This window comes from Bdellovibrionales bacterium (assembly GCA_019750295.1).
Classification (GTDB): Bacteria; Bdellovibrionota; Bdellovibrionia; order Bdellovibrionales; family JAGQZY01; genus JAIEOS01.
The window spans coordinates 1-57116 of the sequence record JAIEOS010000017.1; the positions used below are offsets into that span (position 1 = coordinate 1).

Annotated in this window: 60 protein-coding genes, 1 tRNA gene and 1 pseudogene (1 of these 62 running past the window's edge); 33 read left to right on the forward strand and 29 right to left on the reverse strand. The window is 45.4% G+C overall.

Annotated elements, in window-relative coordinates:
* Positions 1-73 precede the first annotated feature (73 nt).
* The 3 genes from K2Q26_04415 to K2Q26_04425 all read right to left on the reverse strand — a co-directional run bounded on the left by K2Q26_04415 (position 74) and on the right by K2Q26_04425 (position 3579).
* Entirely contained in the window at positions 74-868 is a 795-nt protein-coding gene (locus K2Q26_04415) for a hypothetical protein (GenBank protein ID MBY0314737.1), read from the reverse strand.
* 451 nt (positions 869-1319) lie between these two features.
* On the reverse strand, positions 1320-2084 hold the full coding sequence (locus tag K2Q26_04420) for a hypothetical protein (protein MBY0314738.1): 765 nt from the start codon (positions 2082-2084) through the stop codon (positions 1320-1322).
* Entirely contained in the window at positions 2077-3579 is a 1503-nt protein-coding gene (locus K2Q26_04425) for a hypothetical protein (protein MBY0314739.1), read from the reverse strand. Before K2Q26_04425 ends, K2Q26_04420 begins: the two co-directional genes overlap by 8 nt.
* A gap of 235 nt (positions 3580-3814) precedes the next feature.
* Between K2Q26_04425 and K2Q26_04430 the strand changes: the two genes are divergently transcribed.
* The 5 genes and pseudogenes from K2Q26_04430 to K2Q26_04450 all read left to right on the forward strand — a co-directional run bounded on the left by K2Q26_04430 (position 3815) and on the right by K2Q26_04450 (position 7019).
* Entirely contained in the window at positions 3815-4633 is an 819-nt protein-coding gene (locus tag K2Q26_04430) for a type IV toxin-antitoxin system AbiEi family antitoxin domain-containing protein (protein ID MBY0314740.1), read from the forward strand.
* Positions 4617-5834 (forward strand): nucleotidyl transferase AbiEii/AbiGii toxin family protein, encoded by a 1218-nt coding sequence (locus K2Q26_04435; GenBank protein MBY0314741.1) that lies wholly within the window; start codon positions 4617-4619, stop codon positions 5832-5834. Before K2Q26_04430 ends, K2Q26_04435 begins: the two co-directional genes overlap by 17 nt.
* Positions 5835-5969: 135 nt before the next feature.
* A pseudogene (locus K2Q26_04440) lies at positions 5970-6383 on the forward strand (hypothetical protein).
* An 8-nt stretch (positions 6384-6391) separates the two neighbouring features.
* On the forward strand, positions 6392-6622 hold the full coding sequence (locus K2Q26_04445; protein MBY0314742.1) for a hypothetical protein: 231 nt from the start codon (positions 6392-6394) through the stop codon (positions 6620-6622).
* A 139-nt stretch (positions 6623-6761) separates the two neighbouring features.
* Positions 6762-7019: a hypothetical protein gene (locus K2Q26_04450; GenBank protein ID MBY0314743.1), complete on the forward strand. Its 258-nt coding sequence runs from the start codon at positions 6762-6764 to the stop codon at positions 7017-7019.
* 223 nt (positions 7020-7242) lie between these two features.
* On the opposite strand, the gene K2Q26_04455 is transcribed toward K2Q26_04450, so the two are convergent.
* From K2Q26_04455 to K2Q26_04465, 3 genes are all read right to left on the reverse strand, one after another.
* The gene (locus tag K2Q26_04455) at positions 7243-8934 is read right to left on the reverse strand and encodes a glutamine--tRNA ligase/YqeY domain fusion protein (protein ID MBY0314744.1); all 1692 of its coding nucleotides are present in this window, start codon (positions 8932-8934) and stop codon (positions 7243-7245) included.
* Between the two features lie 42 nt (positions 8935-8976).
* Positions 8977-9897, reverse strand: a complete 921-nt coding sequence (locus K2Q26_04460) for a hypothetical protein (GenBank protein ID MBY0314745.1) — start codon at positions 9895-9897, stop codon at positions 8977-8979.
* 87 nt (positions 9898-9984) lie between these two features.
* Complete coding sequence (locus tag K2Q26_04465) at positions 9985-10530, reverse strand: DUF1543 domain-containing protein (protein ID MBY0314746.1); 546 nt, start codon at positions 10528-10530, stop codon at positions 9985-9987.
* 122 nt (positions 10531-10652) lie between these two features.
* On the opposite strand from K2Q26_04465, the gene K2Q26_04470 reads away from it, so the two are divergent.
* From K2Q26_04470 to K2Q26_04485, 4 genes are all read left to right on the forward strand, one after another.
* Entirely contained in the window at positions 10653-11759 is a 1107-nt protein-coding gene (locus K2Q26_04470; GenBank protein MBY0314747.1) for a hypothetical protein, read from the forward strand.
* Between the two features lie 134 nt (positions 11760-11893).
* Entirely contained in the window at positions 11894-12412 is a 519-nt protein-coding gene (locus K2Q26_04475) for a hypothetical protein (protein MBY0314748.1), read from the forward strand.
* A gap of 125 nt (positions 12413-12537) precedes the next feature.
* Positions 12538-13464, forward strand: coding sequence for a hypothetical protein (locus K2Q26_04480; protein ID MBY0314749.1), 927 nt, complete (start codon positions 12538-12540; stop codon positions 13462-13464).
* 37 nt (positions 13465-13501) lie between these two features.
* Positions 13502-14557: a hemolysin family protein gene (locus tag K2Q26_04485; GenBank protein MBY0314750.1), complete on the forward strand. Its 1056-nt coding sequence runs from the start codon at positions 13502-13504 to the stop codon at positions 14555-14557.
* On the opposite strand, the gene K2Q26_04490 is transcribed toward K2Q26_04485, so the two are convergent.
* Together K2Q26_04490 and K2Q26_04495 are read right to left on the reverse strand one after the other, a co-directional pair.
* Positions 14554-15168 carry a hypothetical protein gene (locus K2Q26_04490; GenBank protein ID MBY0314751.1) on the reverse strand — a complete coding sequence of 205 codons (615 nt, stop codon included), beginning with the start codon at positions 15166-15168 and terminating at the stop codon, positions 14554-14556. The two genes, K2Q26_04485 and K2Q26_04490, sit on opposite strands and share 4 nt — an antisense overlap.
* Positions 15169-15178: 10 nt before the next feature.
* A complete protein-coding gene (locus tag K2Q26_04495; protein ID MBY0314752.1) occupies positions 15179-16339 on the reverse strand; it encodes a hypothetical protein in 1161 nt (386 codons plus the stop codon).
* 30 nt (positions 16340-16369) lie between these two features.
* On the opposite strand from K2Q26_04495, the gene K2Q26_04500 reads away from it, so the two are divergent.
* From K2Q26_04500 to K2Q26_04515, 4 genes are all read left to right on the forward strand, one after another.
* On the forward strand, positions 16370-16870 hold the full coding sequence (locus tag K2Q26_04500) for a YceI family protein (GenBank protein MBY0314753.1): 501 nt from the start codon (positions 16370-16372) through the stop codon (positions 16868-16870).
* A 16-nt stretch (positions 16871-16886) separates the two neighbouring features.
* Entirely contained in the window at positions 16887-17246 is a 360-nt protein-coding gene (locus K2Q26_04505; GenBank protein ID MBY0314754.1) for a hypothetical protein, read from the forward strand.
* Between the two features lie 54 nt (positions 17247-17300).
* Complete coding sequence (locus tag K2Q26_04510) at positions 17301-18173, forward strand: hypothetical protein (protein MBY0314755.1); 873 nt, start codon at positions 17301-17303, stop codon at positions 18171-18173.
* A gap of 152 nt (positions 18174-18325) precedes the next feature.
* On the forward strand, positions 18326-19327 hold the full coding sequence (locus K2Q26_04515) for a D-alanyl-D-alanine carboxypeptidase (protein MBY0314756.1): 1002 nt from the start codon (positions 18326-18328) through the stop codon (positions 19325-19327).
* Positions 19328-19333: 6 nt separating this feature from the next.
* On the opposite strand, the gene K2Q26_04520 is transcribed toward K2Q26_04515, so the two are convergent.
* Both K2Q26_04520 and K2Q26_04525 read right to left on the reverse strand, forming a co-directional pair.
* Positions 19334-19783 (reverse strand): AgmX/PglI C-terminal domain-containing protein, encoded by a 450-nt coding sequence (locus tag K2Q26_04520; protein ID MBY0314757.1) that lies wholly within the window; start codon positions 19781-19783, stop codon positions 19334-19336.
* A gap of 66 nt (positions 19784-19849) precedes the next feature.
* Positions 19850-20773 carry an HD domain-containing protein gene (locus K2Q26_04525; protein MBY0314758.1) on the reverse strand — a complete coding sequence of 308 codons (924 nt, stop codon included), beginning with the start codon at positions 20771-20773 and terminating at the stop codon, positions 19850-19852.
* Between the two features lie 47 nt (positions 20774-20820).
* Here K2Q26_04525 and recG point away from each other — a divergent pair, with 47 nt between their 5' ends.
* Positions 20821-22911 (forward strand): ATP-dependent DNA helicase RecG, encoded by a 2091-nt coding sequence (gene recG, locus K2Q26_04530; protein MBY0314759.1) that lies wholly within the window; start codon positions 20821-20823, stop codon positions 22909-22911.
* 30 nt (positions 22912-22941) lie between these two features.
* Here recG and K2Q26_04535 read toward each other — a convergent pair whose 3' ends face one another.
* Both K2Q26_04535 and K2Q26_04540 read right to left on the reverse strand, forming a co-directional pair.
* A complete protein-coding gene (locus tag K2Q26_04535) occupies positions 22942-23376 on the reverse strand; it encodes a hypothetical protein (GenBank protein MBY0314760.1) in 435 nt (144 codons plus the stop codon).
* 247 nt (positions 23377-23623) lie between these two features.
* Positions 23624-24010 carry a hypothetical protein gene (locus K2Q26_04540; protein ID MBY0314761.1) on the reverse strand — a complete coding sequence of 129 codons (387 nt, stop codon included), beginning with the start codon at positions 24008-24010 and terminating at the stop codon, positions 23624-23626.
* 271 nt (positions 24011-24281) lie between these two features.
* On the opposite strand from K2Q26_04540, the gene K2Q26_04545 reads away from it, so the two are divergent.
* The 5 genes from K2Q26_04545 (at position 24282) to K2Q26_04565 (ending at position 30324) form a co-directional block, all read left to right on the forward strand.
* A complete protein-coding gene (locus K2Q26_04545) occupies positions 24282-25067 on the forward strand; it encodes a trypsin-like serine protease (GenBank protein ID MBY0314762.1) in 786 nt (261 codons plus the stop codon).
* 198 nt (positions 25068-25265) lie between these two features.
* Positions 25266-25763 (forward strand): CarD family transcriptional regulator, encoded by a 498-nt coding sequence (locus K2Q26_04550; protein MBY0314763.1) that lies wholly within the window; start codon positions 25266-25268, stop codon positions 25761-25763.
* A 356-nt stretch (positions 25764-26119) separates the two neighbouring features.
* Positions 26120-27571: a glutamate--tRNA ligase gene (gltX, locus tag K2Q26_04555; GenBank protein ID MBY0314764.1), complete on the forward strand. Its 1452-nt coding sequence runs from the start codon at positions 26120-26122 to the stop codon at positions 27569-27571.
* On the forward strand, positions 27564-29594 hold the full coding sequence (uvrB, locus tag K2Q26_04560) for an excinuclease ABC subunit UvrB (GenBank protein ID MBY0314765.1): 2031 nt from the start codon (positions 27564-27566) through the stop codon (positions 29592-29594). Before gltX ends, uvrB begins: the two co-directional genes overlap by 8 nt.
* Before the next feature lie 265 nt (positions 29595-29859).
* On the forward strand, positions 29860-30324 hold the full coding sequence (locus tag K2Q26_04565; GenBank protein ID MBY0314766.1) for an HNH endonuclease: 465 nt from the start codon (positions 29860-29862) through the stop codon (positions 30322-30324).
* Between the two features lie 319 nt (positions 30325-30643).
* Here the strand turns inward: K2Q26_04565 and K2Q26_04570 are convergent, their stop codons facing one another.
* Positions 30644-30901 carry a hypothetical protein gene (locus K2Q26_04570; protein ID MBY0314767.1) on the reverse strand — a complete coding sequence of 86 codons (258 nt, stop codon included), beginning with the start codon at positions 30899-30901 and terminating at the stop codon, positions 30644-30646.
* Positions 30902-30989: 88 nt separating this feature from the next.
* Here K2Q26_04570 and K2Q26_04575 point away from each other — a divergent pair, with 88 nt between their 5' ends.
* Positions 30990-31259 (forward strand): hypothetical protein, encoded by a 270-nt coding sequence (locus K2Q26_04575; GenBank protein MBY0314768.1) that lies wholly within the window; start codon positions 30990-30992, stop codon positions 31257-31259.
* Positions 31260-31350: 91 nt separating this feature from the next.
* On the opposite strand, the gene K2Q26_04580 is transcribed toward K2Q26_04575, so the two are convergent.
* Both K2Q26_04580 and K2Q26_04585 read right to left on the reverse strand, forming a co-directional pair.
* The gene (locus tag K2Q26_04580) at positions 31351-33510 is read right to left on the reverse strand and encodes a xanthine dehydrogenase family protein molybdopterin-binding subunit (protein MBY0314769.1); all 2160 of its coding nucleotides are present in this window, start codon (positions 33508-33510) and stop codon (positions 31351-31353) included.
* Between the two features lie 8 nt (positions 33511-33518).
* A complete protein-coding gene (locus K2Q26_04585; GenBank protein MBY0314770.1) occupies positions 33519-33971 on the reverse strand; it encodes a (2Fe-2S)-binding protein in 453 nt (150 codons plus the stop codon).
* A 220-nt stretch (positions 33972-34191) separates the two neighbouring features.
* Between K2Q26_04585 and K2Q26_04590 the strand changes: the two genes are divergently transcribed.
* Positions 34192-34512 (forward strand): hypothetical protein, encoded by a 321-nt coding sequence (locus tag K2Q26_04590; GenBank protein MBY0314771.1) that lies wholly within the window; start codon positions 34192-34194, stop codon positions 34510-34512.
* On the opposite strand, the gene K2Q26_04595 is transcribed toward K2Q26_04590, so the two are convergent.
* Positions 34509-34952, reverse strand: coding sequence for a hypothetical protein (locus K2Q26_04595; GenBank protein ID MBY0314772.1), 444 nt, complete (start codon positions 34950-34952; stop codon positions 34509-34511). The two genes, K2Q26_04590 and K2Q26_04595, sit on opposite strands and share 4 nt — an antisense overlap.
* Positions 34953-35147: 195 nt before the next feature.
* Here K2Q26_04595 and K2Q26_04600 point away from each other — a divergent pair, with 195 nt between their 5' ends.
* Positions 35148-36599, forward strand: coding sequence for a family 1 glycosylhydrolase (locus K2Q26_04600; GenBank protein ID MBY0314773.1), 1452 nt, complete (start codon positions 35148-35150; stop codon positions 36597-36599).
* A gap of 16 nt (positions 36600-36615) precedes the next feature.
* On the opposite strand, the gene K2Q26_04605 is transcribed toward K2Q26_04600, so the two are convergent.
* Complete coding sequence (locus tag K2Q26_04605) at positions 36616-39369, reverse strand: PAS domain S-box protein (GenBank protein ID MBY0314774.1); 2754 nt, start codon at positions 39367-39369, stop codon at positions 36616-36618.
* A gap of 150 nt (positions 39370-39519) precedes the next feature.
* Between K2Q26_04605 and K2Q26_04610 the strand changes: the two genes are divergently transcribed.
* Positions 39520-39611 (forward strand) — tRNA-Leu (locus K2Q26_04610).
* A gap of 110 nt (positions 39612-39721) precedes the next feature.
* On the opposite strand, the gene K2Q26_04615 is transcribed toward K2Q26_04610, so the two are convergent.
* The 3 genes from K2Q26_04615 to K2Q26_04625 all read right to left on the reverse strand — a co-directional run bounded on the left by K2Q26_04615 (position 39722) and on the right by K2Q26_04625 (position 41480).
* A complete protein-coding gene (locus tag K2Q26_04615) occupies positions 39722-39967 on the reverse strand; it encodes a hypothetical protein (GenBank protein MBY0314775.1) in 246 nt (81 codons plus the stop codon).
* A gap of 109 nt (positions 39968-40076) precedes the next feature.
* Positions 40077-40583, reverse strand: a complete 507-nt coding sequence (locus K2Q26_04620) for a hypothetical protein (GenBank protein MBY0314776.1) — start codon at positions 40581-40583, stop codon at positions 40077-40079.
* 24 nt (positions 40584-40607) lie between these two features.
* Positions 40608-41480 carry a hypothetical protein gene (locus tag K2Q26_04625; GenBank protein MBY0314777.1) on the reverse strand — a complete coding sequence of 291 codons (873 nt, stop codon included), beginning with the start codon at positions 41478-41480 and terminating at the stop codon, positions 40608-40610.
* Between the two features lie 545 nt (positions 41481-42025).
* Here K2Q26_04625 and K2Q26_04630 point away from each other — a divergent pair.
* Positions 42026-43081, forward strand: coding sequence for a hypothetical protein (locus K2Q26_04630; protein MBY0314778.1), 1056 nt, complete (start codon positions 42026-42028; stop codon positions 43079-43081).
* Positions 43082-43283: 202 nt separating this feature from the next.
* Here the strand turns inward: K2Q26_04630 and K2Q26_04635 are convergent, their stop codons facing one another.
* The 3 genes from K2Q26_04635 to K2Q26_04645 all read right to left on the reverse strand — a co-directional run bounded on the left by K2Q26_04635 (position 43284) and on the right by K2Q26_04645 (position 45895).
* Positions 43284-43610, reverse strand: a complete 327-nt coding sequence (locus tag K2Q26_04635; protein ID MBY0314779.1) for a four helix bundle protein — start codon at positions 43608-43610, stop codon at positions 43284-43286.
* Between the two features lie 92 nt (positions 43611-43702).
* Positions 43703-44827 (reverse strand): hypothetical protein, encoded by a 1125-nt coding sequence (locus K2Q26_04640; GenBank protein MBY0314780.1) that lies wholly within the window; start codon positions 44825-44827, stop codon positions 43703-43705.
* A 390-nt stretch (positions 44828-45217) separates the two neighbouring features.
* Positions 45218-45895 (reverse strand): VOC family protein, encoded by a 678-nt coding sequence (locus tag K2Q26_04645; GenBank protein ID MBY0314781.1) that lies wholly within the window; start codon positions 45893-45895, stop codon positions 45218-45220.
* Between the two features lie 327 nt (positions 45896-46222).
* On the opposite strand from K2Q26_04645, the gene K2Q26_04650 reads away from it, so the two are divergent.
* Positions 46223-46609 (forward strand): hypothetical protein, encoded by a 387-nt coding sequence (locus K2Q26_04650; GenBank protein ID MBY0314782.1) that lies wholly within the window; start codon positions 46223-46225, stop codon positions 46607-46609.
* Positions 46610-46719: 110 nt separating this feature from the next.
* On the opposite strand, the gene K2Q26_04655 is transcribed toward K2Q26_04650, so the two are convergent.
* Both K2Q26_04655 and K2Q26_04660 read right to left on the reverse strand, forming a co-directional pair.
* Positions 46720-47079, reverse strand: a complete 360-nt coding sequence (locus K2Q26_04655; GenBank protein MBY0314783.1) for a hypothetical protein — start codon at positions 47077-47079, stop codon at positions 46720-46722.
* A gap of 186 nt (positions 47080-47265) precedes the next feature.
* On the reverse strand, positions 47266-47712 hold the full coding sequence (locus K2Q26_04660) for a helix-turn-helix transcriptional regulator (protein ID MBY0314784.1): 447 nt from the start codon (positions 47710-47712) through the stop codon (positions 47266-47268).
* A gap of 79 nt (positions 47713-47791) precedes the next feature.
* Between K2Q26_04660 and K2Q26_04665 the strand changes: the two genes are divergently transcribed.
* Positions 47792-48250 (forward strand): SRPBCC domain-containing protein, encoded by a 459-nt coding sequence (locus tag K2Q26_04665; protein MBY0314785.1) that lies wholly within the window; start codon positions 47792-47794, stop codon positions 48248-48250.
* Between the two features lie 43 nt (positions 48251-48293).
* Positions 48294-49211 (forward strand): hypothetical protein, encoded by a 918-nt coding sequence (locus K2Q26_04670; GenBank protein MBY0314786.1) that lies wholly within the window; start codon positions 48294-48296, stop codon positions 49209-49211.
* Between the two features lie 22 nt (positions 49212-49233).
* Here the strand turns inward: K2Q26_04670 and K2Q26_04675 are convergent, their stop codons facing one another.
* Together K2Q26_04675 and K2Q26_04680 are read right to left on the reverse strand one after the other, a co-directional pair.
* Positions 49234-49560, reverse strand: a complete 327-nt coding sequence (locus K2Q26_04675) for a nuclear transport factor 2 family protein (GenBank protein MBY0314787.1) — start codon at positions 49558-49560, stop codon at positions 49234-49236.
* 24 nt (positions 49561-49584) lie between these two features.
* Positions 49585-50382, reverse strand: a complete 798-nt coding sequence (locus K2Q26_04680) for an SDR family oxidoreductase (protein ID MBY0314788.1) — start codon at positions 50380-50382, stop codon at positions 49585-49587.
* A 136-nt stretch (positions 50383-50518) separates the two neighbouring features.
* Between K2Q26_04680 and K2Q26_04685 the strand changes: the two genes are divergently transcribed.
* The 5 genes from K2Q26_04685 (at position 50519) to K2Q26_04705 (ending at position 54212) form a co-directional block, all read left to right on the forward strand.
* Positions 50519-51109 (forward strand): TetR/AcrR family transcriptional regulator, encoded by a 591-nt coding sequence (locus tag K2Q26_04685; GenBank protein MBY0314789.1) that lies wholly within the window; start codon positions 50519-50521, stop codon positions 51107-51109.
* Between the two features lie 129 nt (positions 51110-51238).
* Positions 51239-51397 carry a hypothetical protein gene (locus tag K2Q26_04690; GenBank protein MBY0314790.1) on the forward strand — a complete coding sequence of 53 codons (159 nt, stop codon included), beginning with the start codon at positions 51239-51241 and terminating at the stop codon, positions 51395-51397.
* Positions 51398-51406: 9 nt separating this feature from the next.
* Complete coding sequence (locus tag K2Q26_04695) at positions 51407-52705, forward strand: M48 family metalloprotease (GenBank protein MBY0314791.1); 1299 nt, start codon at positions 51407-51409, stop codon at positions 52703-52705.
* Between the two features lies 1 nt (position 52706).
* Positions 52707-52985: a TRL-like family protein gene (locus tag K2Q26_04700; GenBank protein ID MBY0314792.1), complete on the forward strand. Its 279-nt coding sequence runs from the start codon at positions 52707-52709 to the stop codon at positions 52983-52985.
* A 90-nt stretch (positions 52986-53075) separates the two neighbouring features.
* A complete protein-coding gene (locus K2Q26_04705) occupies positions 53076-54212 on the forward strand; it encodes an alkene reductase (GenBank protein ID MBY0314793.1) in 1137 nt (378 codons plus the stop codon).
* Positions 54213-54259: 47 nt separating this feature from the next.
* On the opposite strand, the gene K2Q26_04710 is transcribed toward K2Q26_04705, so the two are convergent.
* Positions 54260-55267, reverse strand: coding sequence for a glycosyltransferase family 2 protein (locus K2Q26_04710; protein ID MBY0314794.1), 1008 nt, complete (start codon positions 55265-55267; stop codon positions 54260-54262).
* A gap of 86 nt (positions 55268-55353) precedes the next feature.
* Here K2Q26_04710 and K2Q26_04715 point away from each other — a divergent pair, with 86 nt between their 5' ends.
* On the forward strand, positions 55354-56979 hold the full coding sequence (locus tag K2Q26_04715; GenBank protein MBY0314795.1) for a hypothetical protein: 1626 nt from the start codon (positions 55354-55356) through the stop codon (positions 56977-56979).
* Positions 56980-57039: 60 nt separating this feature from the next.
* Here the strand turns inward: K2Q26_04715 and K2Q26_04720 are convergent, their stop codons facing one another.
* On the reverse strand, positions 57040-57116 hold the final stretch of the coding sequence (locus tag K2Q26_04720; GenBank protein ID MBY0314796.1) for a hypothetical protein. It continues 1558 nt past the right edge of the window; only the last 77 of its 1635 coding nucleotides appear in the window; its start codon lies beyond the right edge, outside the window; its stop codon occupies positions 57040-57042.

A 57116-nucleotide genomic window follows, 5' to 3' on the forward strand; every position in this document is an offset into this window, starting at 1 on the left:
ATGACGCCGATAGAGTGTGAAGAGATGGTACGAAACGCAGCATGAAATTTATGTCCGTTTTTTCGGGGGAAGATCAGGGAAAAGTGACATCGGTTTTAATAAGGCTATAAATTGTCCAGCTTGAGACCCTGAGAGTTTCTGCCACCTCCTTTACGGTGAGATAAGACTTATCTAACGGCCAGCGTGGCCTACAGTTTTGAGAATTTTGAGTCAAAGTAATCTCCTTTGTTTCTAAGATATTGTCGGCCGTGTTAATTTGCGGCCCTCTGATTTTTGGGTAGGGTTGGTTTAAAAGTTGCGGGTTAAGGCGTTCAAAGAGTTTTCTTAAGTAGATGGTTTCTCTTTTAATTGAGCCAAGAAAATAGACGTACTTATGCTTGGGTAAGAGGGAGCGTCTTAAGCAACGGCTTTGATGAGCCTTAGCCTGTTCTTTAACGGCACTAATGATTTCCCTGGGAATCTTTTCCCAAAGGATTTTGTCTCTAAGGCTCCACTTAGGTCCCCAAAGAATACCCAGTTCTTTTGCATACCGTTTAATTTGCGAAGACTTTCTGAACTGGCGATCTGAAAACCAACCTCTCTTAAGATTTAATGGATCTTGGTATTCGAATCTTGCTCCCGAAGTCTGTCCTAAATAAGTAAAGTTACAGGCTTGATAAATGGTTCCCAGTTCCCGAGCTTCGACATCACTATAGGCTGTAAAGAATCGAAAGCTCGAATGTTTCACCATCCAACGAATTGAAAACATAATAAGAGCTGATGCCAAGTTTTTAGGAGACCAGGAGATACAAGCACCACGGCTAATGAGTTTTTCAAGATGTCTTTGGTCTTTGCCTAAAAGATTTGAGAAGCTATTCGGAGTTGCCATAACCACCACTCCGGCCAACTTGCCTTTATAGGTAGCTATAAATCTATGAGTGGGACGGGTGGGCATTTTACCCAGCCATTCATGCTGATGAATGAATTTTTTAATCAGCTCGCAGGTGGTCTTATCTTCTTTAGGAATAAACTTGAATTCAAAATCTTTGATTCTCAGCTGGCTAGCTTGCTCATGGGTAAGATTAGAGTGTTTTAAATCGTATTTAGTATTTTTTAAGCGAATATCGTATTGCCAACAATGGGGTTTATTGTAGGCATGAACCTGGGGGAATAAGACTATTAAGAGTCCTTTCGTTAAAGTTGAGAATATGCATTTGGTCTTTAGGGCTTAGATATTTAGATTTTCTATAAAAACCTAATGAGTATTAAGATTTAGGGATCAATACAGATTGAGAGCTAGGTTGCATGTCGTAAAGCGGTTGAAACCTCAATAAATGACATTATTTAAGAACTATTTTTTCCTTTCTTAGATTATAAAAAGCCAAAGATGAGTTGCTATCAATCACTTCAGGTAAAGTGGAATAGAAAAATTTTGGCCAGTTTTTAGCCAAAACACTTTCTTCAATTTGCTGAATATGATTTAAAACTTTGCTATCTCTACAAATATAAAGAACTCCACCGATGGTGGGATTGGAATATAGTTTTTCAAAATATTTCCTGTAGCGCTCAGAGAATTTGATCGTGCGCTCATATTCCAAAGCAAACAAGTAAGACTGGTTCTGCTTTCGAATTTTTAAAATCGCGTCAAAGTTATGCAGTTTTAAATCACTTAAAAGCTCATCTTCTGGCAAGTTTATACCACTTCGTAAGACATTCTCAGAGTAGTAAGCCTCCACAGTGTCTAAACTTTCAAGTCTTTGTCGAATGTTCACCAAATCCAGATCATGGAGGATGCTGTTACTTTGCAGTTGTCCTCTCAAAAACGAATTGGGATCTATTCTTATGAAATCACGAAAGCTTTTAAGCGTCAGACTATAGACTAATCTGCCGCACAATTCTTTATTGTAATTCGCATATAAGTATCCAGATTTAATAAGAAGGTTAAGTCTTTTATAGAGCGCTTGATGACTTCTATTGTGATAAATATCTCTCGCAATTTGTGAAGACGTTGCTACTTTGTTTACGAACAAATAGGAAAAAAGTCTTTGCTCAATATCTCTTATGTGAAGAGAACCCTGCCCGTGCCTTGGCAAGGCTCTAGTCACTAGTCTCCACAAAAATATTTTTAAAGGAGTTCTGGTTTAAGGACTTCACATCATTCTTTAAAATAGGTTTAAACAGGAATCGATTTCCATTGGCGAAATCTTCTTTTAATCCATTACAAATGTGCTTGATCCTTTGCTCAGAAATTAGGGGAACTTGCACAGTAAACTGTTCACTTCCAAATTGCCAAATTCCTCGCCCAGGGATCATCGGAAGATCCATTGCGTCCTTACTTCCAAGCACTTGTAAAGATCCTTGGAGTGTATTCATTTTAAAGCACATCCGTGCAGAAATATTCTCTTGAATGACAGTATTGATAGATTCTTTGTTCACCTTTTGTGTAGCCAGGATGAGATGAATGCCAGCGGCTCGTCCTAGGCGGGCGATGGAGTTGGTAAGTCTTTGAGCTTTTTGCGATAGTTCGTAGTCATCATCAAACTTACTTTTATCGGCATAAAGCTCGCTGGCTTCATCAACAGCGATTAATAGGCGATCCATTTGATCTCGTTGAGGCTCAATGTTTTTATACCCTTTGGCTTCCAAATAGTGAAATCGTCTCTCCATTTCTTTACCTACAGTTTGTAGAAAATAAACTGCCTGTTGCAGGTCTTTTGCAATCCATACGTTGGGAGCTTGTTTAAAATCAGCTGCTTCTAGGCCTTTCTTAAGATCGATGAGAAAGATTTGAAGATATGAACTTGATTGCAGTAGTCCTGCAATTGTTTGTTTAAAGAAGACGGATTTTCCTCCTCCCGTACTGCCAGCAATGAGCATGTGGGGAAGATGTTTTAGATCTTGGCTGTGAAGGCAATGGCCTGTATCCCCAACATAAAATTGCTCTTCTTTTAATTTGCTTTCGATTTCATCAAAATGAATTACCTTAGGAATTCTTTTATTTGATAGTCCCAGTTCAATGATTGAGGGGTTTGAACCATTTTTAAGAAATTCAATTGGCTTTTGAAAAACAGCTTCTAATTCATTTCTTTTGTTTTCAAATTGATTAAGGCTTACGGAGTTTCCTTTAAATAAATATTTTTCTTCATCGTCATTAATTTTAAAATAGGATATGAGTTTTGGGGTTTCCCCCAATCCGTTGGTGAGACCAATAGTTTCAAATTGTTTTTGGATCTTTATCTTTTGGCGAATTAGTTTTGATCCAATGCTTATAATGTAAATCCATGAAATGCCTAGAAATAGTCCCCAGTAATGATAGGGCCATGGAATAGAGAATGACCAGGCGATGAATCTTTTATTAAAAACAACCGGCCAAAGCCAATGTAAGAATTTAAGATGAAGGCCTTTTAGCGTGGCCAGCATAGTTATCAAAAATCCACCGGTAAGGATTGCGAAGATTTTTAATAGCAGATGTCTTGGTTTCTTAAAGAACCCGACGAGTCCTTGATAGGTTAGTGCTGAGACTGTTTCTACGAGTTTTATAATTGTGTTTTCGAGATGATGAGATTGTTTATTTTTTACTTTCTTATTATTTTTATTCAATAATGCTCCCTATTGATCGTTATCAGAGAATTTTTAGCTTTTTGAGGCTGGGTTGCACGAGCCCCCTACTAATGTGAATTTTGGCCCATGGACCAGATGGTCCACCTGCGAAGTTTTTATTTAGACTTAATGAAGAAGCCTTAAGTTCAATTAAATAGATTTGGCAAATCTATTAGGTATATATAATATGCTGATATTGCCTTATTAGAGCAATAATGGCATAATAGATATATCTATGAATAGTTTAAAGGGAATAGGCGCTATATCACGAACACAACTCTCAGAGGTTATAAAAGCTTCTAAGGGAGGTATGACTGCTACGATAGTTGCTGCGACTTTAAATGTAACTCGTCAGGAGGCGGGTAGATTGCTATCGCGTTGGGCGAAAGCAGGTTGGTTAAGGCGCGTGAGGCGTGGCTTTTATTTATCTACACCATTGGAGGTTTCCCCAGAGGAGTTGGCGATTGAAAACCCTTGGGCTGTAGTCTCAAAAATATTTGAACCAGGGTACATTGGCGGATTTTCCGCAGTTAAGCATTGGGATTTGTCGGAACAAATTTTTGAAACAACCGTTTTTTGTACCACGAAACAATTTCGAAAGACGGATTTGAATTATTCAGGAATAAAAATCCATTTAAAAACAATAAAAGGATACAAATTATTCGGCACGAAATCTGTATGGTTAGATTCAGTAAAAGTTCTAATCTCAGATCCATCTAAAACAATGGTAGATATTTTGGACGACCCAGGATTGGGTGGCGGGATGAGAGTTGCCAAAGATTTCTTTGAGGCCTATATGGAATCAGAGTATAAGGATGTACCTCTTTTAATCGAGTACGCTCAGAAAATGAATAATAAAACAATATTCAAGCGACTGGGATTTCTCTTGGAAACTATAGGAGAGAAAGATCAGAGTGTGCTAGATAAACTAAGAGATAATATTTCAGCGGGATACTCAAAATTTGATCCAACAATAGAAAATAAGAGAATAATTAAAAAGTGGAATCTTAAAATTCCTGCTTCTTGGGAAAAAGAATATGATCGAAAAAAATGAAGTTCTTAAGCTGGCTCAAGAGTTAGGTCTTTCTCCAGATACAATCGAAAAAGATTACGTCTTGGGTTGGATGCTCCATGGAATATATAATCACCGAGAGCTGGGTAAGAAATGGCTATTTAAGGGTGGAACGAGTCTAAAAAAATGTTTTTTCGAAACCTTTAGATTTTCTGAAGACTTAGATTTTACCCTGACGACATCGTCACATCTGTCGGTAGAATTTCTCAGCAAAGCTTTTAACGAAGTCGCTGATCAACTCTATTCTGATACCGGAATAGAATTTTCGAAAGATAAGTTCAAATTTAAGGTTATTGCGAAAGAAGACGGAAAATTATCAGCGCAAGGAGTGATTCACTACAATGGTCCATTACGGCGTAAAGCAGGTGGTGTAGCCACAATTAAACTGGATCTTACGAATGATGAAATCATTGTTTTGGAATCTCAAAAGAAGAAAGTGGATCATCCTTATTCCGATGAACCAAAGGAAGGAATTTTTTCTCAGTGCTATGCTTTTGAAGAAGTCATTGCTGAGAAAGTAAGGGCCTTAGCCCAAAGAGCAAGACCAAGAGATGTTTATGATGTGGTTCATTTTTTCCGCAACAGGAATATGATTAATAATCCACAACTGGTTTTTAACGTTTTAAAGAAAAAATGCGCTTTTAAAAATATTGATGTTCCTACTTTTGCATTTATTGAAAAACACGAAAAATTACAGGAATTAGAGGGGCAGTGGGTGAATATGCTTGCTCACCAATTACCAAATCTACCTCCGCTTGAATCTTTTTGGAAAGACATAGAGCCCTTCTTTGAATGGCTTTATGGATCACTTCAAGAGGAAAAATTAGTATCTGCTTCAAAGCGTGTTGACGAACAAGTGTTCCAGCTGGGTCGAGTGGCGAATGCGTATAATATAGACTCCGTTCTACAAAGAATCCAATTTGCAGCAGCGAATAGAGTATGTGTTAAGCTTAAGTATAGTGGAAAAGAAAGAACAGTTGAGCCGCTGTCATTTAGACGAGCACAAAACGGCAATCGTTTGTTTTACGGATTTGAGCGTGAGGCAGACCATGCTAAGGCATATTCATTGTCAAAGATTGAGGGCGTACAAGTAACAAATCTGCCTTATTCTGAGAAGTATCCTGTGGAGATCAGTCCAACTGGGACAATTGCAATGCCTCCTGTTCGAAGACGACCAAAATAAAATACAGGAATGGCCGTTTAGTGGCCGATTATTTATAAATATTCAAAAAATACACTAAATCTATTTATCGAAGTATTATTTTAAGACACCTCATCTTGCCTAAAACAATAAGGGATTGCATAATTAAGTAGAGGATATGGCCGTGCTAGGGATTATGATCCTCGCGCGGGTGGACGTTGGACGGCGAAAGATCCGATTAGGTTTGATGGTGGTGATGTAAATCTTTATGGATACGTGTTGCAAGATCCTGTCAATGCCATAGATGAGATTGGAACTGGTCCCATCCTTTGCGGCGCGCTTGAGACTTTGTGGGGTGGAACAGCTGCAGTGATGTTTCAGAGAGATCTTAATAAGATTAGTAAACAGTTTCAAGATTTTAGAAAGAAAATTATGGCGATGGATATTTGCGAGGAAGACAAACTGGAAAAGCTAAATAGGCTTGATCAATGGAAAGTAAAAGAAATAAAGTCATTAGCATTGAGCTATGCAGAGCCGTCTATTGGCGTAACGGCAGCTCTTCTACTGACGTGCTTTTTGCCGACGATTTAGGAGTTTTCATGAAATTTCTTTTAGATTACTATCCCGATAAGAAAAAGCCTCTTAGTTTAAAAGGTTTTTTTAGGGGCTTGGCTTTCGATTTCGGATTTTTTTTATTAATTCTAAACATTTTCTTCTTTATAAATAACGAAATAGCGATTGCTTTGACTCTAGGATCTATATTTGTTGTTGTTTTCTCAATTATCGAAGTCTTTACTTGGGTCGTGGTAAAAATCCAGTCGAGTAAGTGAAAAAACAAAAATTGAGTTTGTGATGGCTAAGGAAAAACACTTTAATATTTCATATAACGTTGGAAATGTTTCTTTATCGTATCACAGACCTTTTCCAAGCTGAGCTGCCTTTTGTGATCGTGGGTGGGGTGGGTACGCCTTGGCTCTTCAAGGTTTAGTGCGTGCTACAGTGGGTGTGGACTTCGTTTTATCGCTCAAGCTTGCCGATTTAGAAAAGGCCGAGAAGTGTTTAGGTCAGTTAGGGCTTCGCTCTCGGCTTCCGATCAGCGCTCGAGATTTCTTTACCATGCGAAAAGAGTATATAGATCAGCGAAATCTCATCGCCTGGTCTTTTGTGGATTACATCAATCCTGCAAATCAGGTGGATATTCTTATCAATAAAAAAAATTCTGACTGAAGGCGGAAAAGATTCGCGTCGCCGGGCGTAGCCTTCCGGTGGCGAGTTTAAAGACTTTAATTGAGCTCGGGGAATATTCTTAAGGCGATCAAACTCAAGGCACGAGCCGACGGGAAAAAGTATCAGTCTTTGATGATTGAGTATCTTCGAAAAGCTTTAAAAGAAAATTAATTGCCGTTGGCCAACCCACCACTTTGTTCCGTTGAAGTGGTGGATTTAAAAACTACTTGCTACTGGCCAAATCGACGATGGCGTTAAAGACCATGGCGTTAGGCTTAGAGTCCTTACTGTCCAAGCAAAAGTATCCGACGCGCTCAAACTGATAGCGCAGCTCGGGCTTGGCCTCATTAAGGCTCCATTCGAGTTTGGCGTTCTTGATGATTTTTAAAGATTCAGGATTCAAATTGTCTTTAAAAGTTTTTCCTTCCGGAACGTTCTCCGGATCTGGCACTTTAAAAAGTCGACCGTAGATGCGAACTTCGGCATCCACGCACTTGCTCGCAGACACCCAGTGCATCATGCCTTTCACCTTGCGACCGTCGGAGGTGGGTTTGCCGCCGAGAGTAGCGACATCGTAATCGCAACGGAGTTCTACAATTTGACCGCTGGCATTTTTAATCACTTCTTTGCACTTGATCACATAGGCATTACGCAAACGCGCTTCTTTGCCGGGAGCTAAACGAAAGAAATCCGCCGGAGGATTTTCCATAAAATCGGCAGCATCGATGTAGACCTCGCGACCGAAATAAATTTTTCGATGACCCATCTCCGGTTTTTTAGGATGCACTTGCGTCTCGATGATTTCTTCTTTCCCTTCGGGATAGTTTTCAATCACCACTTTGATGGGATTTAAAACCGCCATCGCACGGTGAGCGACATTGTCGAGATCGTCACGCACACAGTTTTCTAAAATATCGTACTCAATAATACTCTCCGCTTTGGCGACACCGATGCGTTTTGCAAAAAGTTGGATCGATTCAGGAGTGTAGCCCCGTCGACGAATTCCTGAAATGGTCGGCATCCGGGGATCATCCCAGCCACTGACTAAATTTTCTTTCACTAACTGAAGCAGTTTACGTTTGCTCATCACCAAATAAGTCATGTTCATTCGAGCAAACTCATACTGATGAGGTTCGCCGCCGGTGGGAACGTTTTGTATACACCAGTCATAAAAGGGGCGGTGATCTTGAAATTCCAAAGTGCAAATCGAATGAGTGATGCGCTCGATGGCGTCTGAGAGCGGGTGAGCGTAATCGTACATCGGATAGATGCACCATTTGTCGCCCGTGTTGTGATGACTCACTTTACGAATACGGTAAAGTAAAGGATCACGCATGTTCATGTTCGGCGATTGCATGTCGATTTTGGCGCGTAGGACATGTTGACCTTCTTCGAACTCTCCAGCCTTCATACGACGGAACAGATCTAAGTTTTCTTGCACAGAGCGATCACGGTAGGGACTGTTGCGTCCCGGAGTGGTAAAGTCACCGCGATACTCTCGAAGCTCTTCCTCGTTTAAACTACAGACATAAGCTTTCCCATTTTGAATGAGAAGTTCGGCCCAATCATAAAGTTGTTGGAAATAGTTGGACGCGTAAAAAAGATCGTTCCCCCAATCATAGCCTAACCATTTAACGTCGGCTTTAATCGATTCGACATATTCGACATCTTCCGTCTCGGGATTGGTGTCGTCAAAGCGCAGATGGCAACGTCCATTGTAATCCTGGGCGAGTCCAAAATTCAGACAGATGGACTTGGCGTGACCGAGATGGAGATAGCCATTGGGCTCCGGAGGAAAGCGAGTGACAACTTGGCCTCCATGCTTACCCGATTTGATATCGGTCTCGATAATTTGACGTAAAAAATTAGGTGCTTCGACAGGATTTTTATGATCGTTTTTATGAGGATGAGCCATGGCTAAATATCTGAAATCTAGCCAATTCTGTCAACAGATCGCTTAATTCAAACCACAAAGATGGGGCTGCTGCGGGCAAGAGCCAGTCATTCCGAGGGGGTTTGCAAAGTTTGCGTCACAAACTCGAGCGGAGCGCACATCGGTGATGGGGCCTTGTTGGCCGTTGAGGATGTTTCCGAGTTCATTCTCCGTGAGGGCTTTCGCCAGAGATCGAGACACCACTCGTCCGTCCCCATAGATGATTTTCAACTCCGGTCCCAAAAAACGAATTCCGTGGGAGTAGTCTTCATAGGCAAAATCATGGGGAAGAGCCAGGGGTTGAATGGGCTTGTTCCCGGCCTGCTGCCAGCCATAGATGGCGACCTGCTGAGGCTTTGAATTGAGGCGATTGGTGATCACCACATCTTTTTTATGTCCCGCCACGAGGCCCCAGCGCCCGTCGCGTTGATTTTCGATGGTGTTATTAAAAATATAATAGTTAGGACCTGAGCGCATCGCGCCGGGATACTTATACCAGTCGGTGGGCTGCGGTTTGAGTTTGACCGACGCTTGGTCGTAAATACGATCCACTAAAAATGTTGTCGGCATCACAAAACCGAATTCGCTCGCTAAAAACTGAGCGGCATAATTTGTGAGAGGCATGCGGACGAAATCATTTTCGGTTCCGATCATCAAATAATCGGGCTGCACTTGCAGCTCCAAAACGACATCTGCACCTTGATAGCGAGCCGGGATTCGAAGAGGGGTGAAGGCTTTAAGAACTTCAGGAACATTTCCTTTGAGGACTTCCTTCACCACCGCGAGTTCGCGCTGGACGGATGGATTTTTTAAATAGCTTAAAAATGTTTGTGAAGACCAAGCCTCATTCGTTTGTCGAGGTGGAAATCCACAATGTTGAGCGTGAGCTTGAAAAGAGAGAATAAAGAGCGAATAAAAAGCGGCCAGTCTCAGTAGATTGTTCATGACGAACCTATCGGCAAAGCTGGGTATTTTTATTTCGGCAGATGGCCTAGTTTTTTAGAATGAGATGGAGCTCCTTCGAGCTCAAGTTTATAAGACTCTCTGCCATCCGTTAACGGGATCAACGTTTGACTTTTGACCTCGGCTTAACTGAACGGTGTAGGGGCCAATCTTTTCGATCTCGATACAGTCATCGATGTCATAGAGATCATCGGTGTGAAGTTCGACTAAATCATTTTCTAAATTTTTCTTGGCTTTATTTTTGGCCTCAAGGGGAGACTCCGCGACCAAAAACTTCATGTAGTGCATTTCGCCGAACACTTCTTTTTTATAAGCTCCCAAATTCACAAAATACAGCTTGAGATCATCTTTACTTTTTCTCTGATTATTATTCTGACCTTTACTGACAGTGATATCGTAACCCTCGACGTTCTCGAGGGCCAACCAAGAGTCCACATGCAGGGACTTAGGAGTGCCAAACCAATTTTCTTTTATCTGAGGTATAAGTTCCTCTGATGATTTGCCCACGAGAAACATCACATCGTGGAGCTCTAAGCTGCATCGAGGCGCACGTCCTCCAAGATAGAAGGCAATTAATTTATTCTCTGTGAATGAAAATGGCTGAAGTGTTCCCATGCCCCGCAATCTAGTCAATCGCTCTACCTCTGTCCACTGCAAAAACAGGTGGTCCAATGTCTCGGTAAAATAGACAGGCGCCAGGAGCGGTGCTACATTTAAGAGACTGGGGGGAGTGAAAAGTGCGAGCTCTGTATGGAATCCTAGCGATCTTTTTTTTCACACCGGCAATGGCTCACGCCACGTCCTGCAAACCATTTCGTGTGCATTTGGAGGCGAGGGCACCTGCGGAAGCGCCCCATGTACCCTTTCTCCAAAGTCCGTCTTGGGAAAAAGATCTTGTTCTTAAAATTTCTCGTCTGGAAAAAAAAGTATCCTTCGAAAGCATCTATAACAAATGGCTTGCCAATCATTTGAACGAGCTCACCGAAGAGCAACGCCATCAATGGCTTCAATGTATTTACCATTACGTACAGATGGACACGGATAAAGATGGGATTGCAGATTGGACGGCTGTTGTGGATCAAAAACCTTCGCGGACCATTTATCCTTTAGATCCTGACATGGACGGTGACGGAATACCGAATATTTTCGACTCTCAGCCTCTAGACAAAACCCTTGGAGTCGCGGTGAAAGGCCAAATCCCTAGGCATTTGATTTCTGACGAAAGCGCCGTCGCTCTTTGGCAGAAAAAGCTTTACGATGTTTATGGAATTGTAGCGATCAATCATACGGCAAAGCATTCACCCTATGTTTTGAAAGAACTTTATTTGCTTCTTGAGAAAAGCTTTTCCCGCCAGTTTGTACGCTCATTAAAAGGAATTAAATCTGTTTATGCTTTTGCCAAGCATGATGATGTGTTTGATATCGCCGCGTACCATCACCAGATGCAGGCGATCAGTATTGGTGGACAGGACATCTATCCCGCCGGCATCAGTGACTCGCAAAAGCAGCATCTGTTGTCCACATTGGCTCACGAGATCGGGCACGCGGTCTTACTTCAAAAAATTCCCCCGCGTGAGCTACGCACCATTTGTGAGAAGAACGGTTGGCGCGAGGTGTTTAGTTCGGACCCCACCGAATCTTTTTACGATGAAGCCTTCTTCCGTCGCCATCCCGGATGGGAGTCTAAAGAAAAGGCACATCAGAATTATTTTTTTACTAATTATTCCTACTCCAATGCTCATGAGTGGTTCGCCGATGCGTTTGCAAAATCGATTTTACCATCCATGGCTCAAAAAGAGCGGCCCGGTTCCTTCGAGCGCTGGTTAAAATCCTATCTCAAATAATCCAACATCGCCCCAGGGTGTTGCAGATTGCCTCGGTTTTTTCATCGACGGACCTTTGAGATCCTTTCTAAAGCCTTTGCAGCTTGGCGTGGCTGTTGCTCTATCAGGAAACAACATTCCAATAAGGAGGAACTATGAAGACAAAATTACTATTAACTGGAGCAGCAATGATTTTTACGCTAGGCGTAGCTCATGCCGGTGGCGATAAAGTTGTGACGGGAAGCGCTACTGTCGATTTCGAAAAAGGCAGCGCCACGCTGAGCCCTTCCGAAAAGCAAGAGTTGCGGGATTTGATCACGTCGACAAAAGCGAAAAACAAAATCGATAAAGTGAGTATAGCCGTATGGTCGGATCAAGAACGCCCCGTTCGCGGTGATCTTTCTGCCGCTGATCGCAAGCTTGCGGATCAACGTAAAGAGGCCATCAAGGACGCCATCGAAGGGATCGACGACGACCTTAGTGTCAAAGCCTACAGCATGGCCGAGGGAACCAATTGGTTAGCTCGTACTTTTAACACTCGCGACGCGGAACTTGATTCTGTATTCGCAAAAAAAGACGCAGAGATTCGTCGTGAAGATTTCAAAGTGTTTAAAAACGATGGTGGACCCTCAAAAGCCGTTGTTGTTTTAAAAACGAAAGTTGAAAAACATTAATTCTTTGCTCATTGCGGAAGGGGTTTATCCTCTTCCGCAGAGTTTGTCTCAAATTCGATCGTCTCTCCTAGACAAAAGTGAACTTTAGGCTATCAGTCTTGCCCTAAGTTTTTTATAATCTCAGTGTGCCATTAAAATCGATCTTCTATTCTCTGCTTTTAATTGTAGTTTGCGGCTGTAATTCCTCCGGCGGCACGGCCGATTTTGCACCCGAAGGGGGATTGATTTCCGGTGGCCCCGGTGACTCTGCAGTGCCTATCCCCTCGTCGGGATGTGGGGGCGCAAGTGCGACGGCGGGAACTTATGTACGCACCATCTCTGTGGGCGGAGTTTCTAGAGAGTATCGATTAATCATTCCTACGGGTTACTCTCCATCAACTCAGTATAAACTCATTTTTGGATGGCACGGGTATAGTAACACGGCGATGGCCTTCCAGAATGGGACACTGGTGACGCCGCTTCTTGCCGCCGCCAATTCGCAGGCCATTTTTGTTTTACCTCAGGGAATAGAGACCTTGAGTTTGCCGGTGGGAGCTAGCGGAAAAAATGATATGCTTCCCGGTTGGGATTGGCGCCCCACGGGAAGAGACGTTCTGCTTTTTGATGCGATTTACGAGAGCGTCGCTGACGAACTTTGTGTAGATCTCGCCCAAGTTTATAGCTTTGGGAGATCTATGGGTGGATATATGTCCAATATTTTGGGCTGCGCCCGCGGACACATCTTGCGCGCGATGGCTGACGAAGCTGGCGCAATGCCCGATACTATGCGCCGTTACATTTGCTCTTCCGAAACGATCCCTGTGTGGAAGAATCACAATCAAGATGATACGGAGGTCGGCTATAATTTTCGAGGCGCACCGACATTTTGGCGATGGATCAATGAAAACTCCTGCACGGAAACCAGCACTCCCGTTGGGGGGCGTCCCGAATGCTCCCGCTACTCAAACTGTGGCCCCGGAGGCGAAGTGGTCTTCTGTAATGCGCCCACCGGTGGTCACGCGACACCATCGTTTGCGGGGAGTGAGATCTGGAACTTTTTTAATTCCTTTTAGTGACGGCGCCGAATCCTCCTGATAGATTTTAAAGCCAATGGAAGCACACCTGAGCCTCACCACAACGCTTATTTATATAGCACTCTCTTTCTTTTTGGTTTTTCTTAACGCATTCTTCGTGGCCTCTGAATTTGCTATCGTTAAAGTCCGCCGCACGCGTCTGGAAGAATTAGCCGGGCAGGGAATTGCATCGGCACGGATCTCTATTTTGTGTGTGGATCAGTTAGACGAGTATTTGTCGGCCACTCAATTAGGAATCACCCTGGTGAGTTTAGCTCTCGGTTGGATTGGGGAGGATTCCTTCTTCAATCTGATGGTGATTTTAATTCCTCAGGAGTACCACAGCTTTGAGTTTTTCCATATTGCCGCTACGGCCACCTCATTTTTTATTATCACCTTGATGCATGTGGTACTGGGAGAGTTAGTTCCTAAGAGTATGGCGATTCAGCAAGCCGAGAGAATGACGTTGCTGCTGTCGCCTCCCTTGCGTGTATTTTATAAATTAGCTCAACCACTGATTATGTCCTTTACATGGATCGCCAATGGCATCTTAGCTCTCATCGGTTTTAGGAATTTTGAAGAGGCTCCTGTGAGCGAAGACGAACTCAAATTGATCATGCAGGATTCTAAAGATGATGGAGTGATCTCCGAGAGCGAAGCCCAAATCATCACTAAAGCTTTTAGCTTTTCGGATAAACGGGCCGCCGATATCATGATCCCCGTCGAAAAGATGGACTACTTGTCTTTAGCCCGAACTTTCGAAGAAAACATGGAGCTCACGCAAACCACTCGCCGTACACGATTTCCTCTCACCGAGGATGGGGTCGATGCCATATTAGGATTGGTTCACATTAAAGACATCTATCAAAAAATGGACGAAGACCTTTCAAACAATACGTTTCAAAAAATCATGCGTCCGGTCACCTTCGTAGATCCGGGGATGCCACAAGATCGATTGCTTAAAATCTTTAGAGAGAAACGGGCGCACATGGCCGTGGTTCGCGATTCAAAGTTTAAGGTCCTAGGAGTTGTCACCATGGAAGACATTCTCGAAGAGCTGATTGGTGAAATTCAAGATGAACACGGCAACTAGTATCGATCTTTAGAGGATCTAAAATCGTAATGATAATTTAAACCCCACACTGTGGACTCCCAAGTGACCATGTGAGCGACCGACATCGATATCGAAGATTTGATATTGAGTCGATTCATAAACGTCGCTTGCAATCCCATCGAAAAGGGTTGATTTTCGACTTCGACAACCTCTTTAAAATTCCATTTGGGTTGTTTTAAAGTAAATGGCGCGCTCAATAGAATTTCGGACCTGGCTGTAGTTCTATAGATAATTCCAGGGTTAAAACTTCCGGCATACCAAGATTGTTTTTCGATTTCGTCGGGTATGTCGCCAATTCCTTTGGCTTTATGCGAGCCAAATTGAAGGTTCGCCTCAAAGTGCTGGACCCAGCGCACTTTATAAAATGGCTTATTATAAGCATATCCTAATTTAAAACCTTGAAAGTTCGCATTGATAAATCCGGGCACTCCGAGCGCTGTCACTTCCATTTTTTCTTGCCAGTTGACATAACCTAAAGTGACTTCAGAATACGGTTTGCGAATCGCACTTGTTTTTGTACGAGAGGAGTTCTGAGCCAGGCTGCTGAAGCTGATTGCGATTAAAATTAAAAATAAAAACTTTTGCATCATAAAAATCTTTTTAAAGTGAAATATGCACCTGAGTTAAAAAGGCCCAAACATCCTCAGGCACCAGCGGAGAGTTGACCACTTGTCGCGTATTTTCGACCTCAACTCGGAGTTCTGTTCGTGCCATCGGAAATGCCAAAACGCCAAAGCCTGTCCGGATATTATCCGGGCGCGAGGAAATCATGTCATCCTTGTAGGCCTGACCAGAGACAAATATGTGATAACCCCGTACAACTTTTTGAATTCCCTCGGCAAAGACGTAATAACCGTTGGTGGACTTTTGGGACTTGGGAGTGTCTTTGATGTTTCCGACTTCGAATAAAATAGCTGAGCCATGCCCCAAGCCTAATTTCGAGTGAACTCCTACGCGTTGACCAGCAATGTATTTGTTAGTTCCATAAAGACCCGAAATCCCGAGGCGCCAGGCCGGTTGAATTTCGTACTCGAACATGACGGAGCCTCCTGATTGTCGGACATCACTCTCTTGATAGAGATTTCCCATAAATGCGTGGCCAGACAGTTCCCACTCCGGCCTGACGTAATGAGCGACCACACCATGGGTCTGATCGTTCTGCGCAAGTCCAGTACGGGAGCGACTGTAGGCGGTGTGATTGACGTTTCTGATTCCGTAAACTTTGTCCATCATACCAGCGTAGAGCCAAAGGGATTCTGTGGTTTGATAGCGCACGTAATGCTCTCGAGAAATCATGCTATCAATTTTTGGTGCATTTAGCTGCGATTGGAAACGAAGGGGTTTAGGAACGTAGCCGAAGGAGCTTACAAAAATGAGTTTTTGATTTTTATCAAAAATAATGGCGGCATTGACATCCGCTTGCATAAAAATATTTCGAGATGTGCTGTCTTCGCTTCCTGGATTTAATCGATAGTTTAAGTAGCGCGCTTTGATTCCCGGTCGAAACCACCAGGGTAGATTGTCTGTCTTTCCTAGGAAGCCCGAGGTCTCTCCGAGTTGCTCATCAGTTTTTTTTCCGGCGAAGGCACGGCCCGCAATTTCTGCGGCCCATAGAGCTCGACCATAGTCGTTAATCGGTCCATTTCCGTGGCCATTATAATGACAAGTGAGGCAAGCCGCGTACTTGTATCCGATAAATTCGGGATAGGCCTTCGCAATTTGAGGTAGGAGCAGGATTAAGATGAGACAAGTACGTGTCATTTCATCAAATTGTAGCTAGTATAAGGGTCTATGGACAATAATATTCGCTCGTTTTTAATTTTTATGTTTTTCACATTACAATCCCCAGTGGTTTGGTCGCAGTATGCCGCTGTTGACGTCACTTTAGTTCCTGCGGGAAGTTTCAAAGCAGAAACTAAAAAAGTAACGGGTAAGGCCTATAAATCGGCCACCGGTGTGACGGCGGAAAATATCACTGTCGATTTGGCTTCTCTGACCACTGGAATTTCTTTAAGAGATAAACATCTTAAAGATCGTTTAATGGTCAAAACCTATCCCCAAGCGGTGCTCACAAAGGCCAGCGGACGAAGTGGTAAGGGGAAAGGCATCATCGAAATTAAGGGAAAGAAACAGCCCGTGGCCGGGACTTATAAAATTGTCGGGAACAAACTCGAGGCGGAGTTTAAAATGAATTTGCCAAAGCTGGATATCAAAGATGTCAAATACATGGGTGTTGGTGTCTCGGAAGATGTGACTGTTCGCGTGACGGTCCCCATTGTTGAAAAACAATAGTTGAGATGAACGATTTATGAAGTTGTGGAGTGTTTTACTATTCAGTTTGATTTTTAGCGGATGTTTTCAGACGGAGAATTCGAACTCCGCCGATGACGAATTTTTTAAAGGTTCGCCGGAGTTTGTAGCGGCGAAGATCGTGTTTCGTCGCAATTGCACGACATCGTGCCATCAACACGCTTACGAGCAACAGACCGAGGCTGAGTTGATTGCAGAGGGACTCCTATTGCCCGGAGATGCCGAAGGTTCGAAAATTTACTATCGAATTAAGGGCAGTGAGGGGAGCGGGGGATCTAAGAATATGCCCTCGGATAAATCCATTGATCCTTCCGAAGTGGTCGTGGTCAAAGACTGGATTAATAGCCTCAATCCTTAAGACCAAAGTCGAGGTTGTTTAAGAATAAGACAACGTTTGCCGATATGTCTCATTATGATGACGGCAGCACAGTTAGACTTCCAAGTTCGACCCAATCTCCAGCGCACCTTGCAATATCGTCCGCACATTAAAATGGTTTACCATATGCTACGGATCTGCGCGATTGTTTGGGCGTTTCCACCGTACAGTTACGTCGCTTACCGCGTCGTCGGAGGTGACACTCATAACGCAATTACACTGTTAGCCATGGGATCATTTTTTCCAGCTCTTTTTTTACTGCAAGCTTATTTTTTGATTCGCCCTATGGTTTACACGCGAGTGCACTTGCGTCCAGATGGAATGACTTTAGAGTCCCTCGGAAGCTCCAAGGAAATTTCTTTTGAAAAAGTTAAAAAGATTGAGTTTTCGCACATCTCTTATTTGGGAGGGTGGTTCACGCTGACTCTCAACGGAAGAGAAAAATACAAGATCTCGATGATGCTAGAGAGAAGTGAATATATATTGGAGTCGTTAGCTCATTTGAATCCGAAATTAATTTCTGCCGAAAAATTCATGAGCTATCGCGAAAATGCCATCGTCAATGATCAAGGATGGTCGCGAACTTACGACATGTTCTCTCAATGGAAAAGAATAGTTTCATTTTATCTCACGATAACACTTATAATGGCCGCACCGATCTATGCTTTTGATCCTATGCGCTCCGAAAACCCGATCCAATTGTTTTGGACGATGTTGCTCATAAATATTTGTGTGGGTTTTTGCAAGTGGCAACTCAATCAGGGGTTACAAGCCATGCGAGTGAAAAAAGAAATGCGCATCAATCCGCTCCATACGCGCCGTGATCTCGCCTACGAGAAAAAATCAAATATTTGGTTTTTTAAAGCTCATTTAGCGATTCTTGGGATCATCACCATATCCCTTATTTAGCACCGCCCTAAGTCTAGTTTTTGAGTCTACAAAAACTGCCGAATTTATTTTCAGGCCCTGTCTAAAACGCACTTAATTCGTTATTAAAAATCATCTCTGTACCATTGGATGTCTCCACTTAGGTTTGCTGGACCATGGCCCGATGGGAATGCATGAACTTTTTCAAAACTCTTATTGTATTGTCTTTGGCTCTGGTCGCGTGCTCAAAAAAAGACACGATTTATGGGAATTTTGCGCCGGATCAAGATGGGGTGATCTCCTCCGATATTCCTGAAACCGACGAGTCTTCTCCGGTAGATCCCACCACTCCGAATTTGGTGCTGAATGATAACCTTACGGGCGATGAAAAAAATATCGTTTTGAGCAAGTACGGATCTCGATTCGAAAAATTTAATTTTGTGATCGTTGAAGCGGAGAGCATGAATGTCATGCGCAGTTATCGAGCTCTGCAGCCTCGCCGGTTGGCCTCCGTCACGAAGATTGCAACCTCTGTGGCCGCCTTGGAGAGTGTTAATGGGATCGACTATAACAAGGTCAAATCCATGTTAAAATCGAGCAATAACGGAGAGGCTTCCCGCTATCTTCGTCTTGCGGTCAAAGCCCTTCAGAACTACGTCGTTCCGGGAGCCGGTTACTCGGCGGCATCGAGTTGCCCTGGGGCCGTGGCTAACGAAGCTGTTGCCGCAAACCATGTTCTCAATTATTACAAATCTCGAATTCGTATTATCGATTGGGATGGTGCCGCTTTAAAAGATGGTGCCGGATGCGATTACGGAAACGTCATGTCTCCAGCGCAAGTGGTGACGCTTCTCTCTTACGCCGACAAGAAGGGTCCAGTCTTCGGAGGAATGTCCTACGAAAAATTCCTTTCGATTTCGGGAGTTGACGGAACTTGGGCGAGTCGAAATACAGATCGCAAAGGGCAGGTTCTTGCGAAAACGGGAACCCTCAATCCCAGCGCAAATCTTGCGGGATACTTCTATGCCAAGCGCAATGGTGTCATGCACAAGTACTATTTTGCGATGCTCGTGGAAAAGAATGGTTCTGGAGAGAGTACGATGGCCCGCAATTTTATCGAGGCCATGGTGAGATACTGGATTAACTATTATTCTTCAAAAGAGGGCGAGGCCATCGCTTATTTGGGCGCCCCCTAAGAGAAACTAATCTGGAGTGGCTTCGTCGCTGGAAGGTTCAGCCTCTTCGGTCGGAGCTGGTTGTGCCGCTTCCGAGTCTTCAGCTGGAGCCTCGGGTGCGGTCGCTTCTGCGCCAAACTGGAAAGGGTAAACGAGTTCTACTGCCGATCCTGAAGGGAATTGCCAGCTGTGAACTAAACGCTTGAGGCAAACATTCAAAGCTTTATTGTTGATCGTTGATCTTTTTTTGAGAAAGACCGTTTTATAAGCTTTTCCCTCTTCGTTGATCAAAAATTTAAGTTCCAGTGTTCCGGTCAATTCGGGATTTTTCTCTTTGGCTTTGGCGTAACATTTTTCAATATCCGCTTTATTTTCGGTAAATGGAGCCCGCAATTCGTCATCCGAAACCTCGGGAGTGGACGAACAGCCCATCAAAGATGTTAACGCTGCTAAGACTAAAAGATGAATGAACCTCATAGAACCTCTTCTTTATTTACTTAAAGTGTAGGTTTGCAGGCCTAGGCCGTCAAGCGGGTTTACGTTTTAGTCAGGTAATACTGCAGCTTGGAGTGCTTTAAGAATTACCGGATCGTATTTGTCTTTGATTTTCGTCGTCAAAAACAGCACGGCTTCTTTAGGTGACATCGGTTGATTATAAGAGCGCTGGGTCGTGAGAGCATCAAAAGTGTCGGCGATGGCTACGATGCGAGCCATGGGGTGAATGGACTCACCATCAAGTCCTTGTGGGTAACCGTTTCCGAGAAAGCTTTCGTGATGTTCAAAACAACAGGCCTTGATCGCTTCGGAGACATTGTACTCCGAAAGAATTTTTAAACCGTACTCAGGGTGACGTTTCATTTGAGCCCACTCAGCGTCGTCGAGCGCTCCCTTTTTGCAAATAATTTCAGCAGCGACCCATTTTTTTCCGATATCATGAAATAAAGCTCCGCGACCTAATTCGGTGAGGTCTGCTTCGTTATAGCCCATGAGTTTTCCCATACCCATCGAATACACGCTGACATCCAGAGAATGATTGAATGTATAAAAGTCGTGACTTGAAAGTTGGATCAAATGATCCACACTTTCCGGCGACGACTCCATGAGTTTTACAAACTGACCCATGAGTTCCTTAGAGTCCTCGAGAGCTTCGTTGATGTCTTTCTTTTCGTAAATTTCTTCGATGAGAGCCAGTGAGGTGTCGCGCAAGATGCGCGCTTTAGTAGAGGTTTCTAAGGACGCTTCGTTCATCGAAGAATAAATAAATTTCTTGAAGTCCGGGCGCTGTGCAGAGGGAACAAAAAACTGATCCGATGTATTTAACTTGGAGATTTTTTCGTTGGTGAGCATCTCTCCAATGCGGAGGTAATGAATGTATTTGCCATGCAAATGAATATACAGATCGAAGGGAATCGGTCTGTCCGGCACCAGCGTACCCACTCGAATTTGGAAATAGTTATTTTCTTCCATCAGATTATAGTTTGCCAGCTGATTAGATTCTGTCTATAAAAACAAGCATGGCGTTCAGTGTCGATTCTCAAGTTCAGTACCTCAAAGGGGTTGGACCAAAGTTAGGATCACTCTTAAAAGTGAAAGGGATTTCTACGATTCGCGATTTACTTCAGAACTATCCTCGCGCTTATGAGGATCGCCGAGCGGCCCGAAGTATTTCGTCTTTAAAGGTCGGGGATTATGTGGGACTCGTGGCTCAAGTTGCAAAAGTCAGTGCCATTCCCATGGGCAGAACTGGACGGAAGATTTACGACATCGCCATTCGAGACACCAGCGGCCTCATTCACTGCAAATTTTTTCGAGTGCCCTATAAGGGATACTTCGAGCGCTTCAAGCCAGGAACTGAAGTTCGCGTGATCGGTAAAGTGATCAACTATCGCAATCAATTAGAATTCCATCATCCCGAACTGGCCGAAGTGCGCGTGGATGAGGAAGAAAATCAGGACGAGTTGATCCCAATTTATTCGGAAACGGAAGGACTATCGTCTAAGAAGTTTCACGGAATGGTCCTCGACGCGGTAGAAAAATTAGAAATGCACAAGCGCGATCTTCCAGAGCTGGAAGTGATTCCGCAATGGATCCTAGACCGCCTCGATTTGCCGAGCATGACCCAAGCGATGATGAACTTGCACTTTCCGAGAGAAGGTCATGCTGAAAAGTATTTGAACCGCGAGACTCGATCCCATCGACGAATTATTTTTGAAGAATTTTTTCTTTTAGAAATGCTCCTGGCCTCGCGCAAGCAGGGCGTACAGAACTCAAAAGCGACGCCGATAAAAATTAATCCTCAAATGGATATCGATTTTTTTTCGAAGCTTCCGTTTGATCTCACCAACGCTCAGAAAAAAGTCCTCCAAGAGATTTACAAGGACCTCCAGAATTCTCAACCCATGCAAAGAATGGTGCAAGGGGATGTGGGGAGCGGGAAGACCGTAGTGGCGCTAGCGGCGGCGGCGCAGGTGATTGCCAGTGGGGCACAAGTGGCTTTTATGGCTCCCACCGAAATCTTGGCGCAGCAGCACTACAAGAACGCGAGAAAGTATCTCGATCCGCTGGGAATTCGCACCGAGTTTCTCAGTGGGCAATTAAAATCCGCCGAACGTAAAACGGCGCTGCCGTTGTTGAAAAGCGGCGAAGCTCAATTGGTGATCGGCACTCACGCGTTGATTCAAGAGGGCGTTGATTTTAAAAATTTATCGATGGTCATTGTCGATGAGCAACACCGATTTGGAGTCGAGCAGCGTGGACTACTCAAATCCAAGGGAGTGGCACCTCATTTTTTATTGATGACGGCAACGCCGATTCCACGAAGTTTGGCGATGACGATCTATGGCGATCTAGATACATCCATTATTAACGAGATGCCGGTGGGTCGCATTCCGATTGTGACCCGTGCAACTTATCAGAGCAAACGCCCGCAGGTGACGGGGTTCATTAAAGAGCATCTAGAAAAAGGCCGCCAAGCCTATGTGGTCTACCCTTTGGTGGAGGAGAGCGAAAAGATCGATCTCAAATCCGCCACCACGGAATTCGAAAGACTCAAACTCGAGTTTTCAGATTTTAAAGTGGGCTTACTTCACGGCCGCATGAAGGGCGAAGAAAAAGACGCTGTCATGTTGGAATTTAAAGAGGGAAGATTGGACATTTTAGTTTCGACCACGGTGATCGAAGTGGGTGTGGATGTCCCTAATGCCAATATCATGTGGATCGAACACAGCGAACGATTTGGTCTTTCGCAACTTCATCAACTTCGCGGGCGCGTGGGTCGAGGCGAGCATAAAAGCTACTGCATCATGATGATGGGTCACGCGGTTTCGGAAGAGGCCCGCGAGAGAGTCTCGTTTTTAGAAACCACCAACGACGGATTTAAAATTTCCGAATTCGATCTCGAGCTTCGCGGACCTGGTGAGTTCCTCGGTGTGCGCCAATCGGGAATGCCCGGATTTAAAATGGCCAACCTCGTAAAAGATCTCCCCATCCTCGAGCAAGCCCGCGAGTTCGCGTTTGAACTTTTGCAGAAGGACCCGAACCTCAAACAACTGGCTCATCGCCCGCTCCGAGACCAAGTGGCGCTTCACCAAGCGAACTTGAGTTAGTAGACGTTTTCAAAAATTTTTGTCTATACGCTATTTTAAAAACGTGTTTTTAACAGTAGTTCCATTTTTGTCGAGGTATAAAGCTTCCCAGCCGAAACACTCTTCAGTGTTACACTCTGTGACGTTGATTGCATAACCAGCAATACCGGATTCATCGAAGATCTCCATGATGTCTTGGGGGTCGGCAATGCCAAGTGGGGATTTACTGTTCCAGAATTTTGGGAATTCAAAGTTAACAAATAAGTCAAGAAGCTCGAGCTCGGCTATAACTTCGCTGGGAATTTTATCGATATTAGCTAAGCGAATAATATCCGTATCTCCGTTGGCTTGAACTTCTTCCCAAGTGATGTGGTTTAGATATTGGTCAGCTACTTTCTGCACAAGAGAACTTGCAAAAGACTCAATTGAAAATGAAAAAATGAGGGAAGCTAATAGTAGCTTCAATTGTGTTGGGTTTCCTAGCATACACGCTCCAAAGAAAATGGTTAATTATCCTAAGACCCCGAGCGTAATTTTCAAGCCTCAAAGATACAATAGTCCAAACAAACAGATGATTAAAATTGTAAACATTCTATATTTTTTTAGCATGTAAATGAAAGAGTTTCGATCCGTCAGCCCCTACTAAAAAAACGTCGAAAGCGCTCTCAAATTTTTTTAGAATAAATCCACCGGATTGACGCTCTGCTGGTATCGCTGCGGCAGTGAAATTGAGCTACTCCATTTGTCGAAAGATTCGGTACTCAAAAGCGACAACTGCAATGACCACGGCGATCTCTATCAGTAGAGCCGCAATCCCGTAGGGAGAGAGTCCTGGTAAAAAGAGAACGAGCAGAGCGCTGAGCAAGCAATAGCTTAAATTTAAAGCCATCATCGTTTTCACCATCCAAGGGCGAACAACATTAAAAGCAAAATAGATGACGAGGTCGTAAATCAAAAAGGCGAATGCCGCACCTGCAAGTTTCCATAGTATCCAAGGGTCTATTCCCAACAATGAGGAAAATTGCGGTAACACGAGGCCACTGATGACCATACTCACAAATGCACCAGTAGCGTCCATCAACATCAGAGATCGCGGAGAAATATTATAAAGATTTATCATTTAGAAATTATTCTCCACGAAATACTCCGTGGCCAGTAAGGATTCAAAATGACTAACCTTGTAAAATCCCAATTCATGTTTCAAGAGCTGGGAGTACTAGAACGTCTGATATATCTCAAAATGAAACGATCGCAGACCTCCTGGTAGTTAAGCCAACGCAAGGACTATCCGATCAGAGGTAATGATAAAAAATCGATTTTACAAAATTCATCTTTTCTTTTTTTGTCTTTTTTCCTTTAGCCAGATATGGGCTGGAGTGGATTCTCCGACCATGTCGAGAGCGATCTCCAACGCCGAATGGACCCTTATTAATAACGTCACGGTGAGTCTGGTAGAAAGACGTGCCGATGGGACATACAAGAGTTTTTGCTCGGGGGTCATTATCGGCCCTGGTCAGGTGGCAACGGCAGCTCATTGTCAGATCGATTCACTTCCTATTACAAACCTTTACCTCCGTATTAACGATCCTTCGAGGCCGGGAAGAACAAATCTCTTTAGAGCTAAAAGCTTTGCATCCACCGAGAATAGGGACGGCATCAACGCGGTGGACATGGGCCTCATCAATTTCGACCCACGCGAAAATGGCGCGGGAAAAGTTTTTGCTCAGTCATTGAGAAGAGGGCACAATGGTTGTCTCCGCAACGGCGATTATCTGGCTGCGGGATACGGAGTTAATAACACCGGAGATACCGGTGAGTTTAATATTAACATTTACTCTAAAACGGAACCCGCAGAGGAGCATGATCAGCTGTTCCTTGCGAAGTCCAAGGCTGGTCGAATTTGTAGTGGTGACTCTGGGGGGCCTATATTTTGTCGAGGTGCCGGTGGACCGCAATTCGTCGGTGTCACATCTGCGATTACTGGCAGGGTGAATGCGACGCTAATGCCGGGCCTAGACAGGTCCTATTTCTGTCGACAGTTTAACCTCTCTATCCATCAGAAAATTGAAGAGGGAATGCAAAAGCTATCAGATACTTTTACGGAAGAAGCAGTACTTCCCCGAGAGGATCGTAGCCCCGCACCCGCTAGAAATGCGGAAGCGGTTTCCCACGATTAGTTCATTCTAAAAACCAAATCCATTTCTTAACTCGCCGTCGATACTCATTTGTGATCGGAACTGCCACATCCACCTGAAGGTGTCCTGGCGTCGACACTTTGTAAGATTTACAAAGGACCGCCGTTTTTCGTCCTTATCAATTGATTTAATGTGTCATAAGTGCTAAAACTCTCTCTCGCGTATGTTCCAGGAGGATTCATGATCGTAACTGCCGAATTTACTGTTGGTGATAATGCCGTTTACCCAGGGCATGGAGTTGGAGAAGTCACATCCATCGAAACTAAAGAAATTATGGGCAGTAAGCAGGTTTTCTACTCCATTCGAATCATCGAATCAGGAATGAAGATTATGGTCCCTAAAAATAACGTATCTGCTGTTGGCCTCCGTCCTATCATTTCCAAAACCGAAGCCGGCCGCGTGATCGAAATCCTTAAGCAAAAGAACGTAAAAATCGACAATCAAACATGGAATCGCCGCTATCGCGAATACATGGAAAAAATCAAAACCGGTTCCGTCTACGAAATCGCAGAGGTCCTTCGCGATCTTTTCCTTCTCCGTGTGGATAAAGAATTGAGCTTCGGCGAGCGCAAGATGTTAGACACGGCCCGCAGCCTCCTCTTTAAGGAACTCTCTTTGGCCACCAGCCAAAAAGAACTCTCCGACCAAGAAGAAGTCAAAGCCATCTTCGGCCTCTAAGCCAACAGATCCCAATAAAATCGATCTATCTAAAACAACCCCTGAGAAATCCGGGGTTTTTTTATTCCAAATCGAAACCCGTCTCAAATCAAAATAGCCCGAGTCGGGATGATAGTTTATGGGAGCTTCGTCAGCGGACGCTCGAACCCGAGTTCCGCTTCCCGCGGGGGCGATGGTGCGAAGCCTAATAGATGCTCGCCCCTTGCTGTCTGAGCGGTGAGAGTGTCCGCTGACGAAGCTCCCATAAATTCCCCGTCCCGCGAGAGATGACGCTGCTCTATCTAGACCTTAAAATCCGGGACAATAATTCAAATTCCGTATACGATAGCGAGTCTTTTTATCTATAGGAGAAACCTATGTCTGTAAGAGTCCGATTCGCCCCAAGTCCCACGGGTTATTTGCATGTGGGTGGAGCGCGCACCGCTTTCTTCAATTATCTTTATGCAAAAAAAATGGGTGGCACTTTTATACTTCGGGTCGAGGATACAGATTTAGAACGCAGCACTCGCGAAGCACTTCAAATGCAGATCGACGATTTGATGTGGCTCGATTTAAAGTGGGACGAGGGGGTTGATCCCAAAACTCACGAGAGCTTTGGTCCCCATAAACCGTATAAACAAAGTCAGCGTTTAGAAATCTACAAAAAATATGCGGATCAGCTTTTGGCTGAGGGAAAAGCCTATTACGATTTCCGCACCGACGAAGAGCTCGAGGTTTTAAAAGCCAAGGCGGTGGCCGAGGGCGGTCGTACGCCTCGGCCTGATAAAATCTATTCTGTGGAAGAGGCGCGCCAGAAGATCGCTGCGGGTGAAAAAGCGGCGGTTCGGTTTCGTGTGGATGATATTCGGGACTACAAGCTCCAAGACATTGTTCGCGGCGAGGTGATCTTTCCCTCCGACATGGTGGGAGACTTTGTGGTTCTTCGCTCGAACGGAATGCCGGTTTATAACTTTTGCTGTGTGATTGATGATGCGTTGATGGAAATCACTCATGTGTTCCGCGCGGAAGAGCATTTGAGCAATACTTTACGCCAACACATGATCTACGAGGCCTTAGGTTTTAAAGTTCCTCAGTTTGGTCATTTGTCTTTAGTGCTGGGTGAGGATCGACAAAAATTAAGTAAACGTCATGGAGCGACCAGTTGCCATGAGTACATGGAGCGCGGATATCTTCCTGAGGCGTTACTTAACTTTATTGCGCTCTTAGGTTGGAATCCCGGGAATGATAAAGAGATCTTTACGCGCGACGAATTGATTCAGGCTTTCGATATCACGCGATTAAATCCCGCGGGGGCCGTGTTTGACGAGACCAAACTCAAGTGGATGAATGCGATGCACTTGCGCGCCATGGATCATCAAAAGTTGTGGTCTCTGGTAAAGCCGGTGCTAAAGAAGAATGGAATCGAAACTCCAGATTCACCGGAATGGATCGATCGCGCATTGACGGCTTTTAAAACAGCCATGGAAACTCTCAACGACGCTGTGGAGTTGTGTCGTCCAATCGATGATAGTGGTTTTACAATTCATAGTGAAGCCCAGGAAGTTTTTGGTTGGGAGACATCCAAAAAAGTCTGGGAGGCCTGGAAGGCCGGAGTGGAAGCGGCTCCCGAATACATGACGTCCGAAGAGTTCGATAAATTGCAGAATCAAATTAAAGATCAAACTGGGGTTAAGGGAAAAAATCTGTTTATGCCGATTCGTGTATCGGTGATCGGAAAACCTCATGGGTCCGAATTAAAGACTCTGGTGCCATTGATTCACAAAAAATCTTTACTCACTCGTGTGGAGAAATGTTTAAAGCATGGCTAAAAAACTCTTTAAGCTCAAATCTGACTACAAACCTGCGGGCGATCAGCCTCGTGCGATTGAGCAGTTAGTTGCCAACGCGAAGAAGGGTCAAGAGCATCAAGTCCTATTGGGAGTGACGGGAAGTGGTAAGACCTTCACCATGGCTCACGTGATTAATGAGTTGAATGCACCGGCTCTGGTGCTCGCGCACAACAAGACACTGGCGGCTCAGCTCTACGCCGAATTTAAAGAGCTGTTTCCTGAAAACGCCGTCGAGTATTTTGTCAGCTACTACGATTACTACCAACCCGAGGCGTATTTACCTTCCTCAGATACCTTTATCGAAAAAGATTCTGCGATCAACGAGCAGATCGATCGGATGCGGCACTCGGCGACGCGTTCGCTGTTTGATCGCCGTGATGTGATCATCGTGAGCAGTGTCTCTTGTATTTATGGCTTGGGAAGCCCCGAGGCCTACGAAGGTATGATGATCCATCTTGTGGCTAACGAAAAGATGAAGCGCGACCATTTGTTAAAAGAGCTCGTGCGCATCCAATACCCTCGCAATGATATCGATTTCCATCGAGGAACTTTTCGCGTGCGCGGGGATACGGTCGATATTTTCCCGGCGTACGAAGAAGATAAAGTCGTGCGCGTGGAGTTTTTTGGGGACTTTATCGATAAGTTAACTTGGCTAGATCCTCTCACCGGAGAGATCTTCGACGAGCTTGATAAAATTGCTATTTATCCCGCAAGTCACCACGTGAATACGGAAGAGCGCAAAAAGATTGCGGTGGCGAGTATTCAAGAGGAGTTGCGACAGACCCTGGCGATGATGAGCGAAAACATGAAGCTCCTCGAAGCCAAACGTTTAGAGCAGCGCACGTACTATGATATCGAAATGATCGAAGAGATCGGGTATTGCCAAGGGATCGAGAACTACTCTCGCCATATGACCGGGCGAGCCCCAGGTGAACCTCCTCCGACGTTGCTTGAATATTTTCCTCAGGATTTTATTACTTTTATCGATGAGTCTCATGTCACTATTCCGCAGATCGGTGGGATGTATCGGGGAGATCGTTCGCGCAAATCCACGCTGGTGGAGCATGGGTTCCGTCTACCTTCGGCTTTGGACAATCGGCCTCTGAATTTTCAAGAGTTCGAAAAGATGGTGAATAAGGTGGTCTATGTTTCGGCCACTCCTGGCTCCTATGAACTCGAAAAAAGTGGCGGCTTGATCATTGAACAGATCATTCGTCCCACAGGGCTTGTGGACCCCATGGTGGAGATTCGCCCGGTGAAGCAGCAGGTGCAAGATCTTGTGAAAGAGATCCAGATCCGTATTCCTAAGAAAGAGCGGGTTCTGGTAACCACTCTCACCAAGAAGAGCGCCGAGGATCTTACGGATTACCTCGATGGCATCGGCATCAAAGTTAAATATCTCCATAGTGACATCAAAACAGTGGAACGTATGGATATCATCCGAGATCTGCGTTTGGGTGTTTTTGATGTTTTGATCGGAATCAACCTACTTCGAGAAGGCTTAGATATTCCCGAAGTGTCCTTGGTGGCGATCACCGATGCGGATAAAGAGGGCTTTTTAAGATCCGAACGCTCACTCATTCAAACCATCGGTCGGGCGGCGCGAAACTCCGAAGGGCGTGTGATTCTCTACGCTGATACCATGACTGAGAGTATTCAAAAGGCCCTCAGCGAGACGGATCGACGTCGCACCATTCAACAGGCCTACAATAAAAAACACGGAATCACTCCGACCACGATCAAAAAATCTATTCCTCGAGGGCTGATGGATGTTTACGAAAAAGTGGGAGGCCAAAAGAGTGCCACGCAGATTTCAGAAAAGCTCATGAAGCATCCGGATAAGATTTATCAAGAGATCGATAAGCTTCGCAAAAAGATGAAGACGGCCTCCGCGGACTTGAACTTTGAAGAGGCGGCGAAGTATCGCGATGAAATTCGTCGACTCCAGCTGGTGCAGTTGGAACTTTTCGACACCCCCGAGGGGGCCTCGAGTCTCGAGTGATCTAAGAATGACTTAGATGTGCTCTAAATAATTCTTATACCGTCTCAGAACCGCGCTCTGGCGCGGCTTTCGCGTCAGATGTTTTGTTTAAACCGTAAGCAGTGTTAAAATGGAGATAGCTAAAACTGGACTTGTGCTCACCCGACAAAATGAGACAAGCTAGTTGTAAGCCCGGAGGTGTACTGGCAACAGCCTTTCTTACCCACGAGTTCTTCTGTTAAATACCACTTACGAGCCTTTGCGCATTGTAAGCTGGCAGAAAGCCATGATCTTGTGGTTCCAACAAAAAGTAGAAATCCTCGAAACTCATGGTCATAAGATACGTTCTGTGAGTTCTGAAGTTCAAGCTCCCGCTGTCTTGAAGATGAAGAAGTATGTGAAACCGCGGGTTCATCGCGGAGTTCGTCTCTGCCGCGAGAACATCTTCCTTCGCGACGGGCACTCCTGTCAGTATTGCTCTAAAAAATTAGCCTTAAGAGATCTCACTTTGGATCACGTTTTCCCTTTATCTCGCGGAGGCGGAACGAGCTGGGAGAATCTGGTCTCCGCGTGCCATCCTTGCAATCGTAAAAAGGGCAACCGTACTCCGGATGAAGCTCGAATGCCTTTGCTCAGTCGACCCGAGAGAATGAAGTGGTCGCCCGCGATGGATGTTCAAGTCAAACCTTCGGAGAACGTTGAGCCGGTGTGGATGCCTTACTTGCGGTTGATGTTAGCCACCGGCAGTTAGCTTGGACGACGGAACATCGAGTTCCGCACTGGCACCATCCGCTGAATCGCAAACTTTCGATACCGACCTGTATCTCAATTTGAGTTTTTTCAAAAAAATAATTTCAAATTTTAAAACCTCGTGTGCTAGTATGAAATTCCAAGGAGGTCGAACATGCTTGATAAGCACACAAAATTTCATTTTGTCGCCATTCTTTCGGTTGTGGTTTTGACTTCTTTTCAAGGTTGCCACCCGGGTAAACATGTTTCGTTGAAAGAAACCGTCAAAATCACCCGTTAAGCCACAAACCGCAATAATTCGTCTCGATATGACTCAGTTTTCAAACGATATGAAGCGATGGGGACTCTTCGTCGCTCTTTCGACCTACTTTTCGTAAGTCTTCGCGCAACTGATGGATTTCCTGATGGAGGTGCTGGATCTGTTCGGGACTGACTTCCTTGGGAGTTCTTTGCAGTCCTAAAAAACTAAAGGTCGGAACGTACTTAAGAATTAAAATGATCGCTCCCCACACGAGAGCGTAGACTAAAGAGTCCACGAGGGCGTAGGGAACATATTCTAAAAATTCGCTAAAGCTCATTACCTTTTATTATATAAATAATATGAGCCCTGTCCATTGACTTCGTGAGGGGTGCGCCATAGATAGCGGTGAAAGTCCTAGGAGAGTGATGAAGGCGTGTTCTCAGTGCGGGAATTCATTTGAATGCGGAGCGGGCCAGAGCGCCTGTTGGTGTTTGGCAATGCCTGTGGCCGAAAACATTCCGCTGTCATTGACCGATTGTCTTTGCGAGCCGTGCCTTAAATCCTATATCCCCAATCCGGAAGCCACCGACGGCGACTCCTATTATGATGAGCAAGGGCGCTGGGTGTTTACCGCCCAATACCACCGCAAGCGCGGCTACTGCTGCAAAAACAACTGCAAGCACTGTCCGTATTAAAAGGTACGCCGTTCAATTCCCAGACGCAAAAAGTCACAAAACACCTTTTGTTTTGTGACTTTTTGCGTCTGGGAATTGAACGGCGTACCTTTTACCCCTGGAGTTCTTTGGAGAAGGGGAGGTGGCGGAGTCGCTTTTGGGTCAGTTGGAAAATCGCGTTGGCTACGGCTGGAGCGATGGGGGGGAGTCCGGGTTCGCCGAGTCCCGTCGGCTTCTCATTCGAAGGCACAAACGAAACGTCGACCACCGGCATATCTTGAATCCTCATGACGGGGAAATCGTTAAAGTTCCCGGTGAGGACATGTCCTTTGTCGATTTTAATTTCCTCCATCATAGCTGCGGACAGACCGTAAACAATGGCGCCTTCCACTTGGGTCTTTGCACCCTCGGGGTTCACGACGGTTCCGCAATGAACTGCGCTCCAGATCTTATGGATCCGAGGAACATTGTCCTTTATCGAAACTTCGGCGACATGACCGACCACGCTGTTGAAGGATTCGTGGAGGGCGAGCCCCCACGCTCGACCCGCCGGAGGCTTTTGAGATCCCCATCCTGATTTTTGCTTGAGTAAATCCAATACAGCGAGGTGGCGAGGTTGGTCTTTGAGCAAGGACTGTCGAAGTTCAAGGGGATCGCGCTTCATGGTGTGCGCCAATTCGTCCATCATGGTTTCCATCACGTAAGCCGTGTGAGTGTGACCCACAGATCTCCACCACAATGTGGTGTAGGGAGTGTCGGCAATCACCTGATGACAGCGAAAGTGTGGGAAGGAGTAATGCGTGTCATTCACTCCCTCAATCACTAAGGGATCAACTCCATTTTTAAACATCATTTTTTCAAACGGTGAGCCTTTGGCAATACTTTGACCCACAATGGAGTGGTCCCAGCCCAAAAGCTCATTTTGATCATTAAAACCAACAGTCACGCGGTGATAATTCATCGGACGATAATAGCCACCGCGCATGTCATCTTCGCGCGTCCATACCACTTTCAGAGGTTTTTTTACTTTTTTAGCGAGCCAGCAGGCTTCGGTGACGTAATCCGAAGTCTTGCTCGCGCGACGACCAAAGCTTCCGCCGGCATAAACGGTATTCACTTTGATTTTTTCAGGCGCAAGTCCAAGGATTTGCGATGCGACCATGCGATCGCCCGTCGGCATCTGATGACCCGACCAGAGTTCTGCGGATTGTCCATCGTAATTGATCGTACAGTTCATCGGTTCCATGGCGGCATGAGCGAGAAACGGAAACGTATACTCGGCTTCGATCTTTTGAGTGGCGCCTTTGAGGGCATTGACCGCATCCCCACGATCGGCCACTTTCACTGAAGATTTGCTCTTGCTTTGTTTTTTAAAGTCAGCCATCAAAGAGGTCGAAGAAATTTTGGAGTAGGCTTTATCTTTCCACTGGATTTTTAAAGCATCACGCCCTTTTTTAGCGGAATGAGTGTTGGTGGCAAGAACCGCCACGCCGTTCGGAAGTTCAATAACGTCGACCACACCTTTAATCGCCTTCGCCGCTTTTTTATTATAGGAAGCCGCTTTCGTGAGATTTACGGAAGGCCGAGCGATGACCGCATAAAGCATTCCTGGAATTCGAACATCCATACCAAAAATGGCAGTTCCATTTGATTTTTCGGGAGCGTCGACTCGAAGGGTAGATTTTCCGATAATTTTATAGTCCTTCGCATTTTTCAGAGGAGGATTTTCGGGCACGGGAAGTTTTTGCGCTTCGCCGACCAGTTCACCATAGGAGATTTTCCCTTTTCTGGCGTGGGTGACGTAACCCTTGGATGTTTTTAATTCGTTCACGGAAACGCCCCAGCGGGTGGCGGCCGCCGTCTTTAACATCTCTCTGAGGCTCGCCCCAATCTTGCGATGTTGATCCCACGAAGAGATGAGAGCGGTGGAGCCGCCGGTGAGCTGCATGGGGCCCATCATTGTGTGGTTGTAGACGGGATCGACGCCCGCAGAAACACTACGAACTTTATCCCAATCGCAATCGAGCTCTTCGGCGATGAGCTGAGCCATCGAAGTGTTTACACCTTGACCCATTTCTAATTTATTAATCACAAAGGTCACAGAATTATCAGGGGCGATAACGATAAAAGCATTCGGAAACGGAGGTGCTGTTGGTTTCTGTGCAAAAGCCTTTTGTAAACCCGAGGGAAGATAAAAGGCGACCACCAAACTTCCGGCGGCCACTCCTGAAAGTTCTAAAAATCGGCGACGAGAAAGATCTATGGTTTCCATCGATGACCTCACGCTAAATCTTTCGCAGCCTGATGAACGGCGGCGCGAATTCTTTGATAAGTTCCACAGCGGCAAATATGTCCACCGAGGGCATTATCGATATCGCTATCCGAAGGATTTTTATTTTCGCGTAAGAGCGCCACCGCGGTCATCACTTGACCACTTTGGCAGTAACCGCATTGGGGCACGTGATGATCGACCCACGCCTTTTGAACCGCTTTCGAAACTTTATCTCCTAGGCCCTCAATCGTAGTGATTTGTTTTCCCTCGGCCGCGGAGACGGGGAAAGAGCACGAACGCACAGGTTGACCATCGACATGTAAGGTGCAAGCTCCACAAAGAGCCATTCCGCACCCATACTTCGTTCCTGTGTAATTGAGTTCATCACGAATAACCCAGAGGAGCGGCATATCGCCATCCACGTCTACCGTGACTTTCTTTCCATTCACTGTCAGTTCCATAAAATCCTCCGTGAGATTTGCCGTTCAAAATTGCCTTTAAAGAATGGTAATAGAGAAAAAAAGAGCTGGAAACTAAATAGTTGATCACCGTCAGTTGCGATGCGAGAGAAATTTGCCCCGCCCATGCCCATAATGGCGGCACTTTTACTTTTCCAAACGAAGCGAGAGCCCTCTCGCGTCGGAATAGGGTTTGCACATCCCAATTGATATTGGAGGAGACATGGAAAAAAAAGACACCCCATCAATGACAGACATTTGGGCTCAAGAAAAAAAATCAACTTACGGCAGTGAGGAGCCAAGGCAGTACGAGGCTCAACCGGCAGCGACTCCGGGACGCCCTTACAAAAAGGAATTTGATCCTTCGGTGCCTCAGGAATTTGATTCTGCCAAAGAAGCGAACTTCAATAGTCCCGAAGTCGAGCAAAAGTATGACTTGGGCTATGGAAATTCTTTCGAGCTAGGGAGCGATCAGGTTCATCCTGACCGCCCCGACGAAATTATCGAAAAACCGGGTGATCGACCCATGGAAAGTCGCGTTTAGCGATTTTGCACGTTGATCGAAGAGGCGCTGCTGGCGAGAGCTCTCTGAGCTTTCGTCTTTTTCGCTGTTTTAGCGAGAGTCACTCGTTTTTCGATCGAGCAGAACACTTTGTTTCCCGCGATATATCCATTCTTACACCGCATCGACCAATACTTCTTTTGCGCTAAGGCTCTATTATCGGACTTCGCTAAAGTTTTAATTTCCGCACGGAGTTTAGATTTTTTCACCGGCGAAGCTGGAGCGGCCGCCACAGTTTTGTTCTTAAGTGGAGCTGACGGCGAAGAATCAAAATTGACCGTGACTCTCTGCGGGACGGGTTTGACTTTTTTTGAGTTGATCTTTTTTGCGGATTTGGGTTTCTCAACCACTGTCTCAGCCTGAACCTGTGTTGAGATGAGAAAACTGCTGACAAATAGGGGGGCTAGTAAAAACTTAATCACTTTTCGACTCCTTGAAAGTGTTTTATTGTTCTGCCAGTAAGAGAGTTCAATTCGGATGCCAGGCCTAGTCGATGGAGTGTTAAGGAAAGTTTAAAAAACTGTCTAAAATAAAATTTCGCAAACTTTCTTTACAGAGAATCATCAACGAGTTACGGTGCCCAAATGGCACCCCTTTTTGAGTCGAAGAGATTTTAAATGCGCATATCACTTTTTGTTTTGATTTTTTGTTTTCAAATTCTTGGGGCGGCACATTCGAAGTCCTCCTACTCCTTTCCAAAGGATTTTTTATGGGGAGTTGCGACGGCACCCGCTCATGTCGAGGACGCAGCGGACGACACTTGGATTGATTTTGCGGAGACGGGCGGAGTTGCTGCCGCACCCAAAGAGATCAATCCGTACGAGAGACTTAAGTTTTGGACAGAGCCGGAGGTCGAGATTGATCTCGCGGCGAAGACGGGGGCGGGGATTTATAGATTGGGTGTGGACTGGCAGAGGCTTGTGCCGCAAAGACCGGGCTCCATGAATTGCGGCGGAGTTTGTCCTGCAACGATTCAAAACAAAGAAGCTCTTGTTCAGTATAAAAAAATTCTTGATCTCATTCGCGCTCGAAACATGAAAGTGATGGTGACTTTGTTTCATCACTCTTCGCCAAAGTGGTTCAAAGAGACGGGCGGTTGGCAGAATCCCGAGACCGTCGAGCTCTTTCGTATATTCGCTTTAGATGTGATGCGGGAGTTGGCGCCGCAGGTGGATTACTGGATCACCTTTAACGAACCCACGATATTTGGTCTACTCACCTACGTGACGGGATTGTGGCCCTACGGCGAAAAAGGGGGAGCACTCGCCTTTCTCAATTTAGGATTTTATAAAGGAAAGTATGCACGAGCGATGTCTTATATGGCGGAAGCTCATCGACAAGTTTACCGCCAGGCCACGACCTCCAAAATGCAAATTGGCGTGGCCCATCACTTTTCATATCTCATCAATTCGCAAAATCAAACCAATCTGATCACGCGCATCGCTGATTATTTTTGGACGTGGAGTTTCTTAGATAAAATTAAAAACGAAATGAATTTTATCGGCATGAATTATTACGGAGCCGAATTTGTACAAGGTTTTTCGGCGACGGTTCGAGAAGATCAAGAGTACTCGGAGGCGGGGAGAGCTATTGCACCGGAGGGTCTCTACCATCTTTTGAAGAGAACTTATGATCGTTATGCCATTCCCATTTTTATCACCGAAAATGGAGTGGCAGATGCCACTGACATCTTAAGACCCAGCTACATTCTTGAACACCTTACGGCTCTCCACTCGGCTCTCTCGGAGAGGGTCCCCGTGCTCGGTTATATCTTTTGGACCGTTTCTGACAATTGGGAATGGGCGGATGGGTATTGCCCTAAGTTTGGATTGGTCGATGTGGATCGCCGACAGAATCTGAAGCGAACGCCTCGAGGATCGTACTTTCTCTTCCAAAAAATCATTCAAGAGAATTCTTTCGAAGAGAGCGATCGCGAGAAGGCTTGGTCGACGGTGACGTCACATCAAGGTCAACCTCGACCCTTCTGCCGAGCCGAGGATGGGCTGGGGTCTCACAGCGAACCCATAAGCAGGCCCATTAAAAGTAAAGATTGGCGCTTTAAACTGTAAAGCGGAATCGATGGTTTTAAGCTTTTGGTTTTCTCAATTTTTCAAGGGTCGCAAGTAGAGTGCGTCGATCTACGGGCTTAGTGATGTGATCGTCAAACCCGTTTTCTAAACAGCGGCGTCGATCTTCCATCATGGCGTGGGCGGTTAGAGCAATGACCGGCAACTTGTAATTTTGCTTTCGCAACTCCTGAATCGCTTGGTAGCCGTCCATGACGGGCATTTGGAGATCCATAAGAACGACGTCGTATTGACCCGATAGCGTCTTTGAAACCGCTTCTCGCCCGTTGGTCGCCGTCTCCACATGCGCGTGGGCTAAATTCAGAAAAGTTTTAATCAAAAGAATATTCTCCGGGCTGTCGTCGACGACGAGGACTTTGAGGTCTTTGAGTTCAATCGTTTCTAGGTCTGCGCCGGCGCCAGAGGTGAACGCTTCGGAGGGAAAAGCGTCAAATGCGCCGCTAGAAAGTCCTGGATCAATCGTAATGACAAATGTGCTCCCAACGGTAAAGGTACTTTCTTTAAGAACAATGTCTCCTCCTAAAGAGTTCGCCAACTTTTTTGAGAGGATGAGACCTAATCCGGTTCCGCCAAAGCGTCGAGTCGTGGAGACATCGGCTTGGGAGAAGGGCGAAAAAAGCTTGGAGATCTGTTCGGGCTTAATTCCTTCGCCCGTGTCCTGAACGATAAACATCAGTTGAGCTTGGCGATTCTCGTCGGTTTGCATTTTGATGGTGACATCGACGCGGCCTTTTTTTGTAAACTTAATCGCGTTACCGATAATATTCATGAGGATCTGCCGAAGACGAACAGGATCAGTCTTAATCGTGCTTGGTAAAGGTCCCTCAGGATTTATATTAAGCACAATATTTTTTTTGACGGCCTCGCGGTGATGGAGAGAGAGTTCGGCGATCAGTTCGTTTACTTTGACGTCGATTTTTTCGACCTCGAGCTTACCGGCCTCCACTTTAGATAGATCGAGGATGTCGTTAATGATATTTGAAAGAAGCGTACCGTTACGTTTAATCACCTCAATACTATGAGCCCTCTCCTCGGGAGTGGTGTCGTCACCCATAAGGAGTTCCGAAAAACCGAGTACGGCGCCGAGGGGAGTTCGAATCTCGTGACTCATGTTCGCAAGGAAAGCACTTTTAGTGCGGTTGGCGACCTCGGCCGCGTCTCTCGCATTTTTAAGTTCGGATTCAATCTCTTTGTGTTTCGTAATATCAGTCGCGACAAAGACAAAACCGGTGACTTGGTTTTGAGCATCAAACTCGGGGACGTAAGTCACACTGAAGGTGGCCTCCTCGCTGGTTCCGTCGAGGCTTCTCGAAGTTCGTTCGTAATTGACAACCTTGCCGCTGAGGACGCTGCGAACGTAGTCTGTCACGAGTTGGTAGCGATCCTGCCCGAAAACTTCGAGGAGGGTGTGGCCCACGATGTCTTCCTGTTTGAGGGAAAACCATTTGCAGAGCATCTCGTTCGCGAAGGTGAACCTTTCTTTGGTATCGACCTGTCCCACAAGCACCGGTAAGGCGTTGGTGATGGAGCGAAGTTGTATTTCTCGTTGTTGGAGGGCTTGAGTGCGGCTTTCGATGCGATTCTCAAGATCTTCATTGAGTTTGAGCATTCGGGATTCAGCTTCCTTGAGTGCGGTGATATCGCGTATGACCTCGGAGAATCCAGTGAGACGCTTTTCGGAATCGTACACCGGGGTAATGATGACATTCGCCAAAAAAGTGCTCTTGTCCTTCCGAATACGAAGGCCTTCGGCTTCGAAGTGACCTTGAGCTTGAGCCAAGCGAAGTTCCTCGGAAGGAAAGTTGATGGCGAGATCCTCTGGCGTATAAAAAAGCGAAAAATGTTTCCCGAGCACTTCTCGTTGGGTGTAGCCCGTGAGCTTTTCCGCACCCGTATTCCAGCTCGTAATATTTCCGTGAGGATCTAGCAGAATAATCGCGTAATCTTTAACGGCCTCGATCAGTAATCGATAGCGCTCTTCACTGGCGACCAAGACCTCTTGAGATTCCTTCCGGGCTCGAGAAATGATGCGATGACCGATAGAACCTATCAACGCCAGTCCTAAAATCAGTAGAGTCGATACAATCACCATCATCGTTAGATTTTCAGTCACGAGAAGATCTTCCTGACCGATTTGATGAGAGCCCGCATGATAAAACGTCGCCGCAAACATTCCGGTGTAGTGCATTCCGGCGATGGCGAAGCCCATAGCTGTGCTCGCAACGGTCATCGGAAGTAATCGATCGGATTTGTCTCTCAGTTCCACAAGAATCTTTAGGGCCGCAAACGCCGCTCCCAGTGCGATCAACACAGAAAGGACGATGAGGAAAATGTTCCATTTCACGATGGCATCCATACGCATCGAATACATTCCAATATAGTGCATGCCTGCGATTCCGGCGGCCATCACAACGCCACCTGCGATGATGGAGGTGAGAGGGACGATGGGCTGACTGACGATAAAGAGTGCCAGTGCCGATGCGCCCACTGCGACCACGATGGAAAGGATCATGAGGGGAATGTCGTAGGCCATGGCCATACCTGGCATTTCAAAGGCGAGCATTCCTACAAAATGCATACTCCAAATTCCCACACCCATCGCCAGGGCTCCGCACGTGAGCCATGTGACCCGAGCTCGGCCGCGCGAGTGAGTCACGCTATGAGCTAAATTGAGCGCCACATAGGAAGCGAAGATGGCTACAAAGACAGAAAGAACAACGAGGAGGGGATTGAAGCGCGTTTCCATTAACATGATCCCGCTAGGCTAACATGGGCGGTGGGTCGAGGGAAACGGGATTCTCTCCAGAGCTCGCGACGATGTGCTTAAAAATGATGCTTAAGGTGGTCAAAGCTTGCTTTATACAGCCGAAAATGTGAGAAAAATCCTTCAGCCATTCACAAGGCCCCGGTGGCGAAATTGGTAGACGCACAGGACTTAAAATCCTGAGCTTCGTGCAAACGGGCGTGCCGGTTCAAGTCCGGCCCGGGGCACCACTAGTTTTTTCAGGTACTTAGCTTATCACCCGCAAGCGGACACTCGAACCAAGAAAATAGAATGAAATTTGATGGTTACGAATCCGCACCCAAGAAGACTCGAACTTATATCAATGTTTTTCTAGCCCGCTTAGCTCATCAAGCAAAACTTTTCGGCGTTCATGAGCAAGTTGTTGCAACCGCCCGCGCAGGACTTGAACCAATCGCACTTTTTGTTTCCCTTTTTGATCGAGCCGCATGAGTTCTTGAAAGAAATCGACGATCTCAAGAAATTCATCGTCGGTGAACCCCAGATCACGATGATTTTTTGGTTTGCTCGATTCCTCGTTGTTCACCAGAAACAACTGAACTTCCATTTACGGAAATGTACAGCTAGTTTTCAGTAGATGACTCGCGAGATAAATTTGAAGGAAAACAAAATTCACTGCATTCCCATCCAGTTCGGGTAACTAAAAACGAGGGATTTTATTTCAGTAGTTCGTCGATCTGTTTTTCTAACGAGAGAAGCTCTGCCCCTGGTGTGGTAGAAAAGCCTCGAAGAATTTCTGTGGCCTCAGTCCTGTTCGAAAGTTTTGAGAGGTTCCTGAAATAGGCTGTTGCAGAATATCTTCGCCCAACTTTATTGCTGTCCTCGTACAGGGATTTCCAGAGATCAAAAAGTTCGCCTCCGCTGGCCTTCATGATTTTTTCAGCAAGATTCTCCAAATAGGCACCGCAATCGTAATGAACCCGCAGGTACGGGTTTGGCTGATCGTCGTTTGGCCAATTCAGCATGAGCTGAATCGCCTCCGATAGAGGCTTCTCACCCAGGGTGGCAATACACTTTGCTCGGTATCCCTGGTTAATCTTTTCGAACTGTGCGGTTTTAATAAGATGCAGGGCTCTTAAAGCCCGGAGCTGCATGGACTCCGCATTTCCTTCCCACGTCCAATACGAAGTTGAGCTGTCTTCATACTGTATTGCATTCCACATATGCGCTGATTCGTGAGCGGCCACCTAGGCGACAGGCTCAAAATCTTCAGGCTGCTGGCCCTTATTCAGATAGCCGCTTCCAAAAATTCGCATCAGGAACATCCCAGGTAGCGCATCACCACTTGCTCCGTGCTCGTATCCGGGGGTGGCGGGTATGTGTCTGACGAAAATGACCGGAGTGAAATCAAGATCGCCAAATCTCTGCCTATAAAAATCAAGGATTCCTGAGAGATTCTTGGAGAGATACTTGGTGATTTTTGATGGCAGGCAGCGATCAAAGAGAAAGTTAAACCCGTTAATCTTTCTGAGCCGCTCACGTCCAAAATAAACATATACGCCGCGTGCTCCAGCGGGACTGACTAAATACAGCGCGGAATCGCTTTCACGATTGAGGAGTACGAGTCGCTCACTGGAATGAGGCACAAACGTAAATTCTAGGTTCGCTTGACGCTGCTCAACGGCGCCGTTCTTTTTGATCCACACGGAGATTGCGAAGTGCTCAGAAAAAACAGCTCGAGACTGACCCTGGAATTTCTGAATGAACTGATAGCCATATCGGTCTGAATTGTTTGAATCAAAAGGGATCAATAGATTTGCCAGCCTGAATTCATGCGCTTCATTTACGCCGCGAACGATATCAACTTTGTCTCCGGCAAATTTAATATCTGCTTCTCCGATTGAATTGGGAAGCACGTTCCACTGGGTAGAACGGAATCCACCGTCCTGTCGCACGAACGCAAAGGCATAGACCGATTGCGGGAATTCGTAGCGCAGAGTCCAATTTGGGTAGTTTGTGTTATGGTCCAATACCACCCTTACGGAAATCGGCTCCTGCGCCATTGCCACATTGGCGCCGCCGAGGAGTAGTAAAAGTATGAGAACAGTTGCGATTTTCACAATGATCTCACTAGCACCTTGTTGCTTCACCTGTCCATGAATCGAATCTTTGAAGCCAGGCTTGCATGTATTTGCGAGATGGCTTGCTGCTGAGCACGAAGCTTGACCGCCGAATTTTGATTTTTTCCATCCAAAAGGATCAAATTGTTTTCGTCCGTGAGCATGGGCCGTACAATATAGCGGCTGATGAACCTGTTTTTAAATGACGCTTATAGTAATCTCGGGCAGCCTGGTAGCTCGTCGGGCTCATAAGCCCAACGAATATTTGGTACTTTGTACAGCTGTTTATGCCTTTAGAACTGGTGGAGAACAAGTTCTCAAACTTCAAATTTGTTTTCCACTCAAAAACTAAATATGACTGAAATTAACTGTTTAGAAGTGTAAAATTCTCTAAAATCGCGGTTCGAAGGTCGCCCGCTAGTGGGCACCACACTCCGCGGTATTCTGAATACCGTATACAGAATACTGAATTCCGTAGAGAATTTTGGTTCGAGAGCCTTAAAAACAATAGCCTAATTTCTTTAGTAGCTGTAATAGCTTCTCATATGAAGTTTGAGTGGCTCTTTTTAGTAGCATTTCTTCTTTCTTGTTCAACCAGACCGACGGAGCCTATTGATCCACCGCTTAAATCTATTTCAATTGGTAATCTGAAAAATATAATCTTTGATAGTCATGTGGGTCGTCCGCAATATGAAACTGATGCGGTTCATTCGTTTAAGTGTTCTACAGGTTCTGGTGCTACAGCCCTTACATCGACCTCGAGTGAAAAAGATTATGTGGATTTCTTTTGTTCCAAGTATCGAGCATATATTCCGTATGTTGAAGCTCTGTTTGAGAATAGGATCTTATTCGCTACTCAAAAAAAATATGCTGAAATACAAATTCTTTGGGGAGATGCAATTTACCAAACTAGCCCTGATGTTTACGTGATCAGAAAATCCCACCCAATCGACGCCAATGTCATTTTTCATGAACTTGGCCATAGGCTGTCTTGGTTGTTGGTGAACGACTTGAATATCCCTCTAGACGAGACTGGCTTTTTGAATATCGGTTTAATAGATTACCTTGCAGCGTCCGTTGCAAATGACCCGGTACTTGCAAAAAGCTTTGCGCCACCTATCTTCGTTAGAGATATACGTCTGAAGAAAAGATATCCCAATGACCTTGCATATTTTAGCGACTTGAGCAAAAAATTTTACTCTACTTACGCAAAAGATTTCAATCTCAACCCTTATCACAAAACTTTTTATGACATGTTCATAAAAATGGCTAGCGAAAATGAAAAGTTGATTGAAGGACACACTTCAGGAATGATTATTTCGCATCTTCTTTGGGACTTGAGAGAAAAGTACGGGGCTGACAAAATGGATAAAATTGTCGCCAAGTCCATACTTCGCTTGAAAGATCTGCCGAGCTTTAGAAAGATGTATTTAAGAAATCTCTCGGAAAAAGAATTTTCAGAAAAGAAAATACAATGGTTTGATTTCTTGGCTTCGCTGGCAGTTACCATCAAGGAAACCGAGAGCTGCAACTCCGTATTAAAAACAAGTGAGGATGCTGGATTTAAGATGGTTTCTAAATTGAACTTTAAGTGCGATTAAAATTCCAACTCGCAGGTGCAGTTCGAGTTTGCCCGGCCAGGGGTTGCGATAAATCGCCAACGTTTGCCTCATATCGAATTTAAGCACAAAGCTCCAAGATGGCGGTTCGATAATCGTCAAGCAAGGGGCACCAAATTTCGCTTGCGCGAAATTTAAGACAGTATTCAGAATACCGGTACCTGTATTCTGAATACAGGGATTGCTACAGTTTACTGTTTCCGATTTCTGTGATTTTCGATTGAATAAGTTTATAGATGCTCGCTCCTAAATGATCTGCCGTTGTCAGCACTTTTTCGTCTTCAATTTTCGCCATCTTAAAAATTGTCTGACATTCTTTGAGTGAAGCGTAAGCTGTTTGGTAGAATCTGCGCTTTTCCTTCGGAGAAGGCTTGGCATTTCCCTCCGAGAGATTGAGTGGGATGGACGCTGCCGCCCGAATCACTTGATCGCGTAGGTGTCCAGTTATTTTAAGATGCTCAACAATGTTATAAAATTCCACAGCCAGATCTAACGTTCTAAATGTTTTCATAATCAACTCCTTTATTTTGTGAGCTTGCAATACCAATGCTCTCAAAAAAAGGAGGTCCGATATTCAACAGCGCGAATAATCCGATTACCGAATTATATTTTCTGAACCGTAAAATGGTTTTTCTTTTTAATCAATTTCCAACCAGGATTGAGCTTTAACTCCCACTCTGTTCCTCTTGCTGTTGTTTCCGTAAACTCCGTGGGTGGGCTTACCGTGACGGATACTATTCTGTTATTCTTCTTCAAATAGGCCCCGTCAGTCACAACCAGTGTACCCCAGACATCGCGAAGATCATAAGTGACATAAATGATTTCGCTTTTACTGACAGATAGTATTCCGTAAGGATTAAACATTCCCATTGGCTTTTGAAGACGAATCCTCAATTTTGAGTTTTTATTTATTTTTTTTAAATATTTTGAAATTTTCTCTTTAGTTTCAACAGCTCTTTGATGTTCAAACTGAATGATGTTTGAATTTTCATATTGTTGCAAAATAGACGCACTCAGCGACTTTCCATCTTGAGGCATTGTAATTTTAAACAACTCCTCGGAAGTTTTTGCAAAACTCCTATTTTTAGAAAATTGCGATTTCCAATTTATGTCCTCGGCATCAAAGAGAAGTCCATAAAGTGGTCCTGAATAATAAGCAGATGATCTCGCGAGACTGAAAACCTCTGGAATAGCCTCGAGCCTTTTTTGAAGATAATCGATTGTTTCTAGCGATGAAGATCCTCGCAACTTCGTCCCTGTGTATTCCGCTAAACCTTCATTGATCTCTAGCGCCTCTTCATTCTTCTTCGCATCTGGAAATAAAGAAAATCTTTTGTTTCGTAAATGGAGAGCCACCTGGAGATGTTCTTTTCTACGACTTTCATCAGTCAAAGCTTTGAGCAAAGCATTCCACTCTAAACGGATTAGAACTCGAGCCTGCTCCTGGTCCAAGTGATCGTTAAACGCGCCATCCATCGGAAATCCGATTTCTGCTTGAACAGAATGAAAGGCCTCATGAAACATCAACTGCTCTCTTAGAATTTTATCTTCGGGCAGTGGCCATAAAACCATTGACCAGGAACGCCCTCCCCAATGGATGGACGTGTTGGCATAAATGGGATCTCCATAATAAGTGCCTGCGTACATGTCTCCGACTTTATTAAATTGGCCCTTAGGATCCTGTTCGCTGCTAACAGCTTGCAATTTCTCACGGTCCACAATGATCATTGGTACGCAAAGGGACCGCCCCCAAGTCGTCGCTCCCTCTTTAGCGCAATTTATTTTGTAGTCACGTAGATATTGTATCGCCAAGGTTTCGAAATTAGATCGAGTAGATTCATTCGAACTTGTTGCACACCCAACTAGGCTGAAAAGTAAAAGAAACATCATTATTTTCATATTTTGCTTATATGTCGATTGCCCTTTTAAGCCACCAAAATAATCGGATTAGTTCGAGTTTGCCCAACCTCCGGCGGCGCGTAAAACAGCCAGATTAAATTTAAACACAAAGCTCCAAGATGGCGGATCGATAATCGTCAAGCAAGGGGCACCAAAATTAAAACCTCAGGAACTCCAGTAGTTTTGCAGATAAACCAGGAAGAGGGTTCCGAGTTTGTTTTAAGAAATGATCTTGGAATTGGTTAAGTCTGGAAAATAAATGACGGATCGATTGTTTTTACCGGTATCAATTTCGAATTCAATATTCCATTTCGAAGATTCTGATTTCTTAATTTTCAGAGCATCTGTCTTAGGCAAGAGCTCCAATAAGGAGGGTGAAGCCACGTAATCTTGGGGAGTCGAAATCGTAATTTTATCGATCTCTTCCAACCCTAGATCTGATTGCAGACGTCCTCTTTTTTCATGTGTCCATTCTGCAGGTGATACGACTGAAATTGCTTTGAAGATCATTGGGTGGATTGGATTTTTACTATCCTCAGTAACTCTAATTGATTTCCCTGTCGGCAAATAGGTTGGCTTAAAATCCCAATGTGGTGTTTCAATTTCGATATTGCTTTCAGTATTTCGATACGCGATTCCAAATGGACACGTCGAGCTTGTCATCCATTTTGATCTTTCATACAAGCCCGTGGCTTTGATTTGTTCAGAAAGAATTTCGCTTTCATCTTCTAGCCAGATGAATTCCAAAAACATGTTGTTAAAAGCATAACAAGAGTTAGCAGTGCCTTGCCCTAAATGTCGTCTTGTGTAAGTTTCAGTGAGTCCTAGTGTCTTTAAAGTTTGTAAAGTGTCTGATTCTTTCCGAATAAACATAAAAATGTGATCAATAAAAATCATAAGACCCCAAATTAGAATACGTTTTTAAAATAGGTGAGGCAAGCGATTCGAAACTCCTCCAATTGGTCGCACCATTCTATCCATTTCAGTTCTAGATTTCTGTGCCTGCGTTAGTTATTCATTCGTATGGGCGCCCTCCTTATTTTCTCGGTTTTGTTGGTTTCTACGAGCTTTAATCACTTGTAAAAATTAAAAAAAAGCGTGCCGAGGGATTAAGAACTCGCGGTAAGTAATTCACATCTGAGTGTTGGGATCGTGTTAGAAATGCGTAGAGAGCTATCCTAAGCTAAAAACATATGATAACCCGCTCAATACAGGAGGTTTTATATGATCAAATCTATCTTCGTCTCTTTGGTGCTATTTTCGGCCAGCGCTCAGGCTTATGACTCAAAACCCATTCCAATCGGCTTTAAAAGCTGCGATTTTATCGCAGATCGCCAATTGGTGGCTCTCGACTTCTCCAGCTCCAACGTTGCGATTGTTTCCGCCAATGGCAAATCAACCCCCACTGTGGTGGTTAATGGTGAAGCGATCGGTATTCCCTATGGCTACGAGTGCGACGATGCCGAATTCTGCACTGAAGATGTGCGATTTGAATTGGTTGCAGTGGGAGAAACATTCCTTCAAGTGAATTATGGTAAGAGCGGTGCGTGGATCAAAGGAACCCTCAATGGGCAATCCGTTTCGGCGACTGCAGGGCTCTGCCGTTATTGAGCGCGTCTCGGGTCGTCGGCACTAACTAAATAGAGGGCCAATGTCTGGCCCTTTCTTTTAACAATGTCGAAGTGCCGGTCCGTAGGCAAATAACAATTATTTATTTTAGATTATTGTTTGAGAGGAGCGAGAGATGCATCTTTGCATGAGTTCGCTTCCGTTGCGGGGACGAAGTCATAGAGATAAACGATAGCTTGGCCATTAAGAGCATTGTAACTACCGATGTCTAAATATCTGTAGGATCTGACCAATCGAGTATGGATACTTTTATCAGAGGTTGTACATTTCCGTACTAAATCTCCAGGGGAGGATGCTGAAACTTGGAGAGCTTGGGAAATCTGAGGAAGGCCATTGATCCAGGTTCCGTAATTTTCTGTAACCACGCACGTCGCTTCACAATAAATACCTCCTGCAAAGGCGTTAGGGCTTACGACGATCACTAAAAACAAAGCTCCAAAAAGACTTTTCATTTTTCTCTCCATCTCTATCTCGGTCGGTAAGACCTATTCGGGCGGAAAACTAGCAGGCAGGTACGGATCGCGCAAATTAAAAGAAACCGGCCTCGGTTACTCATATAAATATAACTATTTATGGAAAAATTACCACACTCATGTGTTGCGGAAGAGAGCCGATAGGGCTACGACAGCTCGTTCGCGTTATTTTTGAATGTAGTCGAAGACGATTCCTCTTCCGGATTTGACTTTCCCCTTTGAGATTTTACTGATGCTTCGGTTATCTTTCTCTATTAATCGAATCAGTTCGGGGATCTTTTTCGCCTCAGATTGCGGGTCGTATTTGGCGCTCCATAAAACCATCTCGAAGAGTAGGGGAATGAGATCGAGTCCTTTTTGAGTGAGCCGGAATATGTCGGTTCGCGCGTCGTCTTGGTTTTCTGATTTTTCGAGGATGCCTGAGTCTATCAGCATTTCGAGTCTTGAGGCCAGCAGGTTCGTGGCAAATCCTTCCTCGGACTTTAGGAATTCGCCATAGGATTTCTTTCCCCTAAAAACGATGTCACGAAGAATGAGGAGCGTCCATTTGTCACCAAAGAGTTCGAGCCCAAAATTCACTGGGCAGTGAGATCTTAATTTGCGCCTCTTCATTCCCTGATTAAAACATTTCACTTGAAAAAATCAAGTGAAATGTTAGGTTCCCCAAAAACCAAGTTACAAGGAGTCTATCGTGCCCAATATCATTCATCGAGTCGGAATCAAATCGGAACTCAATCACGTATTCCAAGCCATCAGCTCTATCGAGGGTCTATCCCATTGGTGGACTAAAAATACGAAGGGTGTTTCCGAGGAAAACGGCGAAATCGTATTCACCTTTAAGGAAGACTCCGGGGTTGTCCTGGGCGAAATGAAGATGAAAGTGGTTCAACGTCTTCCGAATGAAAGAATGGAATGGATTTGTTTGGCGGGGCCTGAGGACTGGGTTGGAACTTCGTTCACCTTTGATCTAAAAAAAGAAAATGAGTTTACAATTCTCAACTTTGGACATCGAAATTGGGCGCAAGAGACCGAATCCATGGCCCATTGTAATATGAAGTGGGGAACCTTTCTTTTAAGTTTAAAAAACTATGTGGAGACAGGAAAAGGCCGACCGTCCCCCGAGGACATCAAAATTGATAATTGGAATTAGTTTCAAAGTTTGAGATCATAGAGCTTTTCAGAGAGGACGTAATATGGAGACTCGCGAAGCTGTTAGTGAGCTTGATGAGAAGTGGGCTGATGTGATCGAGGCTTTGGATCGACCACCGTCGGTGAGGAGTCGAGCTTGGATATTGTTGACGATGATTTCGGCTCTGGTCTTTTTTGTGGCTGACAATCAAAAATATTCCACAGAGCTTGCCTTTATTGTCTTGCTGGTGGTTGCTATTCATGAACTTGGTCATTATCTCGTCATGCGATGGTACGGTATGTCTGATGCCACGGTTTTTTTTGTCCCTTTTATTGGTGCAGGGGTGTGGTCAAAAAAACTGTTGGGCGCACAGGGCTTAAAGTTGGTTTATATTTCCATGGCAGGGCCAGTTCCTGGGATTATCATTGGCACGGTACTTTATATGTTCTCGACCAATATTCCTTTATTCAGAGTTGCGGGGCTCAATTTTTTATTCATCAACGGAATCAATCTCCTTCCCTTTCTCCTTCTGGATGGGGCAAAGATTTTTAAGGGGTTATTTTTTCTGAGATGGCCTTGGGGCTTATTATTTTTTCAGCTTCTAACCCTGCTTGTTGTTTATTTTTTCATCGGAAGATGGGCCGTACTTTTTGTGCCTATGGTTGCGCTTTCTCACCGGATATCATCTTCTGCAATGGAAATCGTCGAGATGTTGAGGGAACGTTACCCTTCAAAAGACTGGGTTCACCGTTCGTTGACGCGACAAGAGTGGATTGAAATTCTGGAATTCATTTCGCCGGGGTATCGCAAGAGAGGTGATCGTCGTAAGCTCCTCCCTGTGATGGAAGAGGTTCGGGAGATTTTAAAGGTCGAAAGACCTCCATTAGGTAAAACTCTACTCCTGTTTGGTGTTTATCTCCTCGCACTCGCGATCGTGCTCGGCATTTTTCTCAACGAGCCTCAGGTTCTCGCGGCTCTCTGAAAACGCTGGTTTTGAAACGGATCTAAGTTATCCTTAGGTCTTGAATGCTGTCGTTTTGGACCAAGAATCTGTAAGTGATGGTAATGGGGCTTCCTGGAAAACTCCCTGTGACTCTCGATTGAAGAAGAAAATGATCTCCCTCTTGTGTGAGGTTCAGTGGTTCTGACTGAAACTGATACTGCCTTCTCGTCCTTTTAAACCATTCTTCAATCTCGCTGTGGCTCTTTATACTTTTGCGTTCGTCCAGCACGGTTGCTGTTTTGGAAAAGCACGAGATGAATTGGGGGAGGTCTGAGGCATTCGAAGCCTCTACGTAAGTTTTGAGCACCGGTGGGAGTTTAATTTTCATATTTGTCCTTCGAGCTCATGTTATTTAAATTGTGGGAACGGTGCCGCCATCGATAATGTAGTCCTGACCAGTGATAGCGGAGGCGCGTTTTGAGCATAAGAAGGCGATGAGCTCCGCCACTTCTTCGGGTAGGGTAGGGCGGCCGAGGGGGATTCCGCCAAGGCCATTCATCACCTCTTGTATGGCTTCGTCGATGGAAATGTTTTTTGTGGCGGAGATTCTCTCCATCAGCGCCCGGGAGGATTCTGTAGAGACCCATCCGGGGGAGACGTTGTTCACGCGAATTCCGTTGGGGCTGATTTCCTTAGAAAGACACTTGCTATAGTTTGTGAGTGCGGCTTTCGCCGCGGCGTAGGCCATGGTCGATTCATGCAACGGAAGTGTTCGCTGAATACTAGAGACGTGGATAATCGACCCGGATTTTTTCTCGAGCATTTTGGGAATGAGTAATCGATTTAAGCGAACGGCGGCGTAAAGATTAAGGTCGAAAGCTTTTTGCCATTCCTCTTCCGTTTGCGCAAGAAATCCTCCACCCGGGGAATTGGAGCCGCCCGCAACATGAATGATAACGTCAATCCCTTTCCAAAGGGATTGGGCTTCGTTTGCGACCTTGAGAGCGCCATCGCTGGTGGAGAGATCGGCCGCAACAAAATGCACTCCCTCGGGGAGATCCTGTGGGGTCGTGCGAGCGGTGGTCACGACCTGCGCGCCAGAACTGATAAAGCGTTGAACTGTTGCGGCGCCTTGTCCCTTGGTCCCGCCGGTGACGAGAACTCGTTGTCCTTGGAATTCGTTATTTGTTGTTGCAAGTGAGTGATACATGGTGGATCTCCTTAATATTATTTTTAATACAAAAATGTATTAAAAACAACTGCAGATTCGAGTGTTCTTATAAGTTATCGATATAGTTATCCAAATGGGTGTTGATTTAATGCATAAATGTATTAAAATAGGATTTATGAAAACTAAAAAGGGTGAAAAAGAAAAACTGAGACAAACTATATTAGAGAAAGCCATTGCCTATTTTAAAAAAAATGGGGCGGGCGGGACAGGAACTGAGTCCGTCATGAAGCACATGGGGCTCACTCGGGGGGCTCTATATAGCCATTTCAAATCCAAAGAGGACTTGTTTGCCACCGCTGTTGCGGAGGATCTTAAAAAGTTAGAGGAGTCTTTAGAGCTGAGGTTTTTGAAAGAACCCACATCAGCGTTAGAAAATATTATTAAGGATCATCTTTCAGAAAAGAACTTAACTGATGTCGGAAACAGTTGCGCCTTTACATCTTTGAGTAGTGAGATGCAGAGATGCAAAGCTTCGCACCGGGCACTGTACGAGGCCTCAATGCTTCGCATTTATAAAATGTTTGCGGAAGCTTTAAGTCGACACTTTCCTAAGGATAATCCCCAACAAAGCCTTACAAAGGCTTACAATCTCTACTCGGGGCTCGTGGGAACCCTCACCATGGCACGAACCATAAAGGATCCTGTCCGCGCCCGAGAAATACTTCGCTCGGGACGGGAGCATCTTGTCGATTCTTTTTCACCTTGAGAATTACATGGTGTCCCACGTACCAAGATCTAAGACTCAAGGATGAGGTAGACTTCGTTGTCGTGCTTAAAAACAGTTTACTCAACCTCGTTAATTGAATAGAACAGCGGATCAAACTTAGGAGTTAATGTGAAGTGGACTCGTATCCTGGCTACGGCGATCATCGTATTTCAAAGTTTATCGGCAAGTGCTTATGTTTTACCCGCGTCGGCGGTGAACGAAGACGTCAAAATGCAAGAGTTGAGGAGTGGCATTGAGAACAAATCCAAGACACGCCCTCGACGCTGATTCTCCCAGTTGGATCCGCAATCGACTCACGAGCAATTTACGAGTTCCCAAGCCGCATTGGATTGGACGCAAAAAGTCTCGTCCACATTGATTGCAAATCTGCAGGCAAAAAAATTCGACGTTTTGCCTCTCTCAGATGATCGCTATGGGACGCTCCAGGAGTACGTTGATCAACTCTGGTTGGCGTTTCAGACTTTGTTCCCGAAGTACACTCAGGGCCTCAATACTCCGCCGGTTGTACTTGTGGACTCCGAAGTGATGAATGCTTTTGTCCCTAAGTACATTCTCAAGGACAATAAAATTGCTCATACCATCGTTGTATTTACTGCGTTGTTAGATCAAGCGGGAGGTGTCAGTCAGAAGAACTTACTGACGGGAGTTCTCGCTCACGAATTGGCCCATTCCGTATTTAGACATGCTCTGGATGAATATCAACAGCACGTCACCAAGTTTTACGACGCTCAAGTGTCTCAGATCGGGTACGAAGTACCTAATGATGCTCTTCTTAACGCCAGTCTTGGCGAGTGGAAGACCGGGGCTTCCTTTGTTGGGGATTTTACAAATGAAGAATTTAAGAATCTGCCCTCGCAAGGCGTAGCGAAACCGATTTTGATGAGAGTTTGGACGGAGATTAATAGTGGCGAGTTTGATTTGAGTCAGAGCTGTTGGGACGCTCGCGATGCGATGGATATTTGGTTGAGCTATCAAAGATTTTCAGATTTTGCGAGCCAGTATTCTCTCCTTGATGTTGATAAAAATGCTTTAGCCTCCGCCAGCGAGTCTGTTCTCACCGCGTCGGACGCCTGCCTTCAGGGGAAGTCTCCTCATTTTCTGGAGACTCTCTCTAAAACCTTGGGTGTCCCTAAAGAAACTCTCGCGCTGAACCCGGGTATTGCGGAAATGGATCAAACGTTTTCGGCGGCTCCGTCGGTCACCAGCGGTCTTCAGGCGATTGTGGCTCCAGTTCGCCAATCGATGAGGGAGGTCGAAGCTCGTTATAACTTCGCCTCGTTAGGATACTTCACCCATGAGGAGCACGCCGATGATGTTTCCGTCATCGTGCACCGGTATTTAAATTGGAATTTTTCTTCGCTACCTGATTTTTTTAAGATGTTGATGCCGCCGAAGGATTTAGAGCGCTGTAATGCTTTGATCGCGAAACAAAAAACTCCTCCGACAGGATCTTTTTCCGATCCACATAGGGCCACTTGCTTTCGAATAGACCACCTTTACAAATTGAACTCGCTGATTCCAAAAGATGTCATCGGGTTTGCAAATGAATACGTCACTAAGACTATGGAAGATTAATATGCATAAAATGATCTTTTTATTATTTTTATTAGGCTCTGCGGGATGTACTTCTTACGGTCCGATGTTTGCGACCGGGCATCCTCTTCCCAAAGATCGAAAAATGGGTCAGTCTTGCCGGTCTTGGGTGCTCCATAAAACTTTACCCTTCGCTTGGGGCCGAAATGATATCATGGAGGCGGCAACTCAAGGAAATATCCAGGAGATCGCCGTGGTCGACAAATCGACCCTCTCTTATCTTCTCTACGGAACAGAGTGCACTTTGGTCTACGGCAGATAACCGATAACAAAAGTTCGCAATACCGACTTGTCAAAGGCCAATGAGTTCACACAATGATAAGATCATAGTGCAATCCACGAAAGGTGATTTATGAAATCCACTCCCAATGCTCAGCTCCTAAAGCCCATTCAAATCGGCGATCTCAAGCTTCCTCACCGCATTTTTATGGCCCCACTGACACGATCTCGATCTCTTAAAGAAGGTCACACGCAAACACCTCTCCATGCCCTGTATTATTCTCAGAGGGCTTCGGCGGGACTCATCATTTCGGAGGCGACGCAGATCAGTCAACAAGGGCAAGGCTATGCGTGGACGCCCGGGATTTACACCGACAAACAGGTGGAAGGTTGGAAGTTGGTGACCGATGCTATTCATAATGCCGGGGGACGTATATTTGTTCAGCTTTGGCATGTGGGTGCCGTTTCTCATAATGTTTTTCAGCCTGAAGGAAAAAATCCTGTGTCATCGAGCGAGTGGACTCCAAAGGGTCAAGCGTTTGTCGGCGACTATCATCCTCAAGGACCCGTGGTGCCTCACCCCAAGGCCGATGCGCTGACAAAATCCCAGATCAAAAAGATTATCGAAGATTACAAGCATGCGGCTCGCTGTGCGAAAGAGGCTCACTTTGATGGCGTTGAGCTCCACGCAGCGAATGGATATTTGATTGATCAGTTTTTGCGAGACTCCGTGAATCGACGTGACGATGAATACGGCGGCTCCATTGAAAATCGCATTCGTTTCCTGAATGAAGTGGTCGATGCTTTGTGCGAAGTTCTACCTCCTTCGAGAATTGGTGTCCGATTAACTCCGATGGGAGGACCTGGCGGTAGCTTCGATAGTCATCCGAAAGCGGTATACACGGCCGCGGCGAAATCTCTCGCGGGTCGAGGATTAGCTTATCTTCACGTGGTGCGCGCCAATGATCACGGAGGAAACGCGAAGGATCTAGAGCAGGGGGATAGTGTGATCGCAGAGATGAGAAAAGCGTTTGATGGCCCTTTGATCGCCAATGCAGACTTTACTCCCGAGGAGGCCGACCGGTGGATTGCTGAAGGCTATGCAGATGCGGTGGCCTTTGGACGTTTATTTATTGCGAATCCTGATTTACCAGAGCGGATTGCTCAAAACGGTCCTTACAATGAAGCGAATGGGACCACTTTTTATGGGGGAACCCACGTGGGCTACACAGACTATGAAAGTTTAAAGAAAACCAAAGACGCGTTATAGTTTTGCAAGGAATGAAGCTGGGCTCGGAGCGAGAGCCCAGGCGTTCGTTAGGGTTTAATGATTCTTAGAAATTGTGAAAAAGGGATGCGCGACCGAAGGCTCTCTTTCATGATTGACCCCAAGGCGATCGGAGCGAAGATCATCATCCTCCAAGCGACTTCAAACAGTTCTGTAAATGTAAATTCCAATCCACGAAATAGTTTGAACATATGAGCCGCCGAAAATAGCCCAAGAACACCCCCGCTCATGAGTGCTACGGGCCACCATTTGAAAACCACAGACACGACGATGGCCAGCTGGAGCGAGAGATAGATATAATGATTCCATCGCAGAGCTTTCATGTTTTTCTCCTCGTACATGCGAGGGTGTTTCCGCCAAAGTTTGACTTTAAGACCGGCTCCTTTGGCCTCGTGAAGAATTCTCCAGCTTGCCTGCGGACCCACCGGGTGAACGACCACGCAGGCCGGTTCGCTGATAATTTTTTTATCTAAATCAAGAACGGTCCAAGCCAAATCGGTATCCTCGAGAAACCAAGGGAAATTTTCGGAGTCAAAACCCTTTGAGAGTTCGGTAAAAACACTTTTGCGATAAAAAATATTGCAGGTCTGATACCCTCCAAAGACGGAAAGTTGCTGCATCCCTTTCCAGGTCAATGTTTTTGGACTGTCTTCGGGAGTGACCGTGAGGCCCTCGATTCCCAGCGCTTCTTTGTTGTGCACGTGCTGTGAGGCCGCTGTCAGCCAGTAGGGAGTGGGAATGCAATCGTCATCGGTAAAGGCGATCCAAGACCCCTGCGCGATTTTTGCGCCATAATTTCGTTTAAAAGAAACATTTCTCCCGTGCCAGACATCTTCTTCGGGTGTCAGAAATTTTAAATGCAACGAAGACTTGTAGGACTTAAGCCAGTCGAAGGACAGATCGTTGGGACTCAATATGATGATTACCTCGAACTGCTGCTTATTCATGCTTTGGAGTTCCAAACCCGCTACGGCGCGCTTTAAAGATTCCGGTCGGTTGTGGCTGGGGATCACTACAGAAAAAGTCGGCTGCGTCATAAATCAATTAGAACCGAAGAAAATGGATTGCTCAATACTAATCCCATCGTTCGAATTAAAAAAATGACCCATAGGTTTTTTACAGGATGAACCATAATTTTCAATTCCGTGACGATGGATTGAAAACGAGCGCGCCGTACTCCATACCTAAGATGGCTTCCGGAGGGGTCCGGAAGAAAAAATGGGGTTTTATTTTCACTTTAATTCATCTGTTATTTTATCCACTCCTCATTTGGAGTGCTCCAGCGACCATCAACAATGGCGGTCTTTATTCCGGAGACAAACTCTATGTGGATGGGCGCCGCTATCCGACGCAATATCTGATGCATCCTCAGCCGCTCGAGGAGGAGATGACTTACGAGAAGCTGAAGCAGCTCATTGTTGATCAAGGAATCGATGACATTGCCGATCTGATCAAGGCACTCCCGTGGCAAATGCGAGAGAACAATTATGTGGTCATGTACCGAAGCCGTAGCCTTCAGCACGCATCGATCACTCAGCCTCGGATTTTAAGTTACACACCGACGGCGCGTTTGATTCTTTCATTTAATAGTGGTGACCGCATCATCAGTGGGAAAAGTCATGACGCCTACAATGCCATCGAGGTGATTCAATTCCGCGATGAGACGTCTCGTTTTGAGTTCCGCGAAATAAAGTTTGGTCAAGGAGGTCCAACGTTTTCGACCGCAAATCCCACGAAATGTATGACTTGCCATCAGAATGAAAATCGTTCGGGCGTGGATATGCGACCCAACTGGGAGCCCTATAATATTTGGCCGGGCGCTATCGGAGCCAAGGATGGGGGCATCGCGCCGGGACCGATTCAACCGGATCATCGCTACAGACCTTACGATAAAGAGTTTTTGGCGGAGCAAGCTCAAGAAGAGAGCATCATTAAAACGTTTCAAGAGGTCGCGCTCCATCATCCGCGTTACCGACATCTTGGCTCCCTGAATTTAAATGGGCCAGTGGCGTTGAGTGAACTGCTGGCGATTTTAAACTTTCAACGCGTGATTCGACTGATGAAGGACACCGGAGAGCATTTTGAAAAAAGCAGCGAGTCTCTGGCGCTCCTCGGGGAGTGCAGTGCTTTTATCAGTGGAGACATGTTTGAATTTTATAGGAAACGAAGCCCTGCGAACAAATACTTCTCCTACAGTCCGGTATCGTTGAGCGACACTTTGACTTTTATGTTCGAAGGCGTCGGGATCGACACCACCGACTGGTCTATGGACTTCGGCACCAAAGGGCGTTTTGCTTTATTCGAAAGATTCGGAACTCCCTCCCACAATCATCATATATTTAAATATGCGTGGGCCGTGAGTCACAAAGACAAAACTCCAGAGGATTGCGATTCTTTAAAATTAAAAGCGGAGAGTCAGTGGGTGGCGTATAAACCCACACTTTCGACTTTTGTGCCGAGACGGGATTTGATGGAGCCCGGGTTTACACTCCCGCAAATTTTTTCCTCCTGCAGGAACTGCCACAACAGTTATGACGGGATCGCCCCGGAGATCGATTTTGAAAATCGCCAATGGTTAACGCTGGCTCTTCGTCAGAAATCGCAGACCTCCGGTCGCACCTTGGCTGACGAGATCCTTTATCGCACTAGTGACATGGCCACAAACGGAGAGCAAATGCCTCCGCAAAAGCGTCTTTCGGCTCGGAGTCGAGAGTTGATTTCCGATTACATCCAGTCCCTGACTGAATAAAAAAAGCCAGGCTTTTGACAGCCTGGCTTTAAGAAGGAGTGGGTTTCGGGTTCTTAAAACTTATCGACTTTTAATCGTTACGTTAGGAGTGTACGTCTTTGGAGCCTTGCTTCTAAGATAAGAAGAGATCTCGACAT

Coding starts and splice junctions, on each gene's coding strand:
- K2Q26_04620 (MBY0314776.1), bottom strand. CDS start 40,583: ATGTGGAATGCAATACAGTATGAAGACAGCTCAACTTCGTATTGGACG.
- K2Q26_04435 (MBY0314741.1), top strand. CDS start 4,617: ATGATCGAAAAAAATGAAGTTCTTAAGCTGGCTCAAGAGTTAGGTCTT.
- K2Q26_04500 (MBY0314753.1), top strand. CDS start 16,370: ATGGACAATAATATTCGCTCGTTTTTAATTTTTATGTTTTTCACATTA.
- gltX (MBY0314764.1), top strand. CDS start 26,120: ATGTCTGTAAGAGTCCGATTCGCCCCAAGTCCCACGGGTTATTTGCAT.
- uvrB (MBY0314765.1), top strand. CDS start 27,564: ATGGCTAAAAAACTCTTTAAGCTCAAATCTGACTACAAACCTGCGGGC.
- K2Q26_04565 (MBY0314766.1), top strand. CDS start 29,860: ATGATCTTGTGGTTCCAACAAAAAGTAGAAATCCTCGAAACTCATGGT.
- K2Q26_04465 (MBY0314746.1), bottom strand. CDS start 10,530: ATGGGAACACTTCAGCCATTTTCATTCACAGAGAATAAATTAATTGCC.
- K2Q26_04510 (MBY0314755.1), top strand. CDS start 17,301: ATGATGACGGCAGCACAGTTAGACTTCCAAGTTCGACCCAATCTCCAG.
- K2Q26_04670 (MBY0314786.1), top strand. CDS start 48,294: ATGGAGACTCGCGAAGCTGTTAGTGAGCTTGATGAGAAGTGGGCTGAT.
- K2Q26_04550 (MBY0314763.1), top strand. CDS start 25,266: ATGATCGTAACTGCCGAATTTACTGTTGGTGATAATGCCGTTTACCCA.
- K2Q26_04650 (MBY0314782.1), top strand. CDS start 46,223: ATGATCAAATCTATCTTCGTCTCTTTGGTGCTATTTTCGGCCAGCGCT.
- K2Q26_04705 (MBY0314793.1), top strand. CDS start 53,076: ATGAAATCCACTCCCAATGCTCAGCTCCTAAAGCCCATTCAAATCGGC.
- K2Q26_04700 (MBY0314792.1), top strand. CDS start 52,707: ATGCATAAAATGATCTTTTTATTATTTTTATTAGGCTCTGCGGGATGT.
- K2Q26_04580 (MBY0314769.1), bottom strand. CDS start 33,510: ATGGAAACCATAGATCTTTCTCGTCGCCGATTTTTAGAACTTTCAGGA.
- K2Q26_04545 (MBY0314762.1), top strand. CDS start 24,282: ATGTCGAGAGCGATCTCCAACGCCGAATGGACCCTTATTAATAACGTC.
- K2Q26_04515 (MBY0314756.1), top strand. CDS start 18,326: ATGAACTTTTTCAAAACTCTTATTGTATTGTCTTTGGCTCTGGTCGCG.
- K2Q26_04540 (MBY0314761.1), bottom strand. CDS start 24,010: ATGATAAATCTTTATAATATTTCTCCGCGATCTCTGATGTTGATGGAC.
- K2Q26_04605 (MBY0314774.1), bottom strand. CDS start 39,369: ATGTTAATGGAAACGCGCTTCAATCCCCTCCTCGTTGTTCTTTCTGTC.
- K2Q26_04430 (MBY0314740.1), top strand. CDS start 3,815: ATGAATAGTTTAAAGGGAATAGGCGCTATATCACGAACACAACTCTCA.
- K2Q26_04455 (MBY0314744.1), bottom strand. CDS start 8,934: ATGGCTCATCCTCATAAAAACGATCATAAAAATCCTGTCGAAGCACCT.
- K2Q26_04520 (MBY0314757.1), bottom strand. CDS start 19,783: ATGAGGTTCATTCATCTTTTAGTCTTAGCAGCGTTAACATCTTTGATG.
- K2Q26_04505 (MBY0314754.1), top strand. CDS start 16,887: ATGAAGTTGTGGAGTGTTTTACTATTCAGTTTGATTTTTAGCGGATGT.
- K2Q26_04675 (MBY0314787.1), bottom strand. CDS start 49,560: ATGAAAATTAAACTCCCACCGGTGCTCAAAACTTACGTAGAGGCTTCG.
- K2Q26_04635 (MBY0314779.1), bottom strand. CDS start 43,610: ATGAAAACATTTAGAACGTTAGATCTGGCTGTGGAATTTTATAACATT.
- K2Q26_04615 (MBY0314775.1), bottom strand. CDS start 39,967: ATGGAAGTTCAGTTGTTTCTGGTGAACAACGAGGAATCGAGCAAACCA.
- K2Q26_04590 (MBY0314771.1), top strand. CDS start 34,192: ATGGAAAAAAAAGACACCCCATCAATGACAGACATTTGGGCTCAAGAA.
- K2Q26_04485 (MBY0314750.1), top strand. CDS start 13,502: ATGGAAGCACACCTGAGCCTCACCACAACGCTTATTTATATAGCACTC.
- K2Q26_04585 (MBY0314770.1), bottom strand. CDS start 33,971: ATGGAACTGACAGTGAATGGAAAGAAAGTCACGGTAGACGTGGATGGC.
- K2Q26_04685 (MBY0314789.1), top strand. CDS start 50,519: ATGAAAACTAAAAAGGGTGAAAAAGAAAAACTGAGACAAACTATATTA.
- K2Q26_04495 (MBY0314752.1), bottom strand. CDS start 16,339: ATGACACGTACTTGTCTCATCTTAATCCTGCTCCTACCTCAAATTGCG.
- K2Q26_04710 (MBY0314794.1), bottom strand. CDS start 55,267: ATGACGCAGCCGACTTTTTCTGTAGTGATCCCCAGCCACAACCGACCG.
- K2Q26_04445 (MBY0314742.1), top strand. CDS start 6,392: ATGAAATTTCTTTTAGATTACTATCCCGATAAGAAAAAGCCTCTTAGT.
- K2Q26_04600 (MBY0314773.1), top strand. CDS start 35,148: ATGCGCATATCACTTTTTGTTTTGATTTTTTGTTTTCAAATTCTTGGG.
- recG (MBY0314759.1), top strand. CDS start 20,821: ATGGCGTTCAGTGTCGATTCTCAAGTTCAGTACCTCAAAGGGGTTGGA.
- K2Q26_04645 (MBY0314781.1), bottom strand. CDS start 45,895: ATGATTTTTATTGATCACATTTTTATGTTTATTCGGAAAGAATCAGAC.
- K2Q26_04415 (MBY0314737.1), bottom strand. CDS start 868: ATGGCAACTCCGAATAGCTTCTCAAATCTTTTAGGCAAAGACCAAAGA.
- K2Q26_04655 (MBY0314783.1), bottom strand. CDS start 47,079: ATGAAAAGTCTTTTTGGAGCTTTGTTTTTAGTGATCGTCGTAAGCCCT.
- K2Q26_04640 (MBY0314780.1), bottom strand. CDS start 44,827: ATGATCATTGTGGACCGTGAGAAATTGCAAGCTGTTAGCAGCGAACAG.
- K2Q26_04490 (MBY0314751.1), bottom strand. CDS start 15,168: ATGATGCAAAAGTTTTTATTTTTAATTTTAATCGCAATCAGCTTCAGC.
- K2Q26_04660 (MBY0314784.1), bottom strand. CDS start 47,712: ATGAAGAGGCGCAAATTAAGATCTCACTGCCCAGTGAATTTTGGGCTC.
- K2Q26_04630 (MBY0314778.1), top strand. CDS start 42,026: ATGAAGTTTGAGTGGCTCTTTTTAGTAGCATTTCTTCTTTCTTGTTCA.
- K2Q26_04680 (MBY0314788.1), bottom strand. CDS start 50,382: ATGTATCACTCACTTGCAACAACAAATAACGAATTCCAAGGACAACGA.
- K2Q26_04570 (MBY0314767.1), bottom strand. CDS start 30,901: ATGAGCTTTAGCGAATTTTTAGAATATGTTCCCTACGCCCTCGTGGAC.
- K2Q26_04475 (MBY0314748.1), top strand. CDS start 11,894: ATGAAGACAAAATTACTATTAACTGGAGCAGCAATGATTTTTACGCTA.
- K2Q26_04535 (MBY0314760.1), bottom strand. CDS start 23,376: ATGCTAGGAAACCCAACACAATTGAAGCTACTATTAGCTTCCCTCATT.
- K2Q26_04575 (MBY0314768.1), top strand. CDS start 30,990: ATGAAGGCGTGTTCTCAGTGCGGGAATTCATTTGAATGCGGAGCGGGC.
- K2Q26_04525 (MBY0314758.1), bottom strand. CDS start 20,773: ATGGAAGAAAATAACTATTTCCAAATTCGAGTGGGTACGCTGGTGCCG.
- K2Q26_04460 (MBY0314745.1), bottom strand. CDS start 9,897: ATGAACAATCTACTGAGACTGGCCGCTTTTTATTCGCTCTTTATTCTC.
- K2Q26_04715 (MBY0314795.1), top strand. CDS start 55,354: ATGAACCATAATTTTCAATTCCGTGACGATGGATTGAAAACGAGCGCG.